Source organism: Aeromicrobium panaciterrae, from assembly GCF_039537165.1.
GTDB classification, from domain to species: Bacteria; Actinomycetota; Actinomycetes; order Propionibacteriales; family Nocardioidaceae; genus Aeromicrobium; species Aeromicrobium panaciterrae.
Map to the genome: position 1 here is coordinate 1,482,457 of NZ_BAAAZZ010000002.1, position 57,388 is coordinate 1,539,844.

The 57,388-nt window shown below is 65.1% G+C and carries 53 protein-coding genes and 1 tRNA gene (2 of these 54 running past the window's edge); 36 read left to right on the top strand and 18 right to left on the bottom strand.

Features of this window, described 5'->3' with window-relative positions:
- Positions 1-303 carry the end of an ACT domain-containing protein gene (locus ABD683_RS08145; RefSeq protein ID WP_344768911.1) on the top strand. Its footprint begins 342 nt before the window's first position, so the window shows 303 of its 645 coding nt (coding positions 343-645); its start codon lies beyond the left edge, outside the window; it ends in the stop codon at positions 301-303.
- A 155-nt stretch (positions 304-458) separates the two neighbouring features.
- Here the strand turns inward: ABD683_RS08145 and ABD683_RS08150 are convergent, their stop codons facing one another.
- Positions 459-1,340 (bottom strand): SDR family oxidoreductase, encoded by an 882-nt coding sequence (locus ABD683_RS08150; protein ID WP_344768913.1) that lies wholly within the window; start codon positions 1,338-1,340, stop codon positions 459-461.
- A gap of 208 nt (positions 1,341-1,548) precedes the next feature.
- Between ABD683_RS08150 and ABD683_RS08155 the strand changes: the two genes are divergently transcribed.
- Entirely contained in the window at positions 1,549-3,753 is a 2,205-nt protein-coding gene (locus ABD683_RS08155; protein ID WP_344768915.1) for a M4 family metallopeptidase, read from the top strand.
- Positions 3,754-3,827: 74 nt separating this feature from the next.
- On the opposite strand, the gene ABD683_RS08160 is transcribed toward ABD683_RS08155, so the two are convergent.
- Positions 3,828-4,730, bottom strand: a complete 903-nt coding sequence (locus ABD683_RS08160; protein WP_344768917.1) for a helix-turn-helix transcriptional regulator — start codon at positions 4,728-4,730, stop codon at positions 3,828-3,830.
- A gap of 223 nt (positions 4,731-4,953) precedes the next feature.
- On the opposite strand from ABD683_RS08160, the gene ABD683_RS08165 reads away from it, so the two are divergent.
- From ABD683_RS08165 to ABD683_RS08175, 3 genes are all read left to right on the top strand, one after another.
- Entirely contained in the window at positions 4,954-6,474 is a 1,521-nt protein-coding gene (locus ABD683_RS08165) for a Re/Si-specific NAD(P)(+) transhydrogenase subunit alpha (protein ID WP_344768918.1), read from the top strand.
- Between the two features lie 9 nt (positions 6,475-6,483).
- On the top strand, positions 6,484-7,869 hold the full coding sequence (gene pntB / locus ABD683_RS08170; RefSeq protein WP_344768920.1) for a Re/Si-specific NAD(P)(+) transhydrogenase subunit beta: 1,386 nt from the start codon (positions 6,484-6,486) through the stop codon (positions 7,867-7,869).
- Positions 7,870-7,936: 67 nt separating this feature from the next.
- Entirely contained in the window at positions 7,937-8,068 is a 132-nt protein-coding gene (locus ABD683_RS08175) for a hypothetical protein (protein ID WP_344768922.1), read from the top strand.
- Between the two features lie 106 nt (positions 8,069-8,174).
- Here the strand turns inward: ABD683_RS08175 and upp are convergent, their stop codons facing one another.
- A complete protein-coding gene (upp, locus tag ABD683_RS08180) occupies positions 8,175-8,816 on the bottom strand; it encodes a uracil phosphoribosyltransferase (RefSeq protein WP_344768924.1) in 642 nt (213 codons plus the stop codon).
- Positions 8,817-8,908: 92 nt separating this feature from the next.
- Between upp and ABD683_RS08185 the strand changes: the two genes are divergently transcribed.
- From ABD683_RS08185 to ABD683_RS08210, 6 genes are all read left to right on the top strand, one after another.
- Positions 8,909-9,376: a tRNA adenosine deaminase-associated protein gene (locus ABD683_RS08185; protein ID WP_344768926.1), complete on the top strand. Its 468-nt coding sequence runs from the start codon at positions 8,909-8,911 to the stop codon at positions 9,374-9,376.
- A gap of 14 nt (positions 9,377-9,390) precedes the next feature.
- Positions 9,391-9,828, top strand: coding sequence for a tRNA adenosine(34) deaminase TadA (tadA, locus tag ABD683_RS08190; RefSeq protein ID WP_344771583.1), 438 nt, complete (start codon positions 9,391-9,393; stop codon positions 9,826-9,828).
- Complete coding sequence (locus tag ABD683_RS08195; RefSeq protein ID WP_344768928.1) at positions 9,825-10,901, top strand: GNAT family N-acetyltransferase; 1,077 nt, start codon at positions 9,825-9,827, stop codon at positions 10,899-10,901. Before tadA ends, ABD683_RS08195 begins: the two co-directional genes overlap by 4 nt.
- Before the next feature lie 65 nt (positions 10,902-10,966).
- Positions 10,967-11,791 carry a class I SAM-dependent methyltransferase gene (locus tag ABD683_RS08200; RefSeq protein WP_344768930.1) on the top strand — a complete coding sequence of 275 codons (825 nt, stop codon included), beginning with the start codon at positions 10,967-10,969 and terminating at the stop codon, positions 11,789-11,791.
- 73 nt (positions 11,792-11,864) lie between these two features.
- On the top strand, positions 11,865-12,986 hold the full coding sequence (locus tag ABD683_RS08205; RefSeq protein WP_344771584.1) for a CE1758 family FMN-dependent luciferase-like monooxygenase: 1,122 nt from the start codon (positions 11,865-11,867) through the stop codon (positions 12,984-12,986).
- Positions 12,983-13,588 carry a CE1759 family FMN reductase gene (locus ABD683_RS08210; protein WP_344768932.1) on the top strand — a complete coding sequence of 202 codons (606 nt, stop codon included), beginning with the start codon at positions 12,983-12,985 and terminating at the stop codon, positions 13,586-13,588. Before ABD683_RS08205 ends, ABD683_RS08210 begins: the two co-directional genes overlap by 4 nt.
- Here ABD683_RS08210 and ABD683_RS08215 read toward each other — a convergent pair.
- Positions 13,585-14,211 carry a nucleoside/nucleotide kinase family protein gene (locus tag ABD683_RS08215; protein WP_344768934.1) on the bottom strand — a complete coding sequence of 209 codons (627 nt, stop codon included), beginning with the start codon at positions 14,209-14,211 and terminating at the stop codon, positions 13,585-13,587. The two genes, ABD683_RS08210 and ABD683_RS08215, sit on opposite strands and share 4 nt — an antisense overlap.
- Before the next feature lie 74 nt (positions 14,212-14,285).
- On the opposite strand from ABD683_RS08215, the gene ABD683_RS08220 reads away from it, so the two are divergent.
- From ABD683_RS08220 to ABD683_RS08235, 4 genes are all read left to right on the top strand, one after another.
- Positions 14,286-14,372, top strand: a tRNA-Ser gene (locus tag ABD683_RS08220).
- 325 nt (positions 14,373-14,697) lie between these two features.
- Positions 14,698-18,186 (top strand): DUF4020 domain-containing protein, encoded by a 3,489-nt coding sequence (locus ABD683_RS08225; RefSeq protein ID WP_344768936.1) that lies wholly within the window; start codon positions 14,698-14,700, stop codon positions 18,184-18,186.
- 35 nt (positions 18,187-18,221) lie between these two features.
- Positions 18,222-20,231: a hypothetical protein gene (locus ABD683_RS08230; protein ID WP_344768938.1), complete on the top strand. Its 2,010-nt coding sequence runs from the start codon at positions 18,222-18,224 to the stop codon at positions 20,229-20,231.
- A gap of 431 nt (positions 20,232-20,662) precedes the next feature.
- Positions 20,663-21,721, top strand: coding sequence for a CHAT domain-containing protein (locus ABD683_RS08235; RefSeq protein ID WP_344768940.1), 1,059 nt, complete (start codon positions 20,663-20,665; stop codon positions 21,719-21,721).
- Between the two features lie 62 nt (positions 21,722-21,783).
- Here the strand turns inward: ABD683_RS08235 and ABD683_RS08240 are convergent, their stop codons facing one another.
- The 4 genes from ABD683_RS08240 to ABD683_RS08255 form a co-directional block, all read right to left on the bottom strand.
- Positions 21,784-22,872, bottom strand: a complete 1,089-nt coding sequence (locus tag ABD683_RS08240; protein WP_344768942.1) for a site-specific integrase — start codon at positions 22,870-22,872, stop codon at positions 21,784-21,786.
- 121 nt (positions 22,873-22,993) lie between these two features.
- Complete coding sequence (locus tag ABD683_RS08245; protein ID WP_344768943.1) at positions 22,994-23,188, bottom strand: helix-turn-helix transcriptional regulator; 195 nt, start codon at positions 23,186-23,188, stop codon at positions 22,994-22,996.
- 137 nt (positions 23,189-23,325) lie between these two features.
- Positions 23,326-24,018, bottom strand: a complete 693-nt coding sequence (locus tag ABD683_RS08250) for a hypothetical protein (RefSeq protein WP_344768945.1) — start codon at positions 24,016-24,018, stop codon at positions 23,326-23,328.
- A 17-nt stretch (positions 24,019-24,035) separates the two neighbouring features.
- Positions 24,036-24,818 carry an excisionase family DNA-binding protein gene (locus tag ABD683_RS08255; RefSeq protein ID WP_344768947.1) on the bottom strand — a complete coding sequence of 261 codons (783 nt, stop codon included), beginning with the start codon at positions 24,816-24,818 and terminating at the stop codon, positions 24,036-24,038.
- Between the two features lie 89 nt (positions 24,819-24,907).
- Between ABD683_RS08255 and ABD683_RS08260 the strand changes: the two genes are divergently transcribed.
- Positions 24,908-25,411 (top strand): hypothetical protein, encoded by a 504-nt coding sequence (locus ABD683_RS08260; RefSeq protein ID WP_344768949.1) that lies wholly within the window; start codon positions 24,908-24,910, stop codon positions 25,409-25,411.
- A gap of 40 nt (positions 25,412-25,451) precedes the next feature.
- Here ABD683_RS08260 and ABD683_RS08265 read toward each other — a convergent pair whose 3' ends face one another.
- Together ABD683_RS08265 and ABD683_RS08270 are read right to left on the bottom strand one after the other, a co-directional pair.
- Entirely contained in the window at positions 25,452-25,937 is a 486-nt protein-coding gene (locus ABD683_RS08265; RefSeq protein ID WP_344768950.1) for a hypothetical protein, read from the bottom strand.
- A gap of 94 nt (positions 25,938-26,031) precedes the next feature.
- Positions 26,032-26,634, bottom strand: a complete 603-nt coding sequence (locus ABD683_RS08270) for a hypothetical protein (RefSeq protein ID WP_344768952.1) — start codon at positions 26,632-26,634, stop codon at positions 26,032-26,034.
- Between ABD683_RS08270 and ABD683_RS08275 the strand changes: the two genes are divergently transcribed.
- From ABD683_RS08275 to ABD683_RS08310, 8 genes are all read left to right on the top strand, one after another.
- Complete coding sequence (locus ABD683_RS08275; RefSeq protein WP_344768954.1) at positions 26,617-26,865, top strand: hypothetical protein; 249 nt, start codon at positions 26,617-26,619, stop codon at positions 26,863-26,865. The genes ABD683_RS08270 and ABD683_RS08275 overlap by 18 nt on opposite strands.
- 664 nt (positions 26,866-27,529) lie before the next feature.
- On the top strand, positions 27,530-28,732 hold the full coding sequence (locus ABD683_RS08280) for an ABC transporter substrate-binding protein (protein WP_344768956.1): 1,203 nt from the start codon (positions 27,530-27,532) through the stop codon (positions 28,730-28,732).
- Between the two features lie 44 nt (positions 28,733-28,776).
- The gene (locus ABD683_RS08285) at positions 28,777-31,500 is read left to right on the top strand and encodes an ABC transporter permease subunit (RefSeq protein WP_344768957.1); all 2,724 of its coding nucleotides are present in this window, start codon (positions 28,777-28,779) and stop codon (positions 31,498-31,500) included.
- Positions 31,497-32,219 carry an ABC transporter ATP-binding protein gene (locus ABD683_RS08290; RefSeq protein ID WP_344768958.1) on the top strand — a complete coding sequence of 241 codons (723 nt, stop codon included), beginning with the start codon at positions 31,497-31,499 and terminating at the stop codon, positions 32,217-32,219. The genes ABD683_RS08285 and ABD683_RS08290 overlap by 4 nt, the downstream gene beginning before the upstream one ends.
- Positions 32,216-33,712, top strand: a complete 1,497-nt coding sequence (locus ABD683_RS08295) for an aldehyde dehydrogenase family protein (protein WP_344768959.1) — start codon at positions 32,216-32,218, stop codon at positions 33,710-33,712. The genes ABD683_RS08290 and ABD683_RS08295 overlap by 4 nt, the downstream gene beginning before the upstream one ends.
- A gap of 145 nt (positions 33,713-33,857) precedes the next feature.
- Positions 33,858-35,036 carry a thiolase family protein gene (locus ABD683_RS08300; protein WP_344768961.1) on the top strand — a complete coding sequence of 393 codons (1,179 nt, stop codon included), beginning with the start codon at positions 33,858-33,860 and terminating at the stop codon, positions 35,034-35,036.
- Positions 35,033-35,779: an enoyl-CoA hydratase/isomerase family protein gene (locus tag ABD683_RS08305; protein ID WP_344768963.1), complete on the top strand. Its 747-nt coding sequence runs from the start codon at positions 35,033-35,035 to the stop codon at positions 35,777-35,779. The genes ABD683_RS08300 and ABD683_RS08305 overlap by 4 nt, the downstream gene beginning before the upstream one ends.
- A gap of 1 nt (position 35,780) precedes the next feature.
- Positions 35,781-36,626, top strand: coding sequence for a 3-hydroxyacyl-CoA dehydrogenase family protein (locus ABD683_RS08310; protein ID WP_344768965.1), 846 nt, complete (start codon positions 35,781-35,783; stop codon positions 36,624-36,626).
- 24 nt (positions 36,627-36,650) lie between these two features.
- On the opposite strand, the gene ABD683_RS08315 is transcribed toward ABD683_RS08310, so the two are convergent.
- On the bottom strand, positions 36,651-37,484 hold the full coding sequence (locus ABD683_RS08315) for a mycofactocin-coupled SDR family oxidoreductase (protein WP_344768967.1): 834 nt from the start codon (positions 37,482-37,484) through the stop codon (positions 36,651-36,653).
- 272 nt (positions 37,485-37,756) lie between these two features.
- Between ABD683_RS08315 and ABD683_RS08320 the strand changes: the two genes are divergently transcribed.
- The 7 genes from ABD683_RS08320 to ABD683_RS08350 all read left to right on the top strand — a co-directional run bounded on the left by ABD683_RS08320 (position 37,757) and on the right by ABD683_RS08350 (position 45,883).
- Positions 37,757-38,626 (top strand): enoyl-CoA hydratase-related protein, encoded by an 870-nt coding sequence (locus ABD683_RS08320; protein WP_344768969.1) that lies wholly within the window; start codon positions 37,757-37,759, stop codon positions 38,624-38,626.
- The gene (locus tag ABD683_RS08325) at positions 38,623-39,864 is read left to right on the top strand and encodes a CaiB/BaiF CoA transferase family protein (RefSeq protein WP_344768971.1); all 1,242 of its coding nucleotides are present in this window, start codon (positions 38,623-38,625) and stop codon (positions 39,862-39,864) included. The genes ABD683_RS08320 and ABD683_RS08325 overlap by 4 nt, the downstream gene beginning before the upstream one ends.
- Positions 39,854-41,104, top strand: a complete 1,251-nt coding sequence (locus ABD683_RS08330; protein ID WP_344768973.1) for a CaiB/BaiF CoA transferase family protein — start codon at positions 39,854-39,856, stop codon at positions 41,102-41,104. The genes ABD683_RS08325 and ABD683_RS08330 overlap by 11 nt, the downstream gene beginning before the upstream one ends.
- A gap of 115 nt (positions 41,105-41,219) precedes the next feature.
- Complete coding sequence (locus ABD683_RS08335; RefSeq protein ID WP_344768975.1) at positions 41,220-42,014, top strand: IclR family transcriptional regulator domain-containing protein; 795 nt, start codon at positions 41,220-41,222, stop codon at positions 42,012-42,014.
- A gap of 80 nt (positions 42,015-42,094) precedes the next feature.
- Entirely contained in the window at positions 42,095-43,141 is a 1,047-nt protein-coding gene (locus ABD683_RS08340) for an MBL fold metallo-hydrolase (RefSeq protein WP_344768977.1), read from the top strand.
- Between the two features lie 66 nt (positions 43,142-43,207).
- A complete protein-coding gene (locus ABD683_RS08345) occupies positions 43,208-45,016 on the top strand; it encodes a flavin-containing monooxygenase (RefSeq protein WP_344768978.1) in 1,809 nt (602 codons plus the stop codon).
- 234 nt (positions 45,017-45,250) lie between these two features.
- A complete protein-coding gene (locus ABD683_RS08350; protein WP_344768979.1) occupies positions 45,251-45,883 on the top strand; it encodes a hemerythrin domain-containing protein in 633 nt (210 codons plus the stop codon).
- 27 nt (positions 45,884-45,910) lie between these two features.
- Here ABD683_RS08350 and ABD683_RS08355 read toward each other — a convergent pair whose 3' ends face one another.
- Positions 45,911-46,750 carry a thioesterase family protein gene (locus ABD683_RS08355; RefSeq protein WP_344768980.1) on the bottom strand — a complete coding sequence of 280 codons (840 nt, stop codon included), beginning with the start codon at positions 46,748-46,750 and terminating at the stop codon, positions 45,911-45,913.
- Between the two features lie 139 nt (positions 46,751-46,889).
- The gene (locus ABD683_RS08360) at positions 46,890-48,506 is read right to left on the bottom strand and encodes a PD-(D/E)XK nuclease family protein (RefSeq protein ID WP_344768981.1); all 1,617 of its coding nucleotides are present in this window, start codon (positions 48,504-48,506) and stop codon (positions 46,890-46,892) included.
- Between the two features lie 98 nt (positions 48,507-48,604).
- Here ABD683_RS08360 and ABD683_RS08365 point away from each other — a divergent pair, with 98 nt between their 5' ends.
- The 4 genes from ABD683_RS08365 to ABD683_RS08380 are packed head-to-tail and all read left to right on the top strand — an operon-like array spanning position 48,605 to position 52,191.
- The gene (locus ABD683_RS08365) at positions 48,605-49,405 is read left to right on the top strand and encodes an SDR family oxidoreductase (RefSeq protein WP_344768983.1); all 801 of its coding nucleotides are present in this window, start codon (positions 48,605-48,607) and stop codon (positions 49,403-49,405) included.
- Positions 49,402-50,469, top strand: a complete 1,068-nt coding sequence (locus tag ABD683_RS08370) for an NAD(P)H-dependent amine dehydrogenase family protein (protein WP_344768985.1) — start codon at positions 49,402-49,404, stop codon at positions 50,467-50,469. Before ABD683_RS08365 ends, ABD683_RS08370 begins: the two co-directional genes overlap by 4 nt.
- Complete coding sequence (locus ABD683_RS08375; protein WP_344768987.1) at positions 50,466-51,533, top strand: NAD(P)H-dependent amine dehydrogenase family protein; 1,068 nt, start codon at positions 50,466-50,468, stop codon at positions 51,531-51,533. The genes ABD683_RS08370 and ABD683_RS08375 overlap by 4 nt, the downstream gene beginning before the upstream one ends.
- 4 nt (positions 51,534-51,537) lie before the next feature.
- A complete protein-coding gene (locus ABD683_RS08380; protein ID WP_344768988.1) occupies positions 51,538-52,191 on the top strand; it encodes a hypothetical protein in 654 nt (217 codons plus the stop codon).
- Here the strand turns inward: ABD683_RS08380 and ABD683_RS08385 are convergent.
- Together ABD683_RS08385 and ABD683_RS08390 are read right to left on the bottom strand one after the other, a co-directional pair.
- Complete coding sequence (locus ABD683_RS08385; RefSeq protein ID WP_344768989.1) at positions 52,188-52,613, bottom strand: DUF1330 domain-containing protein; 426 nt, start codon at positions 52,611-52,613, stop codon at positions 52,188-52,190. The two genes, ABD683_RS08380 and ABD683_RS08385, sit on opposite strands and share 4 nt — an antisense overlap.
- Before the next feature lie 3 nt (positions 52,614-52,616).
- On the bottom strand, positions 52,617-53,216 hold the full coding sequence (locus tag ABD683_RS08390) for a TetR family transcriptional regulator (RefSeq protein ID WP_344768991.1): 600 nt from the start codon (positions 53,214-53,216) through the stop codon (positions 52,617-52,619).
- A gap of 112 nt (positions 53,217-53,328) precedes the next feature.
- On the opposite strand from ABD683_RS08390, the gene ABD683_RS08395 reads away from it, so the two are divergent.
- Positions 53,329-55,452: an acyl-CoA dehydrogenase family protein gene (locus ABD683_RS08395; RefSeq protein ID WP_344768993.1), complete on the top strand. Its 2,124-nt coding sequence runs from the start codon at positions 53,329-53,331 to the stop codon at positions 55,450-55,452.
- Here the strand turns inward: ABD683_RS08395 and ABD683_RS08400 are convergent, their stop codons facing one another.
- The 3 genes from ABD683_RS08400 to ABD683_RS08410 form a co-directional block, all read right to left on the bottom strand.
- Positions 55,453-56,760 (bottom strand): hypothetical protein, encoded by a 1,308-nt coding sequence (locus tag ABD683_RS08400; RefSeq protein WP_344768995.1) that lies wholly within the window; start codon positions 56,758-56,760, stop codon positions 55,453-55,455.
- Positions 56,757-57,293, bottom strand: a complete 537-nt coding sequence (locus tag ABD683_RS08405; protein ID WP_344768997.1) for an RNA polymerase sigma factor — start codon at positions 57,291-57,293, stop codon at positions 56,757-56,759. The genes ABD683_RS08400 and ABD683_RS08405 overlap by 4 nt, the downstream gene beginning before the upstream one ends.
- A 73-nt stretch (positions 57,294-57,366) precedes the next feature.
- A protein-coding gene (locus ABD683_RS08410) for a hypothetical protein (protein WP_344768998.1) crosses the window boundary here: on the bottom strand, positions 57,367-57,388 show its 3' portion. 1,178 nt of this gene lie beyond the right edge of the window; only the last 22 of its 1,200 coding nucleotides appear in the window; its start codon lies off the right edge, out of view; it ends in the stop codon at positions 57,367-57,369.

Sequence of the window (57,388 nt, forward strand, 5' to 3'; positions counted from 1 at the left end):
CGTACGGACTGGGCGATGGCGCTGCACAAGGTCGAGGGCGTGGTCACGGTGATGTCGAAGTCGCCGACGGCACCCAAGCTGGTGCCGGAGGCCGAGTCGTGGCTGGCGATCCGCACGGCCAAGGTGCTGCCGGAGATCCCCGCGTGGGACTCCACCGTGTTGGCTGCGTGTCCCGCCAAGGACCGCAAGGACCAGAAGCTCGTCGTGGTGGTCGGCCGCCACGGCGGACCGGAGTTCCTCGCTTCCGAGGTCGCCCGCCTCGGCCACATGGCCTCCCTGGCCGCCTCAGTCCAGACGGTCTAGAGACTCACCCGCTCGCTAGTGAGGCCGCCCGCGGCCGAACGCGAGGCCGAAGGCCGAAGCGTGGTGAGGTCGAGTGCTCGCAGAAGCATCTCGGCGTACGCCCCTTCGCTCCGCTCGCGCCCCTCGTACCTCGGGGCTAGGGGACGAGACCGCGGCTACTCCGCGGGCTTCGTCACGGGGGTGTGGGCGTGGTGGAAACGGCCGAGGGCGTCGACCTCTTTCTCCATCTGCGGCACGTTTGCGGCGGCAAGCTTGCGGACGATCGGCCAGACAGCGGGTGAGTTCTGCAGCGGCTTGATCCAGTTGGACACCAGCACCGACTTCTTCACGTACACCCGGCTCTTGCGCTTGGCGAAGCCGTTGAGGATCAGGTCGATGCAGTCCTCGATCGTCGTGGTCGAGTTCGCGGGCCACGGGAGCTTCTTGCGGACGGCCTTGAACGACGGCAGGTCGGCCTCGGCCACGCGGACGATGTCGGTGTCGACCCACGACGGGTGGCAGACGCCCACGCCGATGCCGAGGTGCGCGACCTCCTGCTTGTACGCGAGGGCCAGCATCTCGGCGCCGGCCTTGCTGGCGTTGTAGGACGCCAGTCCCGCCAGTGCGGCGAACGATGCCTGCGAGGCGACGACGAGGGCGTATCCGTCGGTCTTCTCGAGGTGGGGCGTCGCGTACTTCAGGGTGCGGAACACGCCGTTGATGTTGATGTCGACGACGCGCTCGAAGGCGCCGTCGTCGATCTGGCGCACCGTGCCGTACGACGCGATGCCGGCGTTGGCGAGCACGAAGTCGATCTGGCCGAAGTGCTTTGCGGCGGCGTCGACCGCGACGTGCATCGCCTGGCCGTCGCGTACGTCGGCTTCCCACCAGGCTGCGGAGTCGCCCAGCTCGTCGGACAGCTCGGCGAGGAGCTCGGGTTCGAGGCCGAGGAGGGCGACCTTGCCGCCCTGGGCGACGAACCCACGGGCGACGCCGGCGCCGATGCCACGAGCTGCTCCGGTGATGAGCGCGACCTTGCCGCTGAATGTCTGGGTCATGGATTCAACATACCGTCGGTATCTGAAATAGGCCATTCCGTGACCGAAATCGGCGGTGCCGGTCTCCGCCACGTCAAAACCTTCCCTCGGTGAGCGGCCGGGCACAAACTCAGGGCACCCAATTGCTGGTCGCTCCGGGATTCTGTCGGAGGCGCCCGGCGTCACATGGTCGGCACACCCCCGCCGGCCACGTCAGAAGGAGATTCCCGTGAATCGAATCAAGTTCCCGCTGGCCGCCACCGGCTGCCTGCTCAGTCTTGCGCTGGCGGTGTCGCCGGCGCTCGCCGCTGGAGGTGATGGGTCGCACCCCGTCGCACCTGAGTCGAAGTCGCTCGCTGCTGCAGAGCAGGCCAAAGCCGCGGACAGCGCTTCTGCCTTCGGCCTCGCTGCAGGTGAGAAGTTGAAGGTGAAGTCGGTGATCGAGGACGCCGACGGCACGACGCATGTGCGCTACGACCGCACCCTCAACGGTCTGCGTGTCATCGGCGGCGACCTGATTGCCCACAAGGACGCGAAGGGCGCCGTGGACGAGGTGACCTACAACCTCGGTCGCAAGGACATCACCCCGGCGACGCTGACCCCCAAGATCACCGAGAAGGCGGCCCAGGCCAAGGGCCTCGCCGAGTCGAAGGCGGCCAAGGCCGAGAAGGCCGTCGAGGGTGAATTGGTTGTCTACGTGACCGCCAAGGGCCCCAGGCTCGCGTACGACGTGCTGACCACCGGGATCCGCGCCGACAAGGTCCCGACCCGTCTGCACACCTACGTCGACGCCCAGACCGGTGCGGTGATCGCGTCGGACGACGAGGTCAAGACCGGCACCGGCGACGGCATCTTCGTCGGCAACGTCCCGATCAACACCACGGCCAAGTCCGGCGGCGGCTTCGAGATGAGAGACGCGCTGGGCAACACCGCCACCGATGTGCACAACCTGGGCAATCCCGACACCGGCGTGGGCCCCGACGGCGACATCTTCACCGATGCGGACGACAAGTGGGGCAACGGCGTCCAGTCCGACCGCGCGTCTGCCGCCGTGGATGCGCTCTACGGTGCGCAGAAGACGTTCGACTACTACAAGACCCAGCTCGGCCGCAATGGAATCTGGAACGACGGCCGCGGCGCCCGCTCACGCGTGCACTTCGCCGATGAGATGTCCAATGCGTTCTGGGACGGCACGCAGATGTCGTACGGCGACGGCGTGAGCAACGCGGCCCCGCTCACCGAGATCGATGTCGCTGCCCACGAGATGAGCCACGGCGTCACCGAGAACACAGCAGGTCTCATCTACTCCGGAGAGGCCGGGGGCCTCAACGAGGCGAACTCCGACATCTTCGGTACGGCGGTCGAGTTCTACGTCAACAACCCGAACGACGTGTCTGACTACTTCATCGGCGAAGAGATCGACATCAATGGAAACGGTTCGCCGCTGCGTTACATGGACAAGCCGAGCAAGGATGGGTTGTCGAAGGACTGCTGGTCCTCGACGCTCGGCAACCTGAACCCGCACTACTCGTCGGGGCCCCTCAACCACTGGTACTTCATGCTCTCGGAGGGCTCGGGCGCCAAGACGATCAATGGCGTCAGCTACGACTCACCCACCTGTGGCGGCGCGGCAGCCGTGACCGGCATCGGCCACACCAAGGCCGAGAAGATCTGGTATCGCACGCTGGCGACCTACCTCACGTCGTCGAGCAAGTACTCCAACGCGCGCACGGGTGCGATCAAGTCCGCCAAGGATCTCTACGGCCAGGGCTCGGCCGAGTGCCTCGCGGTCGAGAAGGCGTTCACCGCCATTGCCGTCGCGGCGACGTCGGAGACGTGCGGTACGGGCAACCCTGATCCGGGAACGCCCACCGTCACCAACCCGGGCGCACAGACGAGCACCGTCGGCACCGCTGACACGCTCCAGCTCGCAGCCACCGGCGGCACCGCGCCGTACACGTGGACGGCCACCGGTCTCCCCGCCGGTCTGACGCTCAACACCTCGACGGGTCTCATCTCGGGCACGCCGACCTCCGCGGCGACGTCCACTGTGACGGCGACGGTGAAGGATGCCGCCGCAAAGACTGCGAACGTGTCGTTCTCGTGGGTTGTCTCGACCTCCGGCGGCGGCAGTACGTGCGATGGCGACCTGGACTACACCGGCACTCTCAACGCGAAGGGCAGCAAGACGTTCGCTGCCTTCAGCGACACCGATGCGGGCCAGCTCAAGGTCTGCCTCGACGGTCCGACCGGCGCCGACTTCGACGTCTACCTGCAGAAGCAGTACGCAGGCTCCTACTGGTTGACGGTGGCACAGGGCACCAGCCCCAACCCGGACGAGGCGTTCACCTACAACAACACGTCGGGCAGCTACCGCCTCGTCGTGAAGTCCGACTCCGGATCCGGCGCCTTCACCGCGTCAGTCTCGGAATGAGCACCTGAGAAGAACGAACAACAGTGGCACCTCCGTCGCCGGGGGTGCCACTGTTTTCGGGTCGGTGCCGCCTGTCAGATCCAGCCGCGACGGCTGGCCTGCACGGCGAGCTGGAACCGGCTGCGTACACCGAGCACTTCTTCCAGCCGAGCGATTCGACGACCGAGTGTCCGCGGGCTCACGCCGAGGTCACGGGCGATCGCCTCATCGGTGAGGCCGGCCGCTAGGTAGGACAGCAGCTGTTGATCTTCCGAGCCCGGTCCTTCGAGCGCGTCGACGATCTGCGATTCGGCCGACAGGGGTACGCCCATCTCCCAGAAGACCTCGAAGAGCCCGATCAGCGAGTCGAGCAGGCCAGACTCGTGGATCACGACGAGTGCACGTCGGTCCCCGCCCTGACCCGGTACGGAGAACATGGCGCGGTTGTCGTCATAGAGCAGGAGGTTGACCGGCACATTCGCCACGACTCGGGCGAGCGCACCGGCCGCAATGCACTGATGAACCGCCGTCAGTGCGACGGAGTCCTCGAGGACGGTGACACCGTAGATGCCGCGAGAGCTGACGCCGCGCTCCATGGCTTCGAAAAGGCCTGGCAGGACCTGCGCCGGCGGGATCTTCGTCCCGGGCAGCACCCGGCGCGGCGACACGGGCCCGATGCACAGGCCGTCGAGTCTTGATGAGGCGCTGTCGACCAATTCCCGCTCAACCGTGGTGCACCGTGCGTCTCCGGTGATGACCTCGACGAAGGAGGAACGGTCACTGGCATCCCTCCATATGTCGGCGAACCGGGAGGCGACCTGGCGAGCGGTGTCGGCGGCCTTGGCGTGTTCGGCTGCCAGGTTCTCCAGCGGCATGCGCGGGGCGACGGCTTCTATCTCCCCATCGCTCGTATGGAGCAGACCAATGCCCGCCAGGATGGTGACCTCCTGAGCCGCCGAGGCACTGTCGATGCCGGCGCGGTCAGCCAGATCCTCCAAGCTGATTCTCCCGTGTGCGACGGCGGCGCGATAGAGCGACTCAGTGGTCGGCGAGAGGAGTGGTGTTGAGGCGAGTTCCACCTTGTCGTTGTACACCGCCTGCTAGTGAGGCGCGACCGGAAGGAGACTCGCCCGGAGTCACGGTCCACGGTCCGTACTCAAGGAATGAGACGCGCATCTCATGGGGTGGTCGCGGTGACCGGTGACCGATAGGTTCTGGCGAATGAGTGTCGTGGGAGTGGTCGCTGAGTCGGCCTCAGGTGAGACCCGGGTGGCTGCGACCCCCGAGACCGTCGGCAAGCTGATCGGGCTGGGCTATGACGTCGTCGTGGAGTCCGGTGCGGGCGAGAAGGCTTCGTTCACCGATGAGGCGTATGCCGAGGCCGGCGCGACGATCGGTGACGCGTGGGGCAGCGAGATCGTGTTCAAGGTCAATGCGCCGTCCAGCGACGAGATCGCCAAGCTCGCAGACGGTGCCACGCTGGTCAGCCTGATCAGTCCCGCGCTCAAGCCCGAGCTGGTCGACGAGCTCGCGACCCGACCGATCACGGTGCTGGCGATGGATGCCGTGCCGCGCATCTCGCGCGCACAGTCTCTCGACGTGCTGAGCTCGATGGCCAACATCGCCGGCTACCGTGCCGTCGTCGAGGCCGCCAACGTGTTCGGACGCTTCTTCACGGGCCAGATCACCGCCGCCGGCAAGGTCCCGCCGGCCAAGGTGCTGGTCGCGGGTGTCGGTGTCGCGGGTCTCGCCGCGATCGGTACGGCATCGAGCCTGGGCGCGATCGTCCGAGCAACCGACCCGCGCGCCGAGGTCGCCGACCAGGTCGCGTCGATCGGTGGCGAGTACCTCCCCGTCGACGTCGAGACCGAACAGAGCACCGACGGCTACGCCAAGGCCACGTCCGAGGCGTACGACAAGCGCGCCGCCGAGATCTACTCGGAGCAGGCCGCCGACGTCGACATCATCGTGACGACGGCGCTGATCCCGGGACGCCCGGCACCGCGACTGCTGACGGCTGCCGACGTGGCGAGCATGAAGCCCGGCAGCGTCATCGTCGACATGGCGGCGGCGCAGGGCGGCAACGTCGAGGGCACGGTCGCCGGCGAGGCGGTCGTCACCGCCAACGGCGTGACGATCCTCGGCTACACCGACCTGCCTGGCCGGTTGCCGACGCAGGCCTCGCAGCTGTACGGCACCAACCTCGTCAACCTGATGAAGCTGCTCACGCCCGGCAAGGACGGACAGCTCGTCCTCGACTTCGATGACGTCGTCCAGCGCGGCATCACCGTCGTACGCGACGGCGAAAAGACGTGGCCGCCGCCGGAGATCACGGTCTCTGCCGCGCCGGTCGCAGCGGTCAAGGAGAAGGCCGAGCCGGCTCCCGCCAAGGAGCCCATGTCGGCCGCCCGCAAGCTCACGCTGATCGGCATCGGCATCCTCGCGCTGTTCCTGGTCAACGCCTACGCGCCCGATCCGCTGCCGCAGCACTTCACGGTGCTGACGCTGGCGATCGTGGTCGGCTACTACGTGATCGGCAAGGTGCACCATGCACTGCACACGCCGCTGATGTCGGTGACCAACGCGATCTCCGGCATCATCGTCGTCGGCGCCATGCTCCAGATCGCCGATGACGACACCGCCATCCGTACGCTCTCGTTCGTGGCGATCCTGCTCGCCAGCATCAACGTCTTCGGTGGATTCGCCGTGACCCGACGCATGCTCAGCATGTTCTCGAAGTAGGGGCTGACCATGGATTCCCAGAGCATCGCCACAGCTGCGTACATCGTCGCGGCACTGCTGTTCATCTTCAGCCTCGCGGGGCTGTCGAAGCACGAGACGTCCCGCCAGGGTGTTGTCTATGGCATCGCCGGTATGGCGATCGCCCTGGTGGCGACCTTCGTCGTGGTCGCCGACATCGGCGACTCGACCGCGATCATCCTGTTGCTCGTCGCCGTCGCGATCGGTGGCGCCATCGGGCTCTGGCGCGCCCGCGTCGTCGAGATGACCGGCATGCCCGAGCTCATCGCGCTGCTGCACTCGTTCGTCGGTCTTGCCGCCGTGCTGGTGGGCTGGAACGGCTATCTCGAGGACAACCACCTGACGGGTTCGCTGGAGGACATCCACAACGCCGAGGTCTTCATCGGCGTCTTCATCGGTGCCGTGACCTTCACCGGATCGATCGTCGCCAACCTCAAGCTGTCGGCGCGCATCTCGTCTGCGCCGCTGGTGCTGCCGGGCAAGAACGTCATCAACCTCGGCGCACTGGCCGCGTTCTTCGGCCTCACGGTCTGGTTCGTCATCACGCCCAACCTCGGCCTGCTCATCGCTGTCACAGTGGTGGCGCTGCTGCTCGGCTGGCACCTCGTCGCCTCGATCGGCGGTGGCGACATGCCGGTCGTCGTGTCGATGCTCAACTCCTACTCCGGCTGGGCCGCGGCGGCGTCGGGCTTCCTGCTCAACAACGACGCGCTGATCGTCACGGGTGCGCTGGTCGGCTCGTCGGGTGCCTACCTCTCCTACATCATGTGCCAGGCGATGAACCGCTCGTTCATCTCGGTCATCGCGGGCGGCTTCGGCATCGAGGCGTCGGGCGACGACGACACCGACTACGGCGAGCACCGGGAGATCAGCGCCGAGGACACCGCCGAGCTGCTCAAGAACGCGTCGTCGGTCATCATCACCCCGGGCTACGGCATGGCGGTGGCGCAGGCGCAGTATCCCGTCGCCGACCTGGTCAAGCGACTGCGTGAACGTGGTGTCGAGGTGCGCTTCGGCATCCACCCGGTCGCGGGTCGCCTGCCGGGCCACATGAACGTGCTGCTCGCCGAGGCCAAGGTGCCGTACGACATCGTGCTCGAGATGGACGAGATCAACGACGACTTCTCCAGCACCTCCGTCGTGCTGGTCATCGGCGCCAACGACACCGTCAACCCCGCCGCCGCCGAGGACCCGGGCAGCCCCATCGCGGGCATGCCGGTGCTGCACGTGTGGGAAGCCACGGACGTCGTGGTGTTCAAGCGGTCGATGGCGACGGGCTATGCCGGCGTGCAGAACCCGCTGTTCTTCCGCGACAACAGCCAGATGCTGTTCGGCGACGCCAAGGACAAGGTCGAGGAGATCATCCGCGCGCTCTGAGACGTGACGTGAGGGCATGCCGCATCGTTAGTACGGACGTACCGAACCGATCCATTGGAGAAGTGTTGTGGACAAGCCCGAGTACGACCGCCCCGATGACGATGAGAACGCCGGCAACAAGGCGCTGATCTTCTTGGTGCTGGCCATCGTGGTGGTCGGCATCCTGTACGGAATCTTCAACACCGACGTCCTGGGCTGACCCTTCGCTCGCCAGCGACGAGCTCCGCGAGGAGCGCGAGCGAGGAACGAGCGACCGAGGCGTCGTACGCCGAGGTGCTCGCGTTACCGAGTCAACTCGCCGGGCCTCAGTCGACGACGCCGTACAGGCGGTCTCCTGCGTCTCCGAGTCCGGGGACGATGTAGCCGAGCTCGTTGAGCTTCTCGTCGAGACCTGCGGTCACGAGGTTGACCGGTATGTCGATGCCCTCGAGCTCCTTCTCCATGCGGGCGACGCCCTCGGGAGCGGCCAGCAGGGTGATCGCGGTGATGTGGTTGGCGCCGCGCTTGACCAGGAAGTCGATCGCGGTGGCCAGCGAGCCTCCGGTCGCGAGCATCGGGTCGAGCACGTAGCACTGGCGGCCCGTCAGGTCCTCGGGGAGGCGTTCGGCGTACGTGACGGCCTCGAGCGTCTCCTCGTTGCGGACCATGCCGAGGAACCCGACCTCGGCCGTCGGCAGGAGCCGCTGCATGCCCTCGAGCATGCCGAGGCCGGCGCGGAGGATTGGTACGACGAGAGGTCGCGGGTCGGTCAGCTGCACTCCCTTGGCGACCGCCACGGGAGTCTTGACGTCGACGGGTGACACCCGTACGTCGCGGGTGGCCTCGTACGCGAGCAGCGTGACGAGCTCGTCGGCGAGGCGCCGGAACGTCGGCGAGTCCGTACGTTCGTCGCGCAGCTTGGTGAGCTTGTGCGAGATGAGCGGGTGATCGGCGACGTGTACCTGCATGCGACGAGAGTAGCGACATGGGGCGCGGGTCTGTCACCATCACAGAGAGGCCGCCGTTGGGCGGTCCCGTGATGTGCCCAAGGAGGTGCGCCATGGCTGAGGACGATGTCGACTTCGCAGTGGCCGCCTACCGCGACGAGGGTGAGTGGCAGGTCGTCGAGCTCAACCCCAGGATCGGCGAGGACGTCGAGGACCTGAGCGAGGCGCTCGCCCGTTTCCCGTCCGACGTCGGCGTGCTCGGACTGGTGTCGATGAACGACGACTTCTTCGTGATCCTGCGGCGTACCGGTGAGCGGGTACGTGCGTTGCTCTCCGACATCACCGCCGTGACCGACTGGCCGCTGGCCAGCGGTGTCGCCGACCTGCTCGACCTGCCCGACCCCGAGGATCCCGACGAGCCGTTGCCCGGGGGCGACCTCGACATCATCACCGATCTCGGCATGACGGCGGTCGAGCTCAGCGCGCTGTGCGACGACGACGACCTGTTTCCCGAGGACATCCTGCGCGACGTCGCCGACCGGCTCGGCTTCGGCGACGAGCTGGATGCCATCATCGGTTGATGTTCGAAGCCGAGATGCGGCAGGCGCTGGACCTCGCGGTCACGGCGGCTGACTCCGATGACGTACCCGTGGGTGCGATCGTCCTCGACGCTGACGGGTCCGTGATCGGTCGCGGGCGCAACACCCGTGAGCGTGACGCCGATCCGACGGGACACGCCGAGATCGTCGCGATCCGTGAAGCCGCCGCGGCCACCGGCGAGTGGAGGCTGGAGCGCTGCACGCTGGTCGTCACGCTCGAGCCGTGCACCATGTGCGCCGGCGCGATCGTCGCCTCGCGCATCGAGCGGCTGGTGTTCGGCGCGTTCGACGAGAAGGCGGGGGCCGTAGGGTCGTTGTGGGACGTCGTACGCGACCGTCGCCTCAACCACCGGCCTGAGGTGGTCAGTGGTGTGCTCGCTGACGAGTCCGCGACACTGCTCAGACAATTCTTCGAGGGGCACAGAACTGTATGAATGACGTCGTCATCGAGGAGCTCATCCTCCCTGACAACTTGGACGGACCGCACGGCGACGACTTCCGCGAGCTGATGGCGGTGCGCAACCTGGTCGAGTCCGAGACCGTGGGCACCGACGCGCTGTCGCCGACCCCGGAGTCGCTGCTGCCCCACTTCGTGCCCAATCCGCAGCGCCATCGGCGGCACTTCGTGGTGCGCGAGGGCGGCCGCATGGTCGCGCGCGGGATCATGGGCTGGCTGACGGCCGAGGGTGCGCCGTCGGTGTCGATCGGTGCGGATGTCCTGCCGTCACATCGCCGTCGGGGCATCGGCTCGCAGCTGTTCGCACTGATGGAGGGCCTCGCAGCCGATCTGGGCCGGCCGGTGCTCCAGTCGTCGGCGATCCACACGTCGTCGCCGGATGGCGAGCGCATCGTCTCGTCCACGGGGTTCGGCGACATACCGGCCGACGATCCGGGCGCGCAGTTCCTGCTGCACCACGGCTACACGCTCGAGATGATCGCGCGCATCAGCAGTCTCGACCTGACGACTGCTGCGGCGTCGCTCGAGGAGCTCCGTCGTGCGGCTGCCGCCCGGGCCGGTGACGACTATCGCGTCGTCAGCTGGATCGGTCGTACGCCCGAGGAGTGGCTCGAGCAGAAGGCAGCGCTGGCGACGGCGATGAGCACCGACGAGCCGTCGGGCGGCCTGGCGACGGTGGCCGACGTGTGGGATGCCGATCGCGTACGTGAGCACGACGATCGCCAGGAGGGCACCGGGCGGACGATCTACACCTCCGCGGTCGAGCACGTCCCGTCGCGAACGCTTGCCGGGCACACCGAGCTCGGGCGGCTCGATGGCGCTGACAAGCCAGCCGTGCAGGAGGACACCCTCGTGCTGCGCGCGCACCGCGGCCACCGGCTGGGGATGCTGCTCAAGGGGGCGAATGCGCAGTTCATGCTGGCGCACGCACCGGACACCCCGCTCGTCACGACCTTCAACAAGGAGGACAACGAGCCGATGCTGCGCGTCAACGTCGAGATGGGGTTCGTGCCGATCGGCGCCGAGGGTGAGTGGCAGAAGCGCGTCTGACCGGATTTGACTTCAGGTCGACATGAACTGACACGATCGGCGAGTCATCCAGGTCAGGAGCGCACATGCCACATCATCACAGCCCAGGGCACGACGAGGCATTCGTCGGGCCTGACGAGGTTGCCCGGGTCGTTGCAGATGGCGAGATCGCCCTGGACTTCGTCGCGGAGGTGGTCGGCATGCTCGACCATCCGGTACGACGGGTGCTCGACATCGGATCTGGCCCCGGTGTTGCCACGGTCGAGCTGGCCAGGCTGCTGCCCGGGGCCGAGGTGGTCGCCATCGACGCCTCGGAGTCGATGGTCGATGCGGTGATCGAGCGGGCGGATCGCGCCGGGGTGGGCGCACGGGTCAGCGCCCGGGTTGCGGAGCTCCCGGGAGGTCTTGATGGGTTGGATGACATCGATCTCGTGTGGGCGTCGATGTCGTTGCATCACGTCAGTGACGAGCGCGCGGCGATCCGCGAGATCGCAGCCTCGTTGAGTGATCACGGCGTGGTGGCAATCGTGGAGTTCGGCGACCAGCGCCGTCTGCTGCCGCCCGGCGACGAGGAGCTTGGCGATCGTGTCGAGGCCGCATACGAGCGATACTTTGCGGTGCAGTCGCAGCACTGGCACGGCAACACCCCGTCGGGGGAGCTGTCTGACATGGTGCGAGATGTCGGGCTCGACGTGGTGGGTGACCACGTGTCAGTGATCACCCACGAACCTCCGCTCGACGAGGCTCAGCGCCGCTACGTCACCTCGTCGACGCGGCGTGCGATCAAGCAGCTAGAGGGGTATCTCGACCGAAGTGACCTCGTGGCTCTTGAGCAGCTCGCGAGCAATGGCAAGCGGCCTGACGGGACCGTGGTGGTGTCTCGCCGCATCCTGCTGGCCCGCAGGGCGTAGTGCAAGGGAATACTGCGTGTGGGAAACTAGTTGAAGATTCCACAAGATCTAATCAGGAGAATCGATGACCAGCATGCAGTTCGGACTGTTCACGGTCGGTGACGTCACGCCCGACCCCACCAACGGCACCGTGGTGACCGAGCACGAGCGCATCAAGAACACCATCACGATCGCCAAGAAGGCCGAGGAGATCGGCCTCGACGTGTTCGCCACCGGTGAGCACCACAACCCGCCGTTCGTGCCGTCGTCTCCCACGACGACGTTGGCATACATCGCCGCGCAGACCGAGAAGCTGATCCTCTCGACCTCGACGACGCTCATCACGACCAACGACCCGGTCAAGATCGCCGAGGACTACGCCACGCTGCAGCACCTCGCCGACGGCCGCATGGACCTCATGCTGGGCCGCGGCAACACGGCGCCGGTCTATCCGTGGTTCGGCTACGACGGGTCGAAGGCGATCGAGCTGACGATCGAGCACTACCAGCTGCTGCGTCGGCTCTGGGACGAGGACGTCGTGACCTGGCAGGGTGAGTTCCGTACGCCGCTGCAGGGCTTCACGGCCACGCCGCGCCCTCTCGATGGTGTCGCGCCGTTCGTGTGGCACGGCTCGATCCGTACGCCCGAGGTCGCCGAGCTCGCCGCGTTCTATGGCGACGGCTACTTCGCCAACAACATCTTCTGGCCCAAGGAGCACTACATCCGGCTGATCAACTTCTACCGTCAGCGCTACGCGCACTACGGTCACGGTGAGCCGGAGCAGGCGATCGTCGGGCTCGGCGGTCAGTTCTTCATCCGCAAGAACAGCCAGGACGCGGTCAAGGAGTTTCGTCCGTACTTTGACAACGCTCCCGTGTACGGTCACGGCCCCTCGCTCGAGGACTTCTCGGAGCAGACGCCGCTGACGGTGGGCAGTCCGCAGGAGTTCGTCGAGAAGACGTTGGCGTTCGCCGACTACTTCGGTGACTACCAGCGCCAGCTGTTCCTCGTCGACCATGCGGGTCTGCCGCTCAAGATCGTGCTCGAGCAGCTCGACGAGCTCGGTGAGGTGCTGCCGCAGCTGCGGGCGGAGTTCGATGCGCGTCGGCCGGCGAACGTACCGGACGCCCCGACCCACGCCGCTCGCGTCGCCGCCAAGATCGCCGCCGAGTCGTCCCCCTCGTCCCCTGAGCCTGTCGAAGGGGCGACGGTATGACGTCGATCGTCATCGTCACGGCTGGTCTCAGCGACCCGTCGACGACTCGGCTGCTTGCAGACCGGTTCGCCGAGTCGGTACGCAAGCAGGACGGCGACGCGACCGTCTCGGTCGTCTCGTTGCGCGAGCTGGCGCACGAGATCACGGATGCAACGCTGACCGGCTTCGCGCCGCCGCGGCTGCAGTCCGTGATCGACCAGGTCGTCGCAGCCGATGGGCTGATCGCGGTCACGCCGATCTTCAAGGCGTCCTACCCGGGCCTGTTCAAGTCGTTCTTCGATGTCCTCGACACCGACGTGCTCACCGGCAAGCCGGTCGTACTGGCTGCGACCGGTGGCACCGCACGCCACTCGCTGGCTATCGACTTCGCGATGCGGCCGCTGTTCGCCTACATGCAGGCGATGGCCGTCCCGATGGCCGTCTTCGCCTCGCCGTACGACTGGGGCTCGGAAGGTACGAACGCGCTCGTCGACCGCATCGACCGCGCCGTCGCCGAGCTGATCAGCCTGCTCAAGGGCAACGGCACGGGCCGCGGCCCGTCGGACGACATCGACCTGTTCAGCGACACGTTCCTGTCGATCTCGAACCCGCCGACAGACTAGAGCCCGCTGACCACCAGGTCCGCGACGTCTCTCCGGGCGATGATGCGTCGGGCGTTGGGTTCATCGACGCGGTCGACCCATTCCCGAGCCTCCGGCTCGGTCTTGCCGAACTCGATGTGCCGTCGCACGAGTCGTTCCAGGCGGATGTCGTCTGCCAGCTCGAGGAACCACACCTCATCCAGCGCATCGCGGACGTCGCTCCATGACTCGTCGAGCAGGTAGTTGCCCTCGGTCACGACCAGGACGTCGTCGGGCCGGGTGGTGATCGCTCCGGCGATCGGCTGCTCGATCGTGCGCTCGAAGCCGGGTGCATAGACATCGTGCTTGAGCTCGGCCTTCAGCCGACGGAGCAGCGCGAGGTAGCCGTCGCGATCGAACGTCTCGATCGCGCCTTTCGCACCGAGCGTTCCGTGCTCTGCGAGCGTGACGTCGGCGAGGTGGTAGCCGTCCATCGGTACGTGCGCGACGCCGATGCCCTCACCGCGGAGGCGTTGCACGAGGGCCTCCGCGAGCGTGGTCTTGCCCGCGCCGGGTGCTCCGGTGATGCCGAGGATGGCTCGCTCGCCCGGACGTACTAGCGCCCGCGCGCGTCCTATGAGGTCATCGATGTGCGTCGTGTCCACGGTCGTATCCTGCCCTGCTCGGGCGACCTGACGTGAGTTCGGCCGGCCGTGGTCGGTCCGGTAAGGTACTCCGCGGTGGCGTGTCCGAGCGGCCGAAGGTGCAACACTCGAAATGTTGTGTGGGTTCACGCCCACCGTGGGTTCAAATCCCACCGCCACCGCACGATGAAGACCCCCGATTTTCGCTGGATTACAGCGAGGTCGGGGGTTTTCACTTTCTCACAATGTCGGTTTTGGGCACATTTTGGGCACACTTTTTTGAGGATCCAACAAATTCCTGCGGCCTAAACGTGATCTGGAGAGGCCTCGATCAAAACTTGACGCAGCCCTCAACCGACTCGTGGAGCCGACCATTTGGGTTGCGTCCTGTCGCCGACAAAGACGCTGGTGCGTACTGCCCCTGATTGATGTTGCTGAGGAGGGGGGCGCACGCACGAATCGCCTTTTCGACACGAAACAGTCGGAACGACCAGCGATACTGCCAGCGTGTGGATCCGCGATGTTGAAGTGCCTCAAGAACTGATCGACGCAGCGCGCGCGGGCCAGTTGGTGATCTTCGTAGGGGCGGGCGCCTCCCGTGATGAACCAGCCGGACTTCCCGACTTCAAGACGCTCATTCAAGACATTGGAGCGTTGGTCGGCAAACCTCCTAATGAAAATGATCTACGGCGCCCGGACGTGTATCTGGGTAGCTTGGCTGACGATCTTGGGATCGACGTCCATCGTCTTGTAGCCAACGCGATCGATCGATCCGGCTCCGAGCCCAATGCCCTACACGACGCGATCGTGCGATTGGCGAGCGTGCACCCCTCACCGCGCATCGTCACAACCAACTACGACGTCCATCTGACCACAGCTGCGTTGGCAGCGGGTCTGTCTCTGCCGGTGTACGAAGCACCAGCGCTTCCGGTGGGCGACGATTTCCACGGGATCGTCCATCTTCACGGTTCTCTCCAGCAGGAGCCACGCCACTTGGTGGTGACTGACAATGACTTCGGTCGGGCGTACCTGCTCGATGCTTGGGCTGCCCGCTTTCTGGAGCGGATGTTCTCCGCCTTCACCGTACTATTCATCGGATACAGCCATGGCGACGTCGTCGTGCAGTATCTGGCACGGTCGCTCGGCCCATCTGGCACGAGGTTCGTGTGCACGAGCGACGGGGATGACCCGATTTGGCGACAGTATGGTCTCACGCCAGTTCCCTACGGCGTGATCGAAGGCAACCACGATGCCCTGTCGATGTTCTTGGCGCGGTGGGCGGAACTGACGTCCATGGGCCAGACGCAACATCGTGCGCTGGTTTCTGATTTGGTAACTGCGGGCCCTCCGGCGATCCCCGAAGAAGTCTCATACCTAGAAGATGCTCTTGAGCACAGGGAGCGGATTCGATACTTCGTGGAAAAGGCACGAGGTACGGACTGGTTTACATGGGTCGCGGACCGGCCGGCCTTTCAGGCGCTTTTCGATCGCGAGCGTGCGGCGAGTGAGCCGGCTCGGACTCTCATGTGGTGGGTCGCCGATCATTACATGCATGACGAGTCCACGTCGGCGGTGGCACTTCGCGCGATGCGGGACAAACCGTGGCCACCGGACACGCGGTCGATCGTCGCGCATAGCCTCTTCCAATTTGACGGCGAGATGGCGGCGTGGTTGTCGCCGTGGCTCCTGCTCGCACTTGAGAACGCGCCCGGGGCGCAGGACGACCTGCTCGACATGCTCCTCGCCGGAGCCAACTGGAACGACAACATTGGCCTCGCGCTCACACTGCTTGAGGATCGCACGCGCGCTGTTCTCAAGTCGGCCATCAGCTTCACGGCCGACGACGTCGCTCGCTTTGCGGTGGAGATGCCTGGGGATGAGCACTGGCTGTCTGAAGCATGGTCGAATGTGTTCTTGCCCGCGCTCGACGAGCACGTCGCTCCGATCGTGGCGTCGGTGGATGAACAGATCGCCCGGGTCTATCGCGTGCTCGAAAGCCTCGGCTCCGATTTCGACCCGGTGACCTTTCGACGGTCGGCCATTGAGCCGCACGAACAGGACTCCTTCAGAGAGCCGATCGATGTTCTGGTTGACGCCGCACGCGATTGCGTCGAGCATGCGCTTGCACATGACGAACGGCTCGCGGATCGCTACATCGACGCGTGGGCGGATCGCCCCCAAGCTCTTTTTCGACGTCTGGCGGTTCACGCTTGGCGGGTCAGAATCGATCGAACCGCCGAAGAGAAGCTGCGATGGCTTCAGGCTCGAGCCTGGCTTTGGGAAGTCTCACTTCAGCATGAGGTCTACCTCCTCCTGCAGGACGCCCTCCCGGCGGCAAGCGATGAGATCGTGCAGGAATTCGTCGACGCCGCCCAGATTGGCCCCCCGACTGATGGCGACGATGACATCTCGCCCTATCGCTCTTACAACCTTCTCGCGTGGCTCGCCAAGTCGGTGCCCGAGAGTTCTACCGCTTCCAAGGCGTTTGAGGATTCACAGGCCGCTCATCCGCAGTTCGGCACTAGGGAGCATCCAGATCTAGGCGCCTACATGACCTCAGGCTTTGTTGAAGATGTGCTGCCGTACTCGCCCGAAGAGTTGCATGTACAAATCGCTCAGGACGCGAATACCGCTACCGAATCCATCCGCGACTTCCGGTCTGAATCGCTCCAGTTGTCCGGCCCAACTTGGACCGGCGCTTTGCGCTCAATGCAGGCCTGCGTGTCGGCCTACCCCGGTGACGGTCTGACGATCGCGAGTGTCTTGCACCCTGACGATGGGGAGCTTCGGAACGCGATCATTCACGGTTGGAAAACCGCGGACCTCGACGAGGGCATGGTGGATGCTGTGCTCACTGCAATTGAGAGCTGGGACCGCGATGAGATTCGACGCGCCGCCGCCGAGATGCTCTCCGACGGCGGCACTCAAACCAGTCCGACACCATGGCACCGCTATCCGCGGGCCAGAAAACTTGCACGACACTTGTGGCCCACGACGTATGCGACTGGGACGATCCTCGGTGGCGACGACCTCCTAGTGGAAGCCATCAATCATCCGGCCGGAGATCTTGCTCAGTTCTGGACCAAGGTCGTTCAGTGGGAGTGGACGCAGGCAGGCGAGGCGTGGACGGGGCTGACAGACACCCTGACAAGCGAACTCGATCGCATGGTTATCGCCGACGACCGAAACGGGCTGCTCGCTGGCACCTTCCTCGCATCGCAACTGCACTTCTACTTCGGGGCCGATCGAGAATGGGCCGTAGCCCGCCTGTTACCACTCTTCAGTTGGGACGGCGACGAAGAACGCGCTCGCGGAGCGTGGCAAGGATTTCTGACCTGGGGCCACCCAAACGATGGGCTGCTTGCCGCTGGTCTCCTCGAAGCATTCATAGACACGTGCGGCCACATAGACGCGTTAAAGTCGGGCCCTTCACGCGAGCTCAGCATCCAGCTTGCATCCATCGCCCTTCATGCTGGTGCCGATCCCCTGGAATGGCTTCCGCGCTTCGTTGTCGCCGCACCTGAGGACCTGCGAGTGTCTTGGGCCGGCCAAGTTGGGCGCCTTTTAGAAGAGCTAGATGCCAGCGAGGCGGCCGTGCAATGGGGGCGTTGGATCAACACCTACTGGTCGGGTCGTGTTCGGTCGACACCTCTGCCACTCGCCATCGCCGAAGCATCAGCAATGGCACGCTGGCTGATTGGCCTCCCCATGGTGCGTGCAGAAGCGGTCGCGCTCCTGACCCAGACGCCAGCCGGCCTACCTCAGCACGATGGATTCCTGCACCGCATCCACGAGCTCGATCTCAGGCCAGATGCGGCCAACTGGTCAGTCGCCATAGCGCACCTACTTGCCGGCACCACTGGTCCGAGCTGGGTCCTCGGGCACTATCTCAAGCCGATCATGGAGCAACTCCGCGAAGCCAACCCTGTGCCGGACCTCTCCAAGTTGATTGACGAGGCTTTGCGACTCGGAGTTACTGATGCAGCGGAGTGGTAGGGCTGAGCAGAACGATTTGATCGAGGAGATGCGGAGTGTCAGGTGAAGATTGGAATGATGAGGCCCCTGATCAATCGCAAGACACTGGATATACATTCGAGCCAGCATCTGCGCAGTTAGCGGTCAACATTTTAGAGGACTGCTTTGCAGAAGGTGCCGACTACCTTGAGGCTGCGCACAGGCTTCACGCCATAACTCGACCGACCGAGGCATCTCCAGCAGCTGAGCCCAACGATGCCCCTGATCCGGCACCGCCATTGCCTCTGATGAATGAGTTAGAGCGCGCGTTGATGTACGAGCTCGCCGTACCGTTCGACGGCCCAGTCACGTGCGAACTCGGACTAGACGATGGGGACTCGGCCTTCGTGTGGCCGCCGCGAATTCGGCACGTCACTGACGACGTTGTCCGACTCTGGACGTTTCTGGCCTCAGCACTGAACGCATCAGCAGCACGGGCCAGATTCAGCGATCTGGCGTTTCGCAGGGGCGTCGATCCGGTGGCCCTGTCTCAGCTCGCACGCGATGCCTACCTGGAGTTCGGTGAAGTAGACGAAGGCTTCGACATAGATCACGCGCACGCCTTGATCCGTGCTTGGACACTTGACCGGACGTTTCGTCGTGTCGAGGGGGAAGAACAATGTCGGGTCGTCATGGCGGAGGTGTTGGTGTCCTCATGGGATTCAGCGCGGAGAGTCGCCGGGGTCCTTTTGCCTATTCTGGGAGCACTGTGTCGAACGAGTTTGGCACCCTCGGAGGACCCAGTCGGCGTCGATGCGCTACTTGAACGCGCCGGTGAGCTCTACTTCAACGCGAGTTCAGTGACGTACATAGCGGAGCTCAAGCGGGCACGTGTGACGACTGAGTCGGCCCGCCTAAGCATCTCGGAGTGGGAGATCGAACGGCTTGCCGAAGAAGCCCGCGCGTCGAGCGGCCTTGTAAAAGTTGTGCGGTTGCGAGACGTGATCGAGCGTGCGAGACAATTGCAACTCATCGAGCTGAGTCGGGCACTCACAGCGGAACTTCAAGCACTGCCGGCCGATGACGTTGAGCTGGAGTCGATCGAGAGCACGATCTCGATTTCTCGACTCGTCATGGAGTTCTACTTCCGACAGTTCACGCGAGATCGGGACTGGCGTAACGGATTCATGCGATTCGCCCATCTGCCACCACCGACCGGCTCGATCGAAGACCTGAGGTCTGCAGCTGAAGAGCGCCTTCTTCGCCCCCGCGTTGTCGACATCTTTACTACGGTCCTGCTCGACAACGAAATGCTCCCGACCTGGACTCCGAGCTCAGACGACACTCGAGCTGAGTGGATCACGGCGAGGGAGGCGAGCTTCAAGGCGGCGGTCGCCGGTGACCACCATGCGGAGATCCTCATGCGGCTTCAGAGGCGATACGGATCACCGCCCGTTGACGAGTTGGTGGCACTGATCGCTTTCGAGGGCCGCGGCAACACAGGGCTAGCAGAGGTGTTCGCCCGGGCACTCCATCACTTCTGGGACGGGGACCTGGAGGCCTGCGTGCACATTGCTGTGCCACGGATCGAAAGTGCTTGTCGCTTGTTGCTCAAGGAACTCGACGTCGGGATTTACCAAGTTCAGTTGGGCGACCGGCCGGGAGTCTACCCACCGTTGGGTGTGCTGCTCGATTCACTTGCCGACTTAGACCTTGATGAGTCGTGGCTCTATTTCCTCCGTTGGCTCCTCGTGAATCATGCCGGGAAGAATCTTCGGAACGAGATCGCTCACGGTAAGGTCGCCGCAGTTTCATCTTCCGAAGCGGCGCTGTGCCTGCGCGCCCTGCTGCTAGTGGTCATGCTGTGCGGACCGGGCAGCGCCGACAATATTGAAGCCGATCTGGCGCGCGATGTTAACGGTGCTGGGGATGTGTCGGCGTCAGCAGTTCGTGACCTGCGGGGGCGCATCCGGCAACCAATCGACAGCGCAACAGGAGTTCCAAGCGGCGCGACCGTCGCGGTGGCCGTCATGGTCGGTGCGGCAGTGGGCTCGGTCCGCCGACTCATCCGACGACTGCGGCCATGAGATCAGTGACCGACCCCAGGCAATCCGACTCGATCCTTCGTCGGCGCCGCCACTGCGAGCCCCGCGACGCGTGACGTTTTTCTGCAACCTGTGAGTGCCAATCGATCGGGGTTCAGACAAATTAACGATGCCCCACCGTTACGGGCGGGATTCATGTTGCTCGGCATTGCAGGCTGGCCGTACTTGTTGTCCTGGCCACCACGTTCGCTCGGCGTCGCTAGCGGCCATCCTGGATAGGGCCATGGCGCAGTCACCAGCCCGCACATGCATCATGCCGCCTTCCGTGGCTGACGGGTCTGTTGCCGCTTGGCTGCGAGGGATGCACTTTGGACCCAAGATGGGCGTCCATTTTGTCGGGTGGTCGTCGTAGCGTCGGATTCGCGAGAGGTGTGATCGAACTGTTACAGCCCTTTAACGGCAGGAGGAACTGCATGAGCGCAAGCATGTATCGAGGCCAACTGGACCGGAAGCGGAAGCAGCGGCTGGAAGCTGATAGACGCGCCAACGAGTACCGATCGAAGGAATCAGTTAAGCGCAACGAAGCTGCCAAGGCGCGTCAAGCAGCTCATAAGTCGAAGAGCACGAGCACCCAGTCGAGCAAGCTTCGCGAAGCCGAACGCAAGGAGAAGGATGCTGCCTCCGCCGCGAAGACCGCAGCCGATTGGGCGAAGAAGGCGTCACGGTACGCGGCCGAGGAAGCATCGTTGGCCGTGAAACTGTCAAGGGCTGAGCAATCGGAGGCGCTCGCGACTGAGAAGAAGCGGCAACGCGCACAACATCAAGCGGACCAGCGCGTGGCAGCGCAGCAACGGGTGCTCGAGTCAAGGGTTACCGATGCGGAGAGAGGCCTCGTCGAGATGACCCGTGAACTACCGGCGCCAAAACAAGAGCAGCTTCGGGTCCTCATCTTGGGGGCGTCCTCCGAGGGAGACTTGCGGGTTGGGCGAGAACAAAAACGGATCCGGGCTGCTGTTGAGTCCGCGCTGCATCGCGAGCTGGTCGAACTTGACGTCCGGCCGGCCGCGACGACGGATGACTTGTTGGACGGCATTACGAAGTTCCGACCACACGTCGTCCACTTTTCGGGGCACAGCGACGCGGATCTCATCGTTTTCGAAGACGAGGAGGATGGGCCGCACGCCGGCGTGATCGTGACCGCCGCAGCTTTTGCGCGGGCTGTTCAGGCCACCGACGCCCCGCCGCTTCTGGTGCTGCTGAACTCGTGCAATTCAGCAGCCCAGATCGACGGCTTAGTGAAGTCCGTAGCACCGTTCGCCATCGGTATGGCCGATAGCATCGCCGATGCCGACGCAATCAATTACGCCGCGCAGTTCTACGCCGCTGTGGCGAATGGCCAGTCGATAGGCTCTGCACACGCGTCAGGTCAAGCAGCGCTCGAATTGGCTGGTCTCGATAGCGCAGAGCTCCCCACACTCGCGTGGGCAGACGACGTCGACCCAAACGCTGTCGTGCTAGTCACCCCCGCCTAGGTGGAGTGCGTGTCATTCCGGCTCCCTCTGTTGTCAACCCGCGTTAGTGGAGGTGCGTGAGGTCAGGAAAGAGCACGGAGAGCCGCGTCGTTCATGGCGGCTGCAACGGCGTCGAGGTCGTCTTCGAAGAGGTCAGCGTACACGTCAAGCGTCATGGCGGCGGACTTGTGGCCGAGCATGCGTTGGACGGCCTTGGCGTTCGCACCGGATGAGATCGCCAAGGATGCGGCGGTGTGGCGGAGGTCGTGGGGAGTGACGCGGGGAATGCCGGCTCGTCGGACGGCGCCAGCGAACCATCCGCCGGATGAGCCATCGGTTCGCGTGCGGCGTCGGAGCTCGCCGTCAGGTCCGGGGAAGAGGAGTGTCTCGGGCGGCTTGCTGGCGCAGGCCTTTTCGAAGAGCGGGTCGAGCATCTGGATGTACGGCACCGATCGGCGCTCGTGGTTCTTGGGTGTGCCGACGTGGATCTCGGTGCCGACCTCGACGGCGTTGCGTTCGATCGAGAGGCGGCGTCGCGTGGTGTCGACGTCGCGTACGCGAAGTGCGATCATCTCGCCCCAGCGGATGCCGGTGTACGCGAGAACCAGGACGACACCGGACGCGTCGCCGGCCTCGCGGGCAAGGCGGTCGACCTGTTTATGGTTGAGGTAGACGCGGCCGCGCATGACCTTGCGCTTGGTCTTCACGCCCTTGGCCGGGTTGGCGATGATGCGCCGGTCGTCGACGGCTTCGTCGAGGATCGATAACAGGACACCGAAGGCGCGCTTGACGGTCGTGGCGGACCGGTCGGCACCGAGCGCAGCGACCCAGTCCTGGATCGTTGTCCGGCTGATGTCGCTGACCCGAACGTCACGCCAGCGCGGCTCGACGTGGACGCGCCACCCGATCTCGAGCGCCAGCAGGGACGACGGCTTGAGGTGTGCGCTCTGGCGGACCAGCCAGCCCGGTCCAAGCTCCCCGACCGTCGCCTGTCCGGCTTGGTGCGAGACGTACTCGCCCCGGTACTTCTGAACCTCGACCGAGGCCGCGAACTGCTCGGCGTCGCGCTTGGTCCTGAAGCCACGCTTCTTGGTCTGCTTGTGCTCGGGCGTGCGGTAGCGAACCTGGTACCGCTTGCCGCCGGACGTCTCGTAAGACTCGATGGTCGCCACGGTGAATCACCTCCCTTCCGCACTCCGGCATACCGCCGCCGTCCTCCGCGAGACCAGAGGCGACGGCCGAACTGTGGACAACCGGCGGTGACCCTGGTCCCTGTGGATCACCGCCCTCCCGTCACGTACGAGCGCGCCGCTGCTCGTCGAGCCAGGTCCGTACGTCAGACAGCGAGTACCGCACTCGCGTGCCGACCTTCACGTACTCCGGGCCGGTCCCGAGGTAGCGCATCTGGGCCAGCTGCCCCGTTGTCACCGAGAGCAGCTCGGCGAGATCCTCCGGCGCGACGAGCCGCTCCATCACCTGATCAGTCATTTGCTTCCTCCGTATCCGTTGGCATCACACCCACCTAAGGCCGCTCAGGTGCGCTCGAAGGGCCAGGGAACGTTCAAGAATCGGGGGAACGTTGAGGGGGGAACGTTTGGGGGAACGTGGGGGAACGTTGCTCGGACCTACGCGGTCAGGATGCTTCCCAGACGTGCCAACCCGTTCCTGATGTCCGGGCTGAGCTCGAGTGCGACGGGGTCATCGAGGGTCGCTGCCAGCATCCGAGTGAGGTATCTCCGCTCGCTCCTCGCGAGAGACGCGCTTCGCAGGTCGTTGGCGCGGAGCATGGACGCGAGCACAGCGAAGTCTTGGCGATGACGGTCCTTCCCGTCTCCGACGGTGTGTGCTGCGGCCTTGGCGATGAGGGAGCCAAGAAGGGTCGGTCGTCGCACCGTGCCAACGCGACCGGCGACCTCGATGTCGAGATCTTCTGAGCGGTTGAGGACCAGGGCTGCTGCGGGGGTGCCGACGGTCGGGGCGCCGGTGATCGTCCGGTAGCTCTTTCGCTCGCCGAGCTTGTTGCTGATGAGAACGTCGATCTGGGCGTCGCCCTTCCTCCACCGGTGTTGATATCCACTGCCACTCGTCGATGGTGTGAACCCAGCTTCGACGAGTCCAGCGGTGAAGTCGTGGAGGATCGACGGGTGGGTCTTGGCATCCAGCAACGCGTCGGCGTCGTCTGTCGGCCGTACGGGGTAGGTCTCGCGCTCGGCACAGTGCAGGTGAACCATCTGGCCGCCGACGATGGTCCACCGTCCGGGCAATGACTCGTGCAGGTCCATCAGGGCGTGCCACGATGCGATTTGGGAGTCGGTCATTGCGGGCATGTGGACGGTCATGGGCGGCCCCGTCCGAACAGGAGCTTCTCGTCGTAGCTGCCAGAGTCGATCCAGTCCTCGAGGACAGCCTGGGCTTGTCGGTCCTCGCGTCCGGCGCGGTAGTCGGCCAAGTCGGCAGCGATCACGACGGGTGAGATCGGGGGAACGACGTCGGCGACATGGACGATGAGGTTGGCGCGGGCTCGGTCGTCAGCCTCGACGACGAAGTGGTCCTCCAGGAACTTCCGAGCAACCTGCTCCTCCACGTAGCCCTCTCCCATGCGAGGAGAGGACATGCCCGCGCGCTTGTCCGAAATCCCGGAGATGACGAAGCGATCATCAGCGAACACCTCGGGCAGATCCCCTTCGGCGACGGACATCTCGCGGCGCAGCGCTCGGTGAGGTAGCCACGATCGCAGGAGTCCTGCAGGATCTCCGTCGGACCGCACCTCGCGTACGAGGCGAGCCATGTTGACCCGAAGGCGCGAGATGTCGCGTGCACTTAGTTCGGGCCGTATGCCGGCTGCCAGGTCGAGGAATCCTCGCGCCATGTCCATGGAAAGCGGACGCCCGATGGGGACACGGCGCCGGGCGATGTCGGCCTCGTTAATCGCCCAGGACTTGCCGACTCGCTCCGCCGGTAGGCGCTCGTCAGCGATCATCCGGAGCACGCGTTGACGCGAGACCTCCAGACGTTCCGCTGCTTCCGAGACACCGATAGGCATATCTGCAATATTGCCACTTCTATTGTCGTATGACAATAGAAGTGGCAATGCGCGAGGACGTTCCTCCCCTCGCATTTCGTCAGACTTTCCGGGAGTGCATGAGGTGTGTGACGAAATTTGGTGGTGATGTCCTCTCGGGCTCGAAGTCTCGGCCTTGGGGTGTCATGAGCGATGGCAACGGGTCGAAGGAGCAGAGCAAGCCTCGGCTATGTGAGCGATGCGGCAAGCGGATGCCGCCGCAGAAGCGTGGCCGACCGCGTCGCTGGTGCTCGCAGCAGTGCCGCCAGTCTGCGTACGAAGAGCGCCACGGACTGGAGAGCTGGAAGGACAAGCAGCCGAAGGTCAAGGACCTGTCGGACGTCGTCGAGGAGGCGCAGGAGCGTGGCGCGCGTCGAGATGCTTCGCGTCGCCAGTCATCGTCCGGTCGCCGCCGTGCCCACACAACAGACGATTGTCTGAACGTCGTCGGCCAGGACCTGCAGTTGATGGCCTTGATCGTCGACCAGGTGATCGACGTAACGCGCAGGTACGGAGCGATCAACACCTTCGAGGGGCGAATGCTCGCGGAGCGAGTAGCCGAGCTGGTCAATACCGTTTTCGAGCAGACCGCGAGAGTTGTGCCGGTTGATGAGTGTCCCTGGATCAACCGACGAACACCTATAGATTGAGCCATCGGCGTGGGCGGGTATAGGCCAATGCGCAGATCAGTTACTTCTCGCTCCAGCATGAATCGAGCAATCGCCATACGTCGTCATCGTCGGTGGGAATCCCGGCACCGAGGAGCCTGCACAGCAAGGTCGTGAGTCTCATGAAGACGAGGTTGGACGAGCCGACCATCCCATGGGCCGCCGTGCCTACGTTGACTGCGCTGGCCTGGTCGGCCAACGTCCGCTCAATCGCCTCCTCGTACTCAGCGGGCAATCCCCAGAACACCTCATCAGCGGACCCGGCCAACGATTGTCTGAAGGGGCTTGTGGACGTCCAGATTCGAAGCTCGGGTTGCCGCGCCCTTGTCCCTCCAAGAAGTCCGTACGAAGACGGATGCCCAACCCGGCCAGCCCACTCGAGATTGACGAAGGTTGGCAAATTCGAGCCGTCGCGGTAGCCAACGCTTGATTCGATCCTGAGTTGCATCGAACGGCCGGGCCGGATGAGATGCCGCCTGTCCGGGCCGGGGAACTTCTTGCGCTGCATGGGCAAACAGTAGGGCAAACGAAATGGCTAAATGAGGAACTCATCTGGCAGTCCGGACAACGGTAAGTCGGGCAAGCCGAGGAGCCCAACACACCTACGGGGAACCGAGAGCTCGGGATCCCTTGCGCCATTTGCTGAGGGGAACGACGTCTGCTCCATGAACTGATTGCCCGAACTGTTGGAGCTGTTCCGGCAGGACACGAACGGTGAGCGACGTACCTTCATCGTTGACTTCGCCGAGGAGCTTCATTTCTGCTGTCCACGCGTCGGCGCTGTAGGCGTATGGAGCGAAGGCTACGAACGCTCGCCAGATCACATCTGAAAAGCCCTGAATCCATCCCGACGTCTGGTAGCCCGAATGAACCGGCACCAGTAGGGAGGCGGCTTGACTCACTTCGGTAGGCCAGTCTGCTTCGCGACTCCAGGGCACGTCGCACTGGAAGCGATCAACATCGGGGGCGATGAGTTCAAGGGTGGCTCTGCAGACCGCTACCTCTGAAGCGCGATCGAGACGAGACGTGTCGACTACGTACTGATCGCCGTTACGGCCCTTGAACCCCATAAAGCCATCATCGGGCATCGCGGCCGGGACTTCATTCAGATGCAACCCACTGTCAAGACGCCTTTGCGGCATCGACTTGTAAAGGTAGTCTTTACGCGTGGGGATGAGGTGATGACGATGGCGAAGCTGATGCACCAGGACGACACGAGTCCCGATTCGCTCGACCCATCCACCTCGACCGCACTTGACGCCTCGCACTTCCGGGCGATCATCGCTGCGCGCAAGGCTGTCGATCAGGCGGATGATGACCTGCGCGCTGCCGTCAAAGCTGCTCGCGATGCGGGGGACACGTGGACGACGATTGGTTTGGCTCTCGACACCACGCGTCAGGCTGCCTATCAGAGGTTCGGCCAGACCGAGAGCTGACTTCGAGACGGGCCAATTCGTGGGCACATTTTGGGCACACTTTGTTGTGATCTAGCGGGATTCGGACACATCACTGTGATGCGAATTCATTGGAATCGCAGTGAATTCGCGAGTCACACGAGGTCGCAAACGGCCGATTTTCGAGTTCAAATCCCACCGCCACCGCGCGAAAAGGACCCTCGGTATCACTGGAATTCCAGTGATACCGGGGTCTTCACTTTTCGCAGTGTCAGTTGAGCACGCATTTCAGCATGCGGGTGTTCTGCCGGGTGCGACGTGTGTCAGTGCGTCCCTCGATGAATCACGCGCTCGTCAGGCGTTCACTTGTCCGGCGATCCGGATTCCATGAGCACGGTGGTCGCTCGTTCGGCAGTTTCCGGTCCGGGCCATGTTGCTCATGGCCTCCTATACGTGAGACCGCGACCTGGAGCTGGTCTCGACCGCCCCACAAGCAATTGGGTCGGCTCGCTTGACATGTGACGCACATCGCAGCACTATTTCAGAATAACGAACCAAATCCGAATACCGAACTTTGGCTTTTCGGTGGAGTGGATGCCCAGCAGCCACTCCGGACCACTGCGAGTAGTCGCCAACAGTCCAGATCTGGCGCCGAGTCCTTCTCGACGCCAACTCACCGCAGCACCCCCTCAAGATGGAGTTCACCATGTCAGTTACCACCCCCCGATCGCAGGCGATGCGTGCCCTTGTCGTTCTGTCCGCAGCCGCCTCGGTGCTTGCCGGATGCGGATCTTCCGGCAGCGACACCGGCGGCGACGCGCCGATCGTGATCTTCCAGACCAACTCGTTCAGCGGCCAGGTTTCCAACAAGCCGCAGACCGAGACCGGCGCGCAAGCCGCGGTCGAGGAGATCAATGCAGCCGGTGGTATCAACGGTCGCAAGCTGAAGCTTGTCTCCTGCGACAACACGGGTGATCCGAACGTCACGAACGCTTGCGTGAAGAAGGCCAAGAAGGCCGATGCGGCTGCGTTTGTCGGCTCGGCGATCTACTTCCCGGCGACCTGGAAGATCCTCGACAGCGAGAAGATTCCGTACCTGCTGGGAACCGGTCTGTCGCCCGAGGAGTTCAAGTCCCCGGTGTCGTTCCCGCTCTCAGGCCAGGCCGGTTGGTACTACGGCATCGCCTCCTACCTCAAGGAGCTCGGCGCCGAGAAGCCAGCGATCATCCGGTGCGAGATCGCGGCCTGCGAGTACGGTGAGACGCTGCTGAATCAGGCTCTGGACTCGCAGGGAGCGGCCAAGGCTCGCTCGGTCGTGGCGCCGTTGGCAACGACCGACTACAGCTCCTTCGCTGCCTCGGCGATGCAGGGGGGCACTGACGCCGTCGTGGTCACCGGAAGCGAGGCCACCGCTGTCCCGCAGGCCAAAGCGCTGCGCCAGCAAGGATTCAAGGGCAAGATCATTTCGGTCTCGGCATGTATCTCCACGGGCGCGGTCAAGAACCTCGGTGCCGCGGGTGAAGACCTGTATGTCGTCGGACTCACCCAGTCACCGACGCTGAAGACCGACGAGATCGGAAATTTCGTGAAGTACATGGACATGGTCGACAAGTCGGCGAAGAAGGACGAGCTTGCTCTCGGCGCCTACGCGGGCGTGAAGCTCTTCGCCGAGGTCGCCAAGAACCTGGACACGGTCGATGCCGCCTCCGTCCTCAAGGCGTTGAACAGCGCAAAGGTCGGTGCCTACGACATTGGTGTGACAGCCCCGATGCCGGGCGCGGACACCTCGCCACTCAAGGACCTTCCGCGGCTCAAGTTCTCGCCGACGGTCACGTACAACCAAATCAAGGGCGACACGATCATCCAGAGCAAGGACGGGTTCCCCAACCCATTCACCGCTGCCAGCTGATCCGCTAGCTCAAAAGTCACGATGAAGAGAGACGAGCAACAACGGTGAATGAACTCGCTTTCATCCTCATCGGGATCGGCACGGGTTCCCTGTACGCCATGGTGGCGCAGGGGCTCGTGCTGGTTTACCGAGGCTCTGGAATTGTCAATTTTGCTCAGGGCGCCTTCGTCATGTTCGGTGCCTACGCCTACTACAACCTCTACGAGCACGCCGGATTGAGCCTGGGTGCCGCGCTCGTCGTCAGTGTCTGCTTCACCGCTCTACTTGGGGTCGCGGTCCAGACCCTCATCCTTCGTCCCATGAGGCATTCCTCGGCGCTGGCGCGTCTCATCGCCACGTTGGGGGTGCTGGTGACTCTGCAGGCCACCGCGGTGATCATCTACGGGGACCGCAACTTCCTCATCACCTCGCTGCTGCCCACCAACAGCGTCGAGGTGCTGCCCAACGCCAACATCGGTGCGGACCGGCTGATCATCTTCACGCTCGGGGTGGTGCTCACCACTGTGCTGTGGGCGATCTATCGCTTCACCTCTTTCGGTCGCCTGACCAGCGCGGTGGCCCAGAACCCCAGGACGGCAGCGAGCATGGGTCATTCACCGGACCTCATCGCCGCCGCGAACTGGGGGGTTGGCGGCGCGATCGCCGGCCTGGCCGGAGTGCTCATTGGTCCGATCACCAGTCTGGAGCCGATCAATCTGCCGCTGATCGTGCTCCCGGCACTTGCCGCGGCCCTTATAGGAAGCTTTGCGTCGTTCCCGATGGCCTTCGCCGCCGCACTGCTGATCGGTGTCGTGGAGTCGTTGATGGCGCTTCATGTCAAGGATCCCGGGTGGGCGCAGAGTGTGCCTTTCCTGGTCGTGATCATCGTCCTCATCGTGAGGGGACGGGGTCTCCCGCTGCGGAGCTACCTGTTGGATCGATTGCCATCGGTCGGCGCCGGACGCGTGCGTGTCGTTCCCGTCATGGTCTTCGCGTCGCTTGTCGCGGCCTTCATGGTCTTCGGCGCCTCGGACGAGGTCGCGACCTACCTGACGGTGACAGTGACGATGTCCATCATGTGCTTGTCGGTCGTTGTCGTGACCGGCTACGCGGGCCAGATCTCTCTGGCACAGTACGTTCTCGGCGGGGTGGGGGCGTTCGCAGCGGCGAAGACAGTGAGCAGCTTTGGGCTGCCATTCCTGCTTTCCATCGTCGTCGCGGCTGTCGTCGCCCTCGTCGTCGGCGGCATCGTGGGCGTCCCAGCGCTCCGGTCACGTGGCATCAATCTGGCCATCGTCGGGCTGGGTCTGGCAGTGGCTCTCTACAACCTCGTGCTCAACAACGGGAAGTACTCCGGTGGAGTCGACGGCATACCGATCGACGCGCCATCGATCTTCGGCTGGAGTGTTGACCCGTTCCTTCATCCGACGCGGTACGGCCTGGTCTGTGTGGTCGCGTCTTTCCTGGTTGCCCTCATGGTGGCCAATCTGCGCCGTGGTCAAGTAGGCCGCAGGCTTCTCGCCGTGCGCTCAAGCGAACGTGCTGCGGCGTCGCTCGGCGTCAACGTCTACTGGTGCAAGCTCTATGCGTTCATGCTCGCGTCGGCGATCGCTGCGATCGGCGGAAGCCTGTTCGCATTCATGCAGTCAGTCGTGCTGACATCGCAGTTCGGAGTCATGTCGTCGATCAACCTGGTCGCAGTGACGGTGGTGGGAGGTGTGGGGAGCATCCCCGGCGCTTTCGTCGGTGCAACCTTCGTAACGGGCGGGATCGGCACGTGGCTGTTGAACTTGATCGGGCTGCACGTCTGGTTGCCGCTGATCGGTGGCCTCACAGTTCTGTACGTTCTGCGATCCGATCAAGGCTTGGCCGACATGAACATCGAGGGGTATCGGGTGCTGCGCTCCAAGCTGTCGCGCCGACGGGAGGCGAAGGACGCCGACCTTGCGGTGCCGCATGTCCGACGTCCTGCGCGATCGGACACGGGCGTGTCGCTGCGGGTGCCGGCCCAAGAGTTGAAGGTCGAGGGAGTCAGCGTGCGGTTCGGAGGTGTGCAGGCCCTTGACGGCGTGAGTCTGACGGTCCGTCCCGGCACGGTGCACGGGGTGATTGGACCGAATGGAGCGGGCAAGACGACACTCGTCGACGCGCTTACTGGCTTCGCCGACGTCTCGGCGGGCCACGTACGTCTCAACGGCTCGGATCTCAATGGTGCGAGCCCCATGCGCAGGTCGCGAGCGGGGCTCCGCCGGTCCTTCCAGTCGATGGAGCTGTTCTCCAACCTGACGGCTCGCGACAACATCGCCGTTGGATGCGATGAGGGGCGACGACGCAAATATCTGACGGACCTGGTCAGACCGGGTCCCATCGCACTCAGTGAGGCCGCCGAGGTCGCGATCGAGAAGTTTCAGCTGGAATCAATGCTCGACGTCCCGGTGGAGTCGCTGCCCTTCGGCGATCGACGACTGGTGGCGATCGCCCGGACCGTCGCGTCGGCGCCCTCGGTGATTCTCCTGGACGAGCCTGCCGCAGGTCTGGGCAGTGCGGAGAGCAACGAGCTGGCCGAACTCGTACGCTCGCTCGCCGACGTGTGGGGCATCGCTGTTGTGCTCGTGGAGCACAACATCGACCTGGTGCTCTCGGTCAGTGATGAGGTCACTGTCCTCGCCGAGGGCAGAGTGCTCGCGCACGGTTCGCCGCATGAGATCCGACAGGACAGTGCCGTCATCGAGGCCTACCTCGGCGTGGATGCCGAGTCGGCCGACACTGTGGCAGTGGTGACACGGTGACCGCGATCTTGGAGCTGGTCGGGCTCACGGCAGGCTACGGCGATCTTGCTGCGGTGCGCGACGTCAACCTGGAGGTGCATGCGGGGGAGGTCGTGGCGCTCTTCGGACCGAACGGTGCAGGCAAGACCACGACGCTTCTGACGGTTGCAGGTGAGCTCCCCCCGCTGGCCGGTGAGGTGCGCCTCCTGGGTCAGGCAACTCATGCGCCACTGCACCGACGCGTCCGTCAGGGTCTGGCGTTCGTACCTGAGGAGAGATCGGTCGTTCCCCAGATGTCAGCTCGTGACAACCTCCGTCTCGGCAAGGGCGGCGTCGAAGGAGCGCTGGCGATCTTTCCCGAGCTCGAACCGTTGCTCCAGCGGCCGGCCGGACTGCTGTCCGGTGGTGAGCAGCAAATGCTCACCCTGGCGCGCAGCCTCGCGCTTGAGCCGACATTGCTGCTGGCCGACGAGCTCTCGCTCGGCTTGGCGCCGCTGGTGGTCGATCGGCTGATGACCCGGCTACGTCAGGCTGCTGATGATGCCGGGGTGGCGGTGATCCTCGTCGAGCAGCAGGCCAAGCGGGCTCTTGCCGTGGCTGATCGGTGGTACCTGCTCCGTCAGGGCGAGATCGCCGCGACCGGAGACCGTTCGACCAACTGGGAGGAGTTCGAGGCGGCATACCTCTCTGACTCGACCGATGATCTGGGCACCGCGGTGCCAGACGAGGACAAGCGATGACCGAGGACGAGATGGCCAGATCAGCACTGATCGAACGGGGACTGACCCTGGGTCGAGGTCCCACAGTGCTGATAGGCGACAGGTGGGAGGACGGCGCTGGCGAGGGTGTCCTGACCTCGATGAACCCGTCGACAGGAGAGGTGCTTGAGCACGTGCCCCCGGCGAGCCGCGAGCAGGCTTCCCGGGCGGTGCTCGCCGCGCGCGCAGCCCTCGACGGTCCGTGGGGGCGTATGTCGCCCGTTGAACGAGGATCTGCGTTGGACCGGCTGGCCGACACGCTCGAAGCCCACTCCGCCGAGCTGCAGGCCCTCATCGTGACCGAGCTCGGGTCGCCGATCGCGACAACGAGAACCATGCAGGTGGCCACCTCGATCGCGCGGATCCGGTTTTATGCCGGCCTCGCACGGAGTGGGCCGCTGGGCGGCTGGGAACGGAGTCTGCCGGTCGGTGACGGCTCCAGCGCCAGCATCCTTTTCTGGCAGCCTGCGGGTGTCGTCACGGCCATCACGGCATACAACTTTCCGCTCGGAATTGCAGCGCTGAAAGTGGGCGCCGCGCTTGCGGCCGGCTGCTCGGTCGTGCTGAGCCCTTCGCCACGGACATTCCTGACGAGCCGGGCGTTGGTACGACTTGCGATCGAGTCGGGACTGCCACCGGGAGTTCTCAACCTCGTCACCGGCGAGATCGAGGCGAGCGTCGAGCTGACGACGCACCCAGAGGTCGATGTCGTCAGCTTCACTGGGTCGACCGCGGTCGGCAGTCAGATCCAGGCTCAGAGTGCGGCCACCGTGAAGCGTGTCGTCCTGGAGCTGGGTGGCAAGTCGCCAAGTGTCATCCTTCCGGACGCGCCCCTGCGTGCCGCCGTCACCTCCTCGGTGCTGCGGTTCACACGCAATGCCGGTCAGGCGTGCGGAGCCACCACGCGACTCCTGGTACCCATCGCGGACTACGAAGAGGTTGCGGAGATTGCTCGCGACGTCATGGAGGCGTTGCCGGTGGGCGATCCGTGGCTGGAGAGCACGGTCGTGGGGCCGTTGATCCGCGACGAGCAGCGTCAATCTGTCGAGGCGGTCATCGACCGTGCTCTGGCGGCTGGAGCATGCGTGCTCGCCGGGGGCGGGCGGCCCGAGGGGCAGAGCGGATTCTTCCTGAACCCCACACTCATCGGAGCGGTGGACAACGATGCCGAGATCAGCAGGCGCGAGTTGTTCGGGCCAGTCGCCGTGGTCCTGCCCTATGAAGATGTTGACGAGGCCTTGGCACTGGCGAACGCCACCGACTTCGGACTCAATGCCGGCGTCTGGGGACGCACCTCCGATGCGATGGCATTCGCCCGGCGCATCCGGTCGGGCACCGTGGCAATCAACGGGGGTGGCCCCAGCAGAGCGGACATGCCGTGGGGTGGGTTCGGTCTCAGCGGAATCGGCCGGGACGGGGGAGAAGAAGGAATGCGGGAGTTCCTCGAGGTGCAGCACATCCACTGGCCACTGTGAGGCGATCGACGAAACGTCGCAGCGACACCCGACTCTCGAACGGTCGCGCGCCCGGACCCTGACCAACCACGTTGCTTGATTGACGTCCGCCGACAGCGGACGCGACGCCGCACGCCCATGCGTGCCGATCCACAAGAGGACAGACATGAACGAGGCTTTCATCATCGCCGGCGTGCGCACGCCCATCGGCCGGTACGGCGGTGCCCTGGCCCACGCGCGCCCCGATGATCTCGCAGCCTTGGTCATCGGCGAAGCCGTCTCGCGTGCGGGAGTCGACCCGCACCTCGTCGACGAGGTGATCCTGGGCGCGGCGATCCAAGCCGGCGAGGACAACCGCAATGTGGCGCGTATGGCGCTCCTTCTGGCAGGCCTTCCCGAATCGGTTCCAGGGTTCACCGTCAACCGGCTGTGTGCATCGGGACTGACCGCAATCGCCACGGCCCGGCAGATGATTGCGGCGGGTGATGCCGATCTGGTCGTTGCCGGCGGCGTCGAGTCGATGACGCGCGCACCGTGGGTGACGGCAAAGCCAGCCAAGGCCTTCGCGCCTCCCGGACAGTTGTTCGACACCTCGATCGGATGGCGCTTCATCAATCAGCGCTTCCCGGAGTCGACCACCCTTTCGATGCCCCAGACGGCTGAGCGAGTCGCCGAGCGCTGGGGCCTGACGCGTGAGGAACTCGACGGATATGCGCTCCGATCACACGAGCGCGCGCTCGGCGCACGAGAGCAAGGACACTTCACCGACGAGGTCATGGACGTGCCGACCAGTGACGGAGTCTTCTCCGTCGATGAGGGGCCACGTCCGGACACCACGCTCGAACGGTTGGCTGCTCTGCGTCCCGTCAACGGCGCCGGCGGTGTGGTGACAGCAGGCAATTCGAGCTCGCTGAATGATGGGGCGGCGGCGGTCGTCCTGGCGAGCGAACGGTTCGTCGCCCGTCACGACCTCGCGCCCCGAGCCCGGGTCGTTGCAAGCGCGAATGCGGGAGTGGCGCCAGAAATCATGGGCATCGGGCCGGTGCCTGCCACCCGCAAGGTGCTCGAACGAGCTGGATGGGACGTCGGGGACCTCCAATGCGTGGAGCTCAACGAGGCTTTCGCCTCGCAGTCCCTCGCCTGCATCCGTGATCTCGGGCTCGATGAGGAGATCGTCAACGCGTCGGGCGGAGCGATTGCTCTCGGGCACCCGCTGGGCGCCTCGGGTGCGCGCTTGGTGGTTACCCTGCTCGGTCGGCTGGAGCGAGACGACCAGCACAAGGGTCTTGCCACGATGTGCGTCGGCGTGGGACAGGGTTCCGCTCTCTTGGTGGAGCGCGTATGAACGCCGCACCGGTGGTTGTTGTGGAGTCGCTCGAGGACAGGGTCGTCATACGACTGAATCGACCTGAGGCCCGCAACGCCGTGAACCAGGCGATGGTGTCGATGCTCCATCAGGTCTGTGCGGAGCTCGAAGAGCTTCCGCGAGTGGCCCTGATCATCGGCGAAGGCACCACCTTTGCCGCCGGCGCTGACATTGGTGAGCTCCGGGCTCGTGGACATCTGGACGCGTTGAGCGGGATCAACTCCGCAATCTTCGACCGCATCAGGCGGCTCCCGATGCCGACGATCGGTCTGCTGGACGGCTACGCGCTCGGGGGCGGCGCCGAACTGGCATATGCCTGCGACTTCCGTATCGGCACGCCGCGGACCAGGATCGGCAATCCGGAGCCTGGACTCGGAATCATCGCAGCGGCTGGTGCCGTGTGGCGTCTCGGTGAGCTGGTTGGTGAGCCGTTCGCCAAGGAGATCCTGCTCGCAGGGCGGGTCCTCAAGGCCGATGAGGCGCGGGAGGTCCGGCTGCTCAATGACATCGTCGATCCGGGGGAGCTCGAGGCGGCCGGGCACGCCCTTGCCGACCGGATCGTCGGCCAGTCTGCCCTCGCCGTTCGCCTCTCCAAGTCGCTGTTCCACGCCCCGCGTGGCGCCCATCCGCTGATCGATGACATCGCCCAGGCGGTTCTGTTCGAGACCGAGGACAAGCGCACCCGGATGACCGCATTTCTCGACCGCTCCACGAAGGATTGACATGAATGCTCTGCCAGATCTCATCGGTGTCTACGGGGGAGGGCGAATGGGCGCGGGTATCGCGCACGCCTTCCTCGTCGCCGGTACACGGGTGGTGGTCGTCGAGACCGATGACGCAGCAGTTGCCGCCGCCAGGGCGAGGGTCACAACCAGCGTCGGGAAGGCGGACTCCCTTGGGTTGCTCAATGAGGATCCCGCACGCACATTGGCGCGGCTCGAGGTCACGACCTCTCCGGCGCAATTGGCTGGCGCGGGACTTGTCGTCGAGGCGGTCCCTGAAGACGTTCCGCTCAAGCAGAAGGTGCTCGGGATCGTGGAGCAGTCCGCCCCGGACGCCGTGATCGCGACGAACACGAGCTCGCTCCCGATCGACCGGCTCGCTTCACCTCTGTCTCGGCCGCAGCGATTTCTGGGGCTTCACTTCTTCAATCCGGTGCCCGCGAGCGACCTGGTGGAGATCGTGACGGGAGCGGCGACCGATGTCTCCGTCCTGGCTCGTGCGCAGTCGTGGATCTCTGATCTGGGCAAGTCTGCGATCACGGTGCGTGATTCACCGGGATTTGCCAGCAGCCGGTTGGGTGTCGGCCTCGCGCTCGAAGCAATCCGCATGGTGGAGGAGGGAGTCGCGTCCGCGGCCGACGTCGACTTGGCGATGACGCTGGGCTACCGGCATCCCACTGGGCCGCTGCGTACGACCGACATTGTCGGTCTTGACGTTCGACTGGCGATTGCCGAGCACCTGGAGCGCGAGCTGGGCGCTCGTTTCGCGCCGCCTGACCTCCTGCGCCGGATGGTCGCGGAGGGCAAGCTTGGTCGCAAGGCAGGCGAGGGGTTCTACCTCTGGTGACGCGGGGTCCGCCCCGGCAGTCGGCTACCGATTGAGGTTTCCGGCGTCCACCGGGAGCGAAATTCCCGTGATGTACCTCGCCTCGTCCGAGGCAAGAAACAGTACGGCGTTTGCGACGTCGACGGTTTCAACCCAGGCGACCGGGAGCTGGTGCAGCGCGGTGAACGCCTCCTTCGCGTCGTCCAGTGTCGGGTTCTCGAGATCGGGTCGGAACGTCTTCCACGTGGCCTCATTCAGGATGAGGTCGGTGCCGACGCCGGTCGGGTGGACCGAGTTGACGCGGATGTTGTGGGGGGCCAGCTCGCCGGCAAGCACCCGAGCGAGCCCGAGTAGTCCGTGCTTCGAGGCGGTGTATGCAGAGAGGTTGGCGATTCCCTTCAACCCCAAGGTCGAGTTGATGAACACGATCGAGCCGCCACGGCCGGACTCGATCATGTGAGGCACGACCGCCTTGACGGTTCGCTGTGCGCCGAGAAGGTTGATCTGGATCATCTTGTCGAACTCGTCGGTGTCCAGTTCCCACGTCGGCACCTTTCGACCAGAGACTCCCGCGTTGAGGCAGACCGTGTCGATGTGGCCGAGAGTCTCCACGCCGGCGATGACGGCCGCGTCGAGGTCGTCCTGCGATCGGACGTCGCCACGGCAGGCGACGAATCGTCGACCGGTCGCCTCGACTTGGCGTTGAGTCTCTTCCATGTCCTCTTCGGTCGCGAGCGCGTAGGCGAGAGCGTCGTTGTCAGCCAGGACGTCGACGGCGACGACGTCTGCGCCTTCCTCAGCCAGCCGCACGGCGTGGGACCGACCCTGACCGCGAGCGGCCCCAGTGATCAGTGCGACTTTTCCGGACATGCGGTCCATCGGTTCTCCTCGTGGTGATGCGGCTGAAATGTCCGTGGTTCACTATATGAACTTAGATCGATTAGCGAACCAGACGCTATCGAGCGCAGGGGAAGCGGTCAAGGGCGAGAAGCGTGCCGTGCTGTGCTGGCAGAGCCTTCCTTGACAGCCCGGATCATCTCCATCATGATAGTTCATAATCCGAAGTTAGTTCGCAATCCGAACCACACAAAACTTTGCATCACGCGTTGCCGCACCGGTGGGGCGCAAAGCAGTCAATGAGAGGTCACTTCATGTACGAGCACGTCATCTATGAGAAGTCCGGGAACATCGCCAGGCTGATCATGAACCGTCCCGAGAAGCACAACGCGCTGTGCGTGAAGATGTTCGAAGAGTTGGTGGACGGGCTCAAGACTGCTGAGGCCGATGACGACATCAAGGCGATCATCCTCAAGGGCAACGGCAAGTCCTTCAGCACCGGCCATGACCTCAGTGAGGTCGGGTTCGTCTACGGATTCGGCGACGGCAAGTCCGCTGACGGCCGTCAGCGCCGTCCCAGCCAGCGCGTACGTCTGCAGTTCGACCGCAAGCTTCTTGAGATGTACCAGGCGTTCATGTACTCGATGAAGCCGATCATCGCGCAGGTTCAGGGGCATTGCATCGGCGGAGGTCTGTACCTGACGGAGATCGTCGACCTCGCGATCGCCGCCGACGATGCGCAGCTGAGCCACGCCGAGCAGCGCCTCATGGGTGGTGGGCGTTCGCTCGTCATGAACACCGAGATCCTTCTCCTCGGGCCGAAGCGGGCGCGTGAGTTCCTGCTGTTCGGTGAGGCCATGAGCGGAAAGCGTGCTGCCGAGATCGGACTGGTCAACAAGTCAGTGCCGGCAGATGAGCTGGAAAGTGCGACAGAGGCGTGGGCCGCTCTCATCGCACGTCACCCGAAGGACGCACTCGTCATGGGCAAGGTGGCACAGCAGCAGGCGCTTGACTCCTTGGGCTTCACGAGCCAGATCATGCGCGGTTACGTCGGCCATACGCTGAGCACCAACATGCGGTTCGAGGAGGACGAGTACAACTTCTTCAAGGGGCGCCGCGACGAGGGCACCACGGATGCCGCGCGCTCACGCGATCGCTTCTTCACCGAGGGCGCGGTTCAATGAGTCTCGACGCTCCCGCCCCGGCGACACGGCGTCTGCCGTTCGCCGGGGTACGGATCCTGGATCTGAGCCACGCAGGAGCGGGCCCGTTCGCCACCATGCAACTCGCCGATCTCGGTGCCGAGGTCATCAAGATCGAGCGACCCAAGTACGGCGACGGCTCACGATTCTTCGGCAAGAAGTTTGCCCCGGATGGATCCTCCGACTACTTCCTGGCACTCAACCGCAACAAGTCCTCTGTGGTCGTCGACTTCTCGCGCCCCGAGGGCAGCGAGCTCATACGATCGTTGATCGAGACCTCGGATGTCGTGGTCGAGAACTTTCGCCCAGGCGTCCTGAGTCGTCACGGGCTCGGCTTCGATGACGTCACCTCGTTGAACCCGAGTCTGATCTACTGCTCGATCACGGCGTTCGGGCCGACCGGGCCGTGGGTCGACCAGGGTGGAAACGACATCACGATCCAGGGCCTTTCTGGCCTCATGGCCGGAACTGGTTCACGCGATGGAGGGCCCACGAAGATCGGTGCCCCGATCTGCGACCTGACGGCGGGACTCTATGCCGCGTTCGCGATCGCGAGCGCCCTGTCTGCGCGCACCTCACTTGACGGGCCTCAGCTCATTGAGGTGCCGATGATCGATGCGGCGATCTCGTTGATGGCCAGCTTTGTGCCCTCGGTCGCCGCCGGTGCGGGGGCCCCGCAGCCAGAAGGTACGGGGCACGCACAGATCGTTCCGTACCAGGCGTTCCGTTGTTCCGATGGCAAACGCATCATCGTTGGCGCGTTCTCCAACCAGTTCTGGCGCGAGCTGTGCCACGTGCTGGAGGTTCCCGAGCTGCTCGAACGTGATGAGTACCGCAGCAACGAGCTGCGAATCGAGCACCGTGATGAGCTCGTCCCTGTGCTGGAAGGCGTGTTCGCCACGCGGGATCGTGAGGACTGGCTCGAGAGACTGGGTCAGACGACGGTGCCGTGCAGTCCGGTCCTCGACATCGCCGAGGCCATCCGCTCTGACCAGGCACTGCACAACGGCACGGTGCACGAGATCGGCACGGGGGATCGGGTGGTCAGCGTCACGCGCCAGCCCGTGCGCAACAACCGGTGGCCGCTTCGAGAGGATTCGGCGCCACCCCAGCTCGGAGAGCACACCAAGGACGTCTTGTCCGAAGAGCTGAAGTTGTCGGACGCCGACATCTTGGGCCTCGTCACGTCTGGCGTCGTGGAGTGCCGGGATGTCAACTGATACCTACCCAGCAGCAACCAACGGTGTGCTCGCTGGTCTCAGAGTGTTGGACTTGTCCCACCACTACTCCGCGGCGTTCGCCGGGGTGTTGTTGGCCGACCTCGGGGCAGATGTCACGGTCGTGGAGAGCCCGGACGGCAACGTGCTGCGAGGCATGCTTCCCCGCAAGGGTGACATTCCGTTGTGGACGAGCATCGTCGAGCGCAACAAGGCGAACGTGAGTCTCAAGCTGTCGCATCCCGAGGCGAGGGAGCTGTTCCTCCAGCTCGTGGCCGACTTCGATGTCGTGATCGAGAACTTCCGACCCGGCACGCTCGAGCGTTGGGGCCTTGGCCCTGAGGACCTGCGAGCCGCCGGTGCCGACGTGGTCATGCTGCGCGTCAGCGGCTATGGACAGACCGGCCCTCGCTCCCCTCGACCGGGGTTCGGCGGAGCCGCCGAAGCCATGAGTGGCCTGTCCCAGATGACTGGCCCTGAGGGCGGTGCGCCGATCTTGTTGTCCACCGCGATCGCGGACGGGGTGGCTGGGGCCTTCGGCATCATCGGAGTCCTGGCTGCACTCTGGCAACGAGCGAACCGGCGAGGTCCGCGCGATCTCGGGCAGGGCGATGTCGAGGTCGTCGACATCGCGCTGTTCGAGGCGATGTTCCGTCTCATCCCGACGCAGGTGATCGAGTACGACCAGTGCGGCACGGTCGCCGGCCGCGCCGGAAGCGTTCGCGAGCACGGCGTGATCCGCAACATCTACCGGACCAAGGATGACGTGCACTTCTGCGTCAGCTCGGTTGGAGAGCGGGCTGTCCGGCGAACACTCGAGGCCATCGGGTCGGTCCCGCTGCTGACGTTGCTCGATGAAGGCGTCCTCGGCACAGGGGAGAAGAAAGTCGTTCAGTTCATCGACGACTGTGACCGAGCTCTGGCCCAGTGGGCATCCAGTCTGCCGTTCGCCGAGGTTGAAGCCGGTCTGGACCAAAGCGGCGTCGTCCACGAACGTGTGTTCACGGTGGCAGACATTGTCGTCGACGAGCACTACCTCGCGCGCAATGACGTCGTGACGATCGAGGATCCACACCTGGGCCAGCTCCGAATGCCGGGTATCGTCCCGAAGTTCTCCGGCTTCGACCACCAGGTGCGTCATGCCGGGCGTGCTATCGGTGCGGACAACGCTGAGATCTACGGCAAGCGTCTGGGGTTGTCCGAATCGCGCCTGGGTGAGCTGCGGGACGCGGGGGTCATCTAGACGAAGAATCACATGGTGAACATGGCTACAGTGCGAGGATTCGACGAACGCAAGGACTGACGTGCGACAGGCGAAGCAGCCTGTCGGGCAACGGCACAAACGATGGAGGAACGGCGTGGCGCTGGTGGAGAACGATCGCGACATCGATCGTACGTCTGAGCACGTCCAGAGCCTGGAGCGTGGGCTGATCGTCATCCGCGTGTTCGCGGAGGAGCGTGGGCCGTTGACCCTGACCGAAGTCGCTGAGCGTGGCAAGCTCAGCAAGGCTGTCGCGAGACGACTGCTCATGACCCTGGAATCGCTCGGCTACGTCGGGCGGGACCACCGGCAGTTCTATCTGCTGCCGCGGACCCTCGAGCTCGGCTACTCCTACCTGACCTCGCTGTCCCTCACCGAGATCCTCCAGCCCAACCTCACAGCCCTGGCCGCCGCGTTCCACGAGGACTGCTCGGCGGCAGTCCTCGGGGGTGATCACGTCACCTACATCGTCCGAGCCAAGTCGGGGCACATCACCAACAGCGGACTCGCGGTCGGTGACCGAGTTCCTGCGCACACGGTGTCCACCGGGATGGTGTTGTTGGCCGACCTGACGCCCGAGGAGCTGGACACCTACTTCGCCACGAGTGACCGCCAGAAGTTCACCGACAAGACGGTCGTCGACGAGAAGGCCTTGCGCGAGGAACTCGATCTGGTCCGTCGTCAGGGCTGGTCTCTCGTCCAGTCACGACTCAGCCCCCATGTCCTCGCGATATCGGTTCCAGTACGAGGCGTAGACGGGCGCGCCGTGGCGGCCCTGAAGGTCGGCAGTCAGGCGACCCAGCGCAGCGGAGAGCAGATGATTGACGACGTGCTGCCTGCGCTCCTGCAGACTGCCGCGGACATTTCGTACAATCTCTCGCTGAACCTCTGATGACAGGGCTCGGAGGGCTCGATGTGGAGGGCCCGTTCCGGCAACCGTCGTTGCCTGTAGCGGTACCGAGCCGGCGAGACGTGACACATTCGCGCTCGCCCGAGAGCGCCGGCACGAGCCAGACGTGGGTGGAGCCAGGGACCTACGAGGTGGCCGACGGCGTCCATCGCATTCCGCTCCCTCTGCCCGTTGAAGCCCTCCGTGCGGTCAATGTCTACGTCATCGAGTCGGAGCTTGGACTCACCTTGGTGGATGCCGGCTGGGACATGCCGTCAGCGAGAAAGCAGCTCAAGAGCTCGCTGCGCGAGCTGGGGCACGACCTGCGCGATGTGACGCAGATTCTCGTCACGCATGCGCATCGAGACCACTACTCGATGGCAGTGGCGATTCGCCGTGAGTTCGGCGCGCGGATCAGTCTGGGTCTTGGCGAGCGTCCGAGCGTCGAAGCGATGATTCGAGGCGCCGAGAGAGGCTCGGAGCACCGCGGTCGCCTGATCAACGGCGGTGCCGACGCTCTGCTCGACTTCTGGGATGACTGGTCGGCATCACTCGCGGCTGACGCCGGCGAGTGGGATGTTCCCGACACCTGGCTGGCCGACGACCACCCCATCGTCGTCGGTGGACGCGAGCTGCAGGCGATCTCGACGCCCGGACACACCGCGGGTCACTTCGTCTTCGCGGACCTGCGCGCAGGCATTCTCTTCTCGGGCGACCATGTGCTTCCATCCATCACACCGTCGATCGGTTACGAGCAGGTCTCGGCTCCATTGCCGCTGGGGCGGTTTCTCGAGTCCCTGGCGAAGATCCGGGCATTGCCAGACCTGCGACTGCTCCCGGCACATGGTGACTCTGGCGGCAGCTCTCACGCACGTGTTGATGAGCTTCTCAGCCACCACGCAGAGCGGCTCGCCTTGTGCGAGGCGGCGGTACGGCGGGGTGCCTCCACGGCCTACGCCACGGCACGAACAGTTCCGTGGACACGCCATCGCCGAGGCTTCAGTGAGCTGCCCCCGTACAACCAGGTGCAAGCAGTCCTGGAAACCACAGCCCACCTGGAGGTGCTCGTTGCACGGGGCGACCTCGCGGGGACGGTCGTTGACGGATGTGCGACTTATGCCACGCGATGAGCGCATCCAGAAGAGGGTTCGGCGCGGAGGTCCGGCCCGTCAGTTCGGTACTTGTATGGGAGAGTCATGTCTGCATTGATCGACGAGGGCAGCCAACCGGTAGGGCTGGTTCCGCTGGATTCACGACGAGCACAGGGCGAAATTGTCGCCGCGTGGATCGAGGGCTTCCAGGCATGGGTCGACACCCCGCCTGAACAGCGCAAGGGTCACGAAGAGCTCTTCCACCCCGACGCGTGGTGGCGCGATCTGGTGGCGCTGACGTGGGACATCCGCACAGCACACTCAGCCGACAAGATCGCCGAATTTGCTCGAGGTCACCTGGCCGGTGGAGGTATGCGTGGCGTGCGGCTTCGGCCGGACAGCACGGCACGAGTCGTCAGTCACCATTCGAGGACATGGATCGAGGCCATGTTCGAGTTCGAGACCGACGTGCTCTCAGGTCGGGGTGTGTTGCGGCTGACCAGTGACGAGCTTGGGCACTGGCGCGCATGGATTCTGTCAACGTCGATCCACGAGTTGCACGGACGCGAGGCGAGCATCAGTGAGCACCGACCGATCGGGGTGGACCGCACGCTGACCGCCGCGCCGAGCTGGCTTCACACTCGAAGCAGCGAGAGCGAGTTCGTCGGCCATGAGCCGTACGTCGTGATCGTGGGAGCAGGGCAGAACGGTCTTGCACTGGCGGCGCACCTCAAGGTCCGGGGCATCCCTGCCTTGCTCATCGAACGCAATGCGCGGGTCGGTGACAACTGGCGGAACCGTTACGAGTCATTGCTTCTCCATGATCCGGTCTGGCTCAACCATTTTCCCTTCATGCAGTTCCCCAGCTCGTGGCCGATCTACACGCCGAAGGACAAGCTCGGCGACTGGCTCGAATCGTATGCAGTGGCGCTGGACCTCAACGTGTGGGTGGGTTCGTCGTTGATCTCGACGGAGTACGACGACGAAGCACAGCGCTGGTCGATCGTGGTGGCGCGACCTGACGGTGCGACGCGAACGGTACGTCCCGCCCATGTGGTGGTGACCACCGGCAATCAGGGAGTCCCGAAATTCCCGGAGGGCATCGATCTCGCCGACTTCGGCGGACGCGCCTACCACTCCAGCGAGCACTCGAGTGCAGCTGGTTCGGACGGGCAGAGAATCGTGGTGGTCGGATCGTCGACCAGCGCTCATGACATCGCCAAGGATTTTCATGACCAGGGCGCGACCGTCACCATGATCCAGCGGTCTCCGACCCACGTGATCAGTCAACGCCACATGCCCGGACTCACCATGAATCTCTATCGAGAAGACGGGCCATCGACCGAAGACGCCGACTTGCAGTTCGCGTCATTTCCCAATCTCGCGCTTCTCGAGTTCGCCGAGAGCTTCACCTCGAACGCACGGAGAGAGGACCAGGCCCTGCTTCAGTCGCTGTCCGAGCGGGGCTTCAGGACCGACGACGGTCCGAGCGGAACCGGGGTGCTCGGCAAGGTCTACGAGCGCGGCGGAGGCTACTACATCGATGTTGGTTGTTCGGCCCTCATAGCGCACGGAAGGATCGGGATCGAATCACGCAACATGCGTCGGATGGTGACTGCGGGAATCGAGCTTGACGATGGCGACATCCTTGAAGCCGACGTCGTGGTGTTTGCCACGGGTTTCAGCGGAACCGGCGAGATGGCCAAGCGGCTGCTCGGGGAAGACGTCATCGAACGAAGCGGTCTTCCTGGTGGATTGGATGATGAGGGCGAACCGCGCAGGATGTTTCGCCGTACGGGACACCCCGGGCTGTGGTTCATGGGCGGATCGCTGCAATCGGCACGCATCAACTCGAAGTATCTGGCGCTGCAATTGGCGGCAATCCATTTCGGCATCCATGACGGAACGACGTGACGCCTTGGTCGACGCTGTGACGCCTCGCGCGAGCCGGGAGAGTCCAGGACCGTCACGATCGACCGTGGAACGAGTCGATCGCACGTGGCGGGGGATCTGCTGACCGTAGTGAGTTGTCCGAAAGGCCGGACGGTGTGTGCGCGTGCGCACTAGCCTCCAGTCATCGTCCGTGCGAGCGGGCCGCATCTGACGCCGTGGCTCACCGCCGATGGCATTTCCCACGAGGAGACGATCATGACTGAGCACCTGACCCTGAACACCGTCGCGCACGCGGCGTTCCGCCGGACGATTGCCCGCTTCGATGGTGCGCTCGGCGCGTTCCCCGACGGCAACCAGGCGCGAGCAGACCAGCTCACACGGGCTTGGGACTTTTTCGACGAGGAGCTCCATCACCACCACGGCTATGAGGAGGAGTACTTCTGGCCGGCGCTGCAGGAGACGGACGCTGACCTGAGCGAGCTGGCCGAGCTCGACAACGAGCACGAGGACATGCGCGCCGCCCTCGGCCAGGCGACCGAATCCATGAAGGCCTTGAAAGCCAGCCCGACGAGTGCGAGCGCGGCAGGCGCGCGCGCTGCGGTCTCCAATCTCGGCACCGTGCTCATCAATCACCTCGATCACGAGGAACGTGACCTCGAGCCGATTTCGGCCGCCTACGCTGACGCGCCTCCGATGAAGAAGGCGCTCTCCAGGGTCAAGAAGGCGCACATGGGGAAGATGGGCAACTTCATCGAGTTCCTCCAGGATGGCGCAGACGCCGATGACATCGCGGGGATGCGCAAGGAGCTACCGGCGCCGGTGATCTTCCTGTTCAGCAAGTTCGGCGGCCGCCGCTATCGCAACGAGATCGCGCCGACCTGGAGCTGAGCTGCGGGTCGGCAACTGTTGATCGAGTCACTCGCGGATTCGGCGAGTGCCTTCGTCGGTGTATTCGATGTTCTCGAAGCTGACGGGTCGCTTGCCGTTGGCGAGTGAGGTCACCATGGCGGTGCCGAGCGGGCCGGCGCGGTCGAAGACCTCGACAGTGCCGACAGCGATGCCGTCGATCTCGACGCGGTCCGTGGCGGACAGTCCGACCTCGAGCGACACCGGCTTGCGGGCGAGGGCGAGCGTGATGTCGGTGTTGATGTACTGCACGCCCTCCGTGCCCCAGTTGACGACCATGCTGGTGCCATCGGCGATGGCGGCCACGGACTGGAACGGCGTACCTTCCTCGCCCTCGACGACCGGCAGGCCGACCTGCCAGGTCTGCTTGCGCCCGGCGTTCTGGTGCTCGGGGAACGACTGCGACCAGTCGGCATCGCTGCGGAAGAACGGTACGCGGGGCTCGTCACTGACGGGTACGACGTCGAGCGGCGGAGGTGCGGGGTGGTCCTCGGCGGTCCACACGTCGCCACCGGCGTTCTCGGTCGGCAGCAGGAAGATGCAGCTCGCGCGCGCAACGCGTACGTCGCCCTGCATCAGTGCGGCGTCGATCAGGGCGAGGCGCCGACCTTCGCGAATGACCTCCGTGACCACGGTGCAGGGTGCCATCTTGGCGGGCTGGAACAGGTCGACGGTGTAGCGCGCCGGGATGAGGTCGGTGCGGCCGATCTCGGCCAGCTTGGTCTCGAGTCCGCGAGCCAGCGCACCGCTCACGGCCACACCGTGCATCTGCTCGGCGCTCCACATGCTGCGGGCAATTTCACCGGGTACGAGCTGGTCGCCCTCGAGGGTGAACATCGACAAGTTCATGGAGAAAGAGTGTCAGTAGTTCTTGCGAGGTTTGCCGGGGGTGGCTGATCGAGCTCTTCGGCTTGCGTCGCTTCGGTCGCTCGTTCCTCGCTCCCTCCCGGCCTCGTTCCTCGGCCTAGCGAGCGAGATTGTGTCGTCGCTAGAACGGGGGCGGGGGATCGTCGACCGGATCGAGGACTGGGCCGGTGCCGCCAATGGCCTTGGCGAACTCTTCGCTGTCGGGGCACCACTGGCTCACGGGGCACCACAGGCAGTGCTCGCCCGGGTTGGTCTCCCATGTCGAGTCGTAGTGCCAGCGACCTGCGGCCGCGGCGAGGTCTTCGCGGGCGGCGGCCTCGTCGTCCTCGAGGTCCCACACGTACAGCTCGCTGCCGTCGGGCGTCAGCACCTCCACCTCGACGGTCGCATCGGTCGCGCCGTACGCATCCCTCAGGCCGCTCGACAGCATCGACAGCAGGAACGCGACCTGCGTCGTCTGGCCGTAGACCTGCTCGGCTCCGCCCTGCGGCAGTGAGCTGCTGGTCTTGAACTCGCGGACGATCAGCCGGTGGCCGATGCGATAGACGAGGTCGGGCTTGGTCACGGTCACGACGTCGGCATCGACGTCGAACCCGAACGTCGACTGCTCCACCTCCAGCACCTCGACCGAGTCGGCGGCGAGGGGGCAGGTGGAGACGTGGTGCAGGAGGAACGGGTACGCGACGGCGTACTCCTCGGTCGTCATCACCCCCTGGGCGAGTCCCAGCCCGGTGCCGGGCTCGGGCAGATCCGCTGAGGTGCAGCCGACGGATCGCAGGTGTGCCGCCTCGAGCCACTCGTGGACGAGCAGGCCGCGGGCCTGGGCCGCGGTGTACTCATCCGTACGGGGCAGGTGCAGGTCGGAGGCAAGGAGCCACTGCGCCGGGCAGACCCGGTAGCGGTCGAGGTCCGACGGTGACACCGACCGCGACGCGTACCCCTTGGACGCCTGGCCGAGCATCCTCGGCATCGGTACGAGGGCGTCGCACACACCGGCGATCTTGCACGAGCTGCAGCCGAAACCGGGACGGATGTCGGTCAGCTCGCCGAGTCCGCCGGCGATGCCTCGTGCGTGTGCGTCGTACTCACTGGTCGCCTGCGACGGACTGCCGTCGAACAGCACGTTGAGGCTGCCGTCGCCGGCACCGATCTCGACGACGCGCACGCGGGTGACGGCGGGCAGGCCGTTGAAGGTCGCGGCGATGTGGGCGGCGGTGTGCGCCCAGAGCATGTCGTCCTCGGTCGGGTTGTCGTGCGCTCCACCGAGCCGATAGCGGCGGATCTCCCGCACGCCGTCGAGCGTGCAGTAGAGAGGAGCCCAGACCCACAGCGTCTTGGGTGGCTGGCCGATCGACGGGTCGGCACGCATCATCCGGAGCTCGCCGATCTCGTCCTCGAGGTCCCAGTGCGCCTGCAGGATGTTGGGCACGGCACGCATCGCGTACGGGCGCAGCAGCCGGTGCACCTTGCGACGTTCGAGCTGCTCCTGCAGCCACGCCGTGAGCGTCGCCGGGTCGTTGGCCTCGTCGGAGACGTGAGCGCTGCGTACGAGCTGGGCCACCTCGCCGAGGATGAACGTCTTCTCCGAGCCGAACGATCGCTGCCACCGGTCGGAGGAGACCTCGGGGCGGATCTTCAGCGCCATCGACGCACCGCACGAGTCGTGGTTGGCGATGTCGGTGGCGGAGATCCGTACGTTGTCCTGGTTGCCGATGAGGTCCCTCGAGAAGCCCGGCATCTCTGCAGCATATTCGGGCTGCAGGCGGAGGCGTGTAGAGATTGCGGACAGCGTCGTCAAGACTAGAACGTGTTTCAGTTTTGAGATACCTTCCTCGAATGGTGCTTGAGAGATTCCGCCTCGACGACCGCGTCGCCGTCGTCACCGGGGCAGGCCGAGGCATCGGTGCAGCCAGCGCACTTGCCCTCGCCGAAGCCGGAGCCGACGTCGTCCTTGCCGCCCGTACGGAGGAGCAGCTCCACGAGGTCGCCGCCAAGATCGAGGCGCTTGGTCGCAAGGCGCATGTCGTCGCTGCGGACCTGCAGGACCTCGACCAGGTGGCAGCCCTGGCGCAGACCGCGGTCGACACGTTCGGCCGGCTCGACGTCGTCGTCAACAACGTCGGCGGCTCGATGCCCAAGGAGTTCGCGCGTACGAACGTCGCCGCGCTCGAGGGCGCGTTCCACTTCAACGTCTCCACGGCGCACGCGCTGACGCGTGCAGCGCTGCCCCATCTGCTCAAGGGCGACGGGGGCTCGGTCGTCAACATCTCCTCCGTGATGGGTCGCGTCAGTGGCCGCGGCTACCTCGCGTACGGCACGGCCAAGGCGGCGCTCGCGCACTGGACGCGCCTGGCTGCTCGTGACCTGGCGCCGCGCGTACGCGTCAACGCCATCGCGGTCGGCTCCATCGCCACCTCGGCCCTCGAGCTGGTCACCGGCGACGAGGGGCTGACGGCGCAGATGGAGGAGAACACCCCGCTGCGCCGCATCGGCGAGCCCGACGAGATCGCCGCCACGGTCCTGTTCCTCGCCAGCCCGGCCGGCAGCTACATCACCGGCAAGGTGGTCGAGGTCGACGGTGGCATCGACCAGCCCAACCTCGACATGGCACTGCCCGACCTAGGAGAACCCGAATGACGATCAGAGTCGTGCAATGGAGCACCGGCAACGTCGGTCGTCACGCCCTCGCCGGCATCGACGCCCGACCCGACCTCGAGCTGGTCGGCCTCTGGGTGTCCAATCCCGACAAGGTCGGCCAGGACGCCGGCCAGCTCGCCGGACTCGGCAAGGACCTGGGCGTCCTCGCGACCAACGACGTCGACGAGATCCTCGCGCTCAAGCCTGACTGCGTCGTCAACTGCGCCATGGCCGACGACCGGCTGATGGAGGCGATCGCCGACCTCGAGAAGCTCCTCGCCGCCGGCATCAACGTCGTCTCCAGCGGCCCGGTGTTCCTGCAGTTCCCGTCCGGCCCGGCCAAGGACATGGCCAAGGGTGTGCAGGAGGCGGGTGAGGCAGGCGGTGCCTCGTTGTACGTCAACGGCATCGACCCCGGCTTCGCCAACGACTGGCTGCCGCTGTCGCTGACCAGCATCAGCGAACGCATCGACCAGGTCCGCTGCTCCGAGGTGCTCAACTACAACACCTACAACCAGCGCATGATCGTGTTCGACGTCATGGGCTTCGGCATGCCGATGGACCACGTGCCGATGCTGCTGCAGCCCGGCATCCTGTCGATGGCGTGGGGCAGCGTCGTGCACCAGATCGCCGCCGGCCTCGGCCTCGAGCTCGACAGCGTCGAGGAGTTCTACGAGCGCCTCCCGGCGACCGAGACGTTCGACATCGACAGCGGCACGATCGAGGAGGGCACTGTCGCCGGCCTGCACTTCGAGGTACGCGGCATCGTCAACGGCAAGGCCGTCGTCGTGCTCGAGCACGTGACCCGTGTGCACGACGACATCGGGCCTGACTGGCCGCAGCCCGCGGGGCTCGGCTGCTATCGCGTCGAGATCAAAGGCGAGCCCAACTACACGCTCGACCTGCAGCTGCTCGGCACCGACGGCGACCACAACACCGCCGGCCTCAAGGCGACCGCAATGCGGCTCGTGAACGCGGTCCCGGCTGTGGTCGCAGCACAGCCGGGGCTCGTCACGGCACTCGATCTTCCGCTCGTCACCGGCAAGGGATTGGTTCAGGTATGAAGCGCATCGTTGTCTGGGGCACCGGATTTGTCGGCAAGCTCGTGCTCAGCGAGGTCTTCGATCACCCCGAGTTCGAGCTCGTCGGAGTCGGTGTCAGCAACCCCGAGAAGGTCGGCGTCGACGTCGGTACGCTCTGCGGCCGCGATCCCGTCGGCATCCAGTGCACGGATGACCTCGACGCGCTCGTCGCCCTGAAGCCCGATGCGCTGGTCCACTACGGCCCGACGGCGCAGTACGCCGACGAGAACATCCGCGTCATGACCGCGTTCCTCCGCGCGGGCGTTGACGTCACGTCGACGGCGATGACGCCCTGGGTGTGGCCGGGCATGAAGCAGAACCCCGACGTCTGGATCGATCCGGTCACCGAAGCATGCGAGGCCGGAGGTTCGTCGTGCTTCACGACCGGCATCGACCCCGGATTCGCCAATGACCTGTTCCCGATGACGCTGATGGGCCTGACGTCGGAGGTGCGCGTCGTACGGGCGCTCGAGATCCTCGACTACTCCAACTACCTCGGCGACTACGAGGACGAGATGGGCATCGGCCGCGAACCGGAGCACAAGGCGCTGCTCGAGCACACCGACATCCTCGTGATGGCGTGGGGCGCGACGGTCCCGATGATGGCCGAGGCCGTCGGCATCGAGCTCGACGAGATCACCACGACGTACGACAAGTGGGTCACCGACGTCGAGGTGCCCAGTGCCAAGGGTCCGATCGCACCGGGCCACGTCGCCGCGGTCGACTTCACGATCAACGGCGTCTACAAGGGCGAGACCCGCATCCAGCTGCGCCACATCAACCGGGTCGGCGCAAACTCGGCGCCCGACTGGCCGCGCGGCGCCAACGACGACGTCTATCGCGTCGAGCTCGAGGGAACCCCGTCGATCACGCAGGAGACCGCGTTCCGCTTCGACGACGGCAGTGGCCGCGATGCTGCAACCGCCGGATGCCTGGCAACGGGCATGCGTGCGCTCAACGCCGTCTCGGCTGTGAACGACCTGCCGCCGGGCTGGGTCACCGCGCTCGACCTGCCGCTGATCGCGGGTCGCGGCAACATCCGCTAGACGCATGACACCTGACCGCGCGGAGGTGCTGGCGCTCGTACGGTCGTCGCCTGCGTACGTCGCCGCGCACGACAAGGCGGCCTGGGTCGGGATCTTTGCGAGTCTGCACGTCGTCGAGGACCCGGTCGGCGCGCGTCCGATCCGCTCGTCCGACGCCGGAGGCCTCGGCCGGTTCTGGGACGCGTTCATCGCACCCAACCAGATCGAGTTCGAGGTCGAGCACGACTGGGTCGACGGGTTCGACGTCGCCCGTGACGTGACGATCGCGACGATGCTGCGCCCGGGAGTCGTCGTGCGTACGCCCGCGCACCTGCTGTACGAGACGGCGTACGAGGACGGCGTGCTCAAGGTTCGCCGGATGGCGGCGCACTGGGAGCCCCGGCCGGTCTACAGGCAGCTGATGAAGCCGAGCCGCGCGCATCTGGCCGCCGCGGCGGGGCAGTTCCGCCACCTGTTCCGCACGCTCGGCGTGGGTCAGACCGTGCAGTTCGTCGGCGCCTCACGATTCGCCGGCTGGCGACGCAAGCACCGGTTGCGGGCCCGACTCGACGGTGTCACCAAGCTGATCGTCGCGGGCAAGACCGTGACGGCGACCTGCGTCGTCGACGGAGCACCAGCTGCCGTGATCGACGGGCGTACCTTCACCGATCTCGCCTAGTCAGGGATCTGGCCGAAACCTTCGCCTGTGGGCAGCGCGGCGTGCCGGATCAGGCGCGAGTCCTCGACTGCGGCCTGGCGGTGTTTGACGGCCTCGCGATAGAGCGGGTCGCGGATCATCTCGGCGAACGCGGCGACGCTGGGGTACTCGGCGATGAAGCAGTGGTGCCAGTGCTCCTCGGACGGACCGATGAGCATCTGGTCGAACCGTCCCTGCCAGATGATCCTGCCGCCGAGCCGCTGGAAGACAGGTGCGCTCTCGCGGCCGTACGCGGCGTACGCCTCGGCGCCGGTGGACTCGCGGCCATCCTCGTAGACCGCGCGATCACGCAGCCGTACGAGGTTGAGCATCTGGATCGGCCCGGGGCGGTCGTTGGCGACGAACTCCGCGAAGCCCTCCCTGCTCGGATCGACGTGGCCCATGGATCAGTCGCGAAGCAGCAGGCGTACGGCGACGTCGACCGACTTGGTGACGTCCTCGGCAGGGGTGCGGCCGGTGACCCAGCCCATGAGCGCCGTGAACCACACGTCGGAGATGACGCGCACGATCGCGGTGTCTTCCTCGGTCGGCTCGCGGTTGACCTCGGTGCCGTCGATCGCACGGGTGATCATCGCGGTGAGCTTCATGCCGACGAAGTGGATCTCGTCGACCACGGAGGCATCGGCGAACATGAACGCGCGGGTCAGCGCCTCGGTGAGGTTGGGCTGGCGCTGCAGCGCTGTGGTGGTCTGGCCGAGGATGTGCATGACTCGCTCGTGCGGCGTGTCGCCCGGGACCTGGCGCGTACGCGACTGCTCCTCAGCGCGCTCGAACTGGCGGCCCAGTGCGGTGACCAGCAGGTGGATCTTGGAGGGGAAGTAGCGGTAGAGCGTGCCGAGCGCGACGTCAGCGTCGTCGGCCACAGCCCGCATCTGCACGGCGTCAAAACCACCCTCTTCGGCGAGGGCGATCGTGGCGTCGAGAATGCGGCGTCGGCGTTCACGCTGGGCGTTGGAGCCGGGTGTTGTCTCCGTCGCGCTTGTCATCCGGCATCGTCTCCTGTTCAGGGAATGCTGCTGAGGCTACTCACGCCGAACCCGTCGGTATGATTATTGAAACACGTTCTAGATTTGGAGGCGACCCTTTATGCCGGTGGGCGTGACGCGTGATCACCTCGAGCTGAGCACCAGCCTACGATCCTGGGCCGCCGGGCTTGAAGGGCCTGTCGCTCTGCGAGATGTCGAGACCGATGCGTCCGCGGCATTCGCCAAGACCTGGCAGGCCGTCGTCGAGACGGGCCTGACCGCCATCGGCATCAGCGACAAGCACGACGGCGGTGACGGAACGCTGCTCGACCAGATGGTCGCGATCGAGTCCGCTGCGTACGCCATGGTTCCGGGCCCTCTGCTCGGCACGACCGTTGTCGCCCAGGTCGCGCAGGTCGACGAGGTTCTTGCCGGCATCGCCGAGGGTGACATCGCCGGCATCGCGCTCGATGGCACCGTCACGGTCGACGAGTCGGGGGCGAAGGGCGAGATCGCGGTTGCGCTCGACATCGTCGACGCCCGCTGGCTGCTCGCCTCGGCCGGCGGCGGCTCGTGGGTGCTGATCGATGCCGCTGGTTGGACCGCCGAACCCGTCGTCGGGATAGATCTGTCCCGCCGTGGTGGTCGCGTACGCGTTGACGCCGCCGCGGACCAGGTGACGGCGCTGCCCGGCGTGGATGACGACGCCGTACGTCGGGCGCTCGTGGCCCTGGCGTCGGCGGAAGCCGCAGGTGTTGCGCAGTGGTGCCTCGACACCGCGGTCGACTACGCCAAGGTGCGCGAGCAGTTCGGCAAGCCGATCGGCTCGTTCCAGGCCGTCAAGCACCTCTGCTCGCAGATGCTCGAGACCACGGAGTCGATCAACGCCGTGACGTGGGACCTCGGTACCGCCGCGGCCGAAGGCGACACGGGTGAGGCCGACTTCGCGGCCGACGTCGCCGCCGCAGTCGCGCTCGACGGCGCGGTCCAGGTCGCTCGCGACTGCATCCAGGTGCTCGGTGGCATCGGGTTCACGTTCGAGCATGACGCCCACCTCTACCTCCGTCGTGCCGTCGCCCTCAGTGTTGCGGTGGCCGCGCTGACCGGTGGTGGCGAGCAGTCCGCGACGCGGCTCGCTCGTCGAGCCATTGCGGGGCAGCGTCGCTCGTTCGACATCGACTTCGAGGGCGCTGACGCACAGTTCCGTACGGTCACCCGCGAGGCGGTCGACGCCATCGCCGCGCTGCCTCTCGATCAGCAGCGTGCCGCGCTGGCCGAGGCTGGCTACCTGACCCCGCACTGGCCCACGCCGTACGGGCTCGACGCCGGACCGGTCGAACAGCTCGTCGTCGACGAGGAGCTGGCCCGCGCCGGAATCACCCGTCCGGACCTGGTGATCGGCGCGTGGGCGGTTCCGACGATCATCGAGCACGGAACGGCTGCGCAGGCCGAACGGTTCGTCATGCAGACCCTGCTCGGAGACATCTTCTGGTGCCAGCTGTTCAGCGAGCCCGGAGCCGGTTCGGACCTGGCATCGCTGAGCACGCGAGCCGTACGGACCGAAGGTGGCTGGTCGCTGACGGGTCAGAAGGTGTGGACCTCACGAGCCAAGGATGCGCAGTGGGGCATCTGCCTCGCCCGCACTGACAAGGACGCGGGTCACAAGGGCATCACGTACTTCCTCGTCGACATGACGTCTGCGGGCATCGACATCAGGCCGCTGCGCGAGCTGACGGGCGACGCGATGTTCAACGAGGTGTTCCTCGATGACGTGTTCGTCCCCGATGACTGTGTTGTCGGGGAGGTCAACGGTGGTTGGAAGCTGGCTCGTACGACGCTCGCCAACGAGCGCGTCGCGATGGGCAGCTCCAAGCTCGGCGTGAGCACCGAGCGCGCCGTCGGCCTGCTCGACGGCAACGAGTCGGAGACCGACGCTGCACTGGTTGGTCACCAGGTCGCGCTGGCGACGCTGTGCCAGCTGCTGGGCGTACGGTCGACGCTGCGCTCGATCGGGGGGCAGGGTCCCGGTCCGGAGTCGAGCGTCGCCAAGCTGCTCGGCGTACGCAACCGTCAGGAAGCCGCCGAGCTCGTCGTCGACATGCTCGGGCCTGCCGCGCTGTTCACGACCGGCGATCCGCAGATCGCCAAGGACGTCCACGAGATGCTGCTCAACCGCTGCCTCTCGATCGCCGGCGGCACGACCCAGATCCTCCGCAACGTCGTCGCCGAACGCGTCCTGGGCCTCCCCCGCAGCTGATCAGTCGGGTATCCGCACGATGCGTTGTGGGCCCGGTCCCTTGCTCGCAAAGGAGCTGATCAGCGCCGTGGAGCGATCGGGGCTCAGTGCGGTGAACGACGTGTTGTCGGGGAAGACCCTCACCTCCTTGGTGTCGAGGTCGACCAGGAACTCGCGGAGCTGGCCGTCATCCACCGCTACCGTGATGCCGGTCCAGGAGCCGAGAGCAATGACATCGTGCGGGGGATTGAACGACACGGGGAAGCGCGAGAACGTGGTGGTGCGTCCCGAGACCTCCTTGATCGTGAGAACCGTGTCGCCCACGCACCATGTCTCCCAGACCTTGGTGATTTCCGCGCCGCAGAAATCAGGGTCGCTGGCATGGGCGCTGACAGGAGCTGGCGCCGTGTTCCCGGTGCTCAGGTCGTACGTGAAGTACGTCGGAGCCTCCTCCTCGTTCTGCGGGTTCCCCATCCCATAGGTCAGGGTGTCGCCTGAGATGCGTACGTTGTTTCCGCCCTGCGCGATCACGCTGGGCGGACTGGACCCGTCGACAGGCATCGCGTAGACGGCCTGCTGACCCTTCTTTTGTTGGGCTGCGAAGGTGCTGAAGTACGCCCTGTCGCCAGCGAGGGCGAGGTCGTGGTTGTAGACGATCTGGCCGTCCGGGTCATTGAACTCACCGATGGTCGTGACCTTCTTGGACCGGCGGTCGTACGAGTAGATCGTGAATTCACTGAAGTCGGCGGAGACGCCGACCCCCTCAACCCAGACCACGGTGGACTCATTGCCCGACACATCGAGGATTTGCGTGGGTTCGGGACGACTACGGTCGTCGAGAAGGGTGAGTGCCTTCGAGTCGAGGTTGTACGACACCGGATGCGACTGCGCGAGGCGCTCCACGCCCTGCGCGCCCTCGTCCAGCGCCGATGTCGTCGAACCCACCACGACGTTGTCCCCAGCGAACCCGGAGAACAGGAGCTGGTCGCCGTTGAAGGTCTTGGGGAGCTCGGTCACGACCTCCAGCGTGTCGCCCAGCTTCAACTTCGTGGCCTTCGACGGGTCGACCGTCTGGATCTTGTCCTCGGTGGGCTTGGCGGGACGGACGTCATCGGACGGCAGCGCGTTCCTGGCCACCACGGCTCCACCGATGAGCGCGACGACGGCCGCAGCGACCAGCGCGACCCTCATCATGCGTCCTCCACGATCAGTCTCGGACACCCCTGCGCCGGTTCGACCCTCGAGGATCGCCCGCACGGTCTCGGCTTCCCAGTCGGGGTCGAGAGCCGGCGACTCGGGGCGTAGCGCGTCGATGATGTGCGTGTTCACGAGCCCTCCCGTGGAGTGGTGTCGGCAGTCGGGGCGGGATCGGCGACGTCGATCGCTGCTCGCGCCCTGCTGATGCGTTTGCGTACGGCGGCCGGACTGATGCCGAGCACGGTTGCGGCCTCGTCCGAGCTCAGCCCGTCCCACGCCGTCAGCAGCAGGGCTTCGCGCTCCTTCTCACCGAGCGCCGCCAGTTGTCGAATCGCCTCCTGGCGGGCGAAGAAGTCCACGTACGCCACGCTGTGCCCCGTGACCGCCGACAGCAGTCGGACCCGGTCGTCCAGGCGCCGGCCACGCTGCAAGGTCCGCACGTGATTGCTGACGACGTGGCGCGCCACGCCCAGCAGCCAGGCGAAGGGTGGATCCGTGATGTCATCCCACCGTCTCCACGCGATCGTGAATGTCTCAGCGGCAACGTCGTGAGCGTCCGAGGCGCCGACGTGACGGGCGGCGTAGTTGAAGATGCGCGGCATCTCGTTGCGCCACACCCGCTCGAACGCCAGCTCACGGTGCTGTACGCCTGGAAAGTCGCTCACACTGGGTAAGTGTCCAGCACCCCTGCCGTTGTGACATCAATCGAAGATGTGCCGAAGCATCCCGGCGGGCTGATCACGAGCCCAGGTAGCGGCCT

Excerpts from the sequence above, each read along its gene's own strand:
- ABD683_RS08280 (WP_344768956.1), top strand. The coding sequence starts at position 27,530 with ATGTCAGTTACCACCCCCCGATCGCAGGCGATGCGTGCCCTTGTCGTT.
- ABD683_RS08210 (WP_344768932.1), top strand. The coding sequence starts at position 12,983 with ATGACGTCGATCGTCATCGTCACGGCTGGTCTCAGCGACCCGTCGACG.
- ABD683_RS08320 (WP_344768969.1), top strand. The coding sequence starts at position 37,757 with ATGTACGAGCACGTCATCTATGAGAAGTCCGGGAACATCGCCAGGCTG.
- ABD683_RS08345 (WP_344768978.1), top strand. The coding sequence starts at position 43,208 with ATGTCTGCATTGATCGACGAGGGCAGCCAACCGGTAGGGCTGGTTCCG.
- ABD683_RS08310 (WP_344768965.1), top strand. The coding sequence starts at position 35,781 with ATGAATGCTCTGCCAGATCTCATCGGTGTCTACGGGGGAGGGCGAATG.
- ABD683_RS08380 (WP_344768988.1), top strand. The coding sequence starts at position 51,538 with ATGACACCTGACCGCGCGGAGGTGCTGGCGCTCGTACGGTCGTCGCCT.
- ABD683_RS08260 (WP_344768949.1), top strand. The coding sequence starts at position 24,908 with ATGAGCGATGGCAACGGGTCGAAGGAGCAGAGCAAGCCTCGGCTATGT.
- ABD683_RS08370 (WP_344768985.1), top strand. The coding sequence starts at position 49,402 with ATGACGATCAGAGTCGTGCAATGGAGCACCGGCAACGTCGGTCGTCAC.
- upp (WP_344768924.1), bottom strand. The coding sequence starts at position 8,816 with ATGCAGGTACACGTCGCCGATCACCCGCTCATCTCGCACAAGCTCACC.
- ABD683_RS08325 (WP_344768971.1), top strand. The coding sequence starts at position 38,623 with ATGAGTCTCGACGCTCCCGCCCCGGCGACACGGCGTCTGCCGTTCGCC.
- ABD683_RS08350 (WP_344768979.1), top strand. The coding sequence starts at position 45,251 with ATGACTGAGCACCTGACCCTGAACACCGTCGCGCACGCGGCGTTCCGC.
- ABD683_RS08245 (WP_344768943.1), bottom strand. The coding sequence starts at position 23,188 with ATGACTGATCAGGTGATGGAGCGGCTCGTCGCGCCGGAGGATCTCGCC.
- ABD683_RS08255 (WP_344768947.1), bottom strand. The coding sequence starts at position 24,818 with ATGCGAGGGGAGGAACGTCCTCGCGCATTGCCACTTCTATTGTCATAC.
- tadA (WP_344771583.1), top strand. The coding sequence starts at position 9,391 with ATGCGGCAGGCGCTGGACCTCGCGGTCACGGCGGCTGACTCCGATGAC.
- ABD683_RS08195 (WP_344768928.1), top strand. The coding sequence starts at position 9,825 with ATGAATGACGTCGTCATCGAGGAGCTCATCCTCCCTGACAACTTGGAC.
- ABD683_RS08365 (WP_344768983.1), top strand. The coding sequence starts at position 48,605 with ATGGTGCTTGAGAGATTCCGCCTCGACGACCGCGTCGCCGTCGTCACC.
- ABD683_RS08385 (WP_344768989.1), bottom strand. The coding sequence starts at position 52,613 with ATGGGCCACGTCGATCCGAGCAGGGAGGGCTTCGCGGAGTTCGTCGCC.
- ABD683_RS08185 (WP_344768926.1), top strand. The coding sequence starts at position 8,909 with ATGGCTGAGGACGATGTCGACTTCGCAGTGGCCGCCTACCGCGACGAG.
- ABD683_RS08355 (WP_344768980.1), bottom strand. The coding sequence starts at position 46,750 with ATGAACTTGTCGATGTTCACCCTCGAGGGCGACCAGCTCGTACCCGGT.
- ABD683_RS08315 (WP_344768967.1), bottom strand. The coding sequence starts at position 37,484 with ATGGACCGCATGTCCGGAAAAGTCGCACTGATCACTGGGGCCGCTCGC.
- pntB (WP_344768920.1), top strand. The coding sequence starts at position 6,484 with ATGGATTCCCAGAGCATCGCCACAGCTGCGTACATCGTCGCGGCACTG.
- ABD683_RS08150 (WP_344768913.1), bottom strand. The coding sequence starts at position 1,340 with ATGACCCAGACATTCAGCGGCAAGGTCGCGCTCATCACCGGAGCAGCT.
- ABD683_RS08300 (WP_344768961.1), top strand. The coding sequence starts at position 33,858 with ATGAACGAGGCTTTCATCATCGCCGGCGTGCGCACGCCCATCGGCCGG.
- ABD683_RS08165 (WP_344768918.1), top strand. The coding sequence starts at position 4,954 with ATGAGTGTCGTGGGAGTGGTCGCTGAGTCGGCCTCAGGTGAGACCCGG.
- ABD683_RS08265 (WP_344768950.1), bottom strand. The coding sequence starts at position 25,937 with ATGCAGCGCAAGAAGTTCCCCGGCCCGGACAGGCGGCATCTCATCCGG.
- ABD683_RS08330 (WP_344768973.1), top strand. The coding sequence starts at position 39,854 with ATGTCAACTGATACCTACCCAGCAGCAACCAACGGTGTGCTCGCTGGT.
- ABD683_RS08295 (WP_344768959.1), top strand. The coding sequence starts at position 32,216 with ATGACCGAGGACGAGATGGCCAGATCAGCACTGATCGAACGGGGACTG.
- ABD683_RS08250 (WP_344768945.1), bottom strand. The coding sequence starts at position 24,018 with ATGACCGACTCCCAAATCGCATCGTGGCACGCCCTGATGGACCTGCAC.
- ABD683_RS08235 (WP_344768940.1), top strand. The coding sequence starts at position 20,663 with ATGAGCGCAAGCATGTATCGAGGCCAACTGGACCGGAAGCGGAAGCAG.
- ABD683_RS08375 (WP_344768987.1), top strand. The coding sequence starts at position 50,466 with ATGAAGCGCATCGTTGTCTGGGGCACCGGATTTGTCGGCAAGCTCGTG.
- ABD683_RS08305 (WP_344768963.1), top strand. The coding sequence starts at position 35,033 with ATGAACGCCGCACCGGTGGTTGTTGTGGAGTCGCTCGAGGACAGGGTC.
- ABD683_RS08200 (WP_344768930.1), top strand. The coding sequence starts at position 10,967 with ATGCCACATCATCACAGCCCAGGGCACGACGAGGCATTCGTCGGGCCT.
- ABD683_RS08205 (WP_344771584.1), top strand. The coding sequence starts at position 11,865 with ATGCAGTTCGGACTGTTCACGGTCGGTGACGTCACGCCCGACCCCACC.
- ABD683_RS08390 (WP_344768991.1), bottom strand. The coding sequence starts at position 53,216 with ATGACAAGCGCGACGGAGACAACACCCGGCTCCAACGCCCAGCGTGAA.
- ABD683_RS08275 (WP_344768954.1), top strand. The coding sequence starts at position 26,617 with ATGGCGAAGCTGATGCACCAGGACGACACGAGTCCCGATTCGCTCGAC.
- ABD683_RS08360 (WP_344768981.1), bottom strand. The coding sequence starts at position 48,506 with ATGCCGGGCTTCTCGAGGGACCTCATCGGCAACCAGGACAACGTACGG.